Annotated in this window: 52 protein-coding genes and 2 pseudogenes (1 of these 54 running past the window's edge); 25 read left to right on the top strand and 29 right to left on the bottom strand. The window is 66.8% G+C overall.

The genetic code is table 11. The annotated features are described in order from the left end of the window. Positions 1–453 (bottom strand): annotated as a pseudogene (locus F3J15_RS04330) (DUF2339 domain-containing protein); the annotation flags it as partial. A gap of 482 nt (positions 454–935) precedes the next feature. Between F3J15_RS04330 and F3J15_RS04325 the strand changes: the two are divergent. From F3J15_RS04325 to F3J15_RS04300, 6 genes and pseudogenes are all read left to right on the top strand, one after another. Next, positions 936–2,227: pseudogene (locus F3J15_RS04325) on the top strand (glycine betaine/L-proline ABC transporter ATP-binding protein); the annotation flags it as partial. Beyond that, positions 2,220–3,116, top strand: coding sequence for a choline ABC transporter permease subunit (choW, locus tag F3J15_RS04320; protein WP_046549695.1), 897 nt, complete (start codon positions 2,220–2,222; stop codon positions 3,114–3,116). The pseudogene F3J15_RS04325 and the gene choW, both read left to right, overlap by 8 nt. A gap of 108 nt (positions 3,117–3,224) precedes the next feature. Further along, the gene (locus tag F3J15_RS04315; protein WP_166888114.1) at positions 3,225–4,223 is read left to right on the top strand and encodes a GlxA family transcriptional regulator; all 999 of its coding nucleotides are present in this window, start codon (positions 3,225–3,227) and stop codon (positions 4,221–4,223) included. A gap of 98 nt (positions 4,224–4,321) precedes the next feature. Further along, positions 4,322–5,269 carry a choline ABC transporter substrate-binding protein gene (locus F3J15_RS04310; RefSeq protein ID WP_011354069.1) on the top strand — a complete coding sequence of 316 codons (948 nt, stop codon included), beginning with the start codon at positions 4,322–4,324 and terminating at the stop codon, positions 5,267–5,269. Between the two features lie 302 nt (positions 5,270–5,571). Continuing rightward, the gene (locus tag F3J15_RS04305; protein WP_124585175.1) at positions 5,572–6,198 is read left to right on the top strand and encodes a trimeric intracellular cation channel family protein; all 627 of its coding nucleotides are present in this window, start codon (positions 5,572–5,574) and stop codon (positions 6,196–6,198) included. 125 nt (positions 6,199–6,323) lie between these two features. Next, the gene (locus tag F3J15_RS04300) at positions 6,324–7,082 is read left to right on the top strand and encodes a hypothetical protein (RefSeq protein WP_166888111.1); all 759 of its coding nucleotides are present in this window, start codon (positions 6,324–6,326) and stop codon (positions 7,080–7,082) included. A gap of 38 nt (positions 7,083–7,120) precedes the next feature. On the opposite strand, the gene F3J15_RS04295 is transcribed toward F3J15_RS04300, so the two are convergent. After that, entirely contained in the window at positions 7,121–7,546 is a 426-nt protein-coding gene (locus tag F3J15_RS04295; protein ID WP_166888108.1) for a PACE efflux transporter, read from the bottom strand. 147 nt (positions 7,547–7,693) lie between these two features. Between F3J15_RS04295 and F3J15_RS04290 the strand changes: the two genes are divergently transcribed. After that, positions 7,694–8,617, top strand: a complete 924-nt coding sequence (locus F3J15_RS04290; RefSeq protein ID WP_166888105.1) for a LysR substrate-binding domain-containing protein — start codon at positions 7,694–7,696, stop codon at positions 8,615–8,617. Between the two features lie 52 nt (positions 8,618–8,669). On the opposite strand, the gene F3J15_RS04285 is transcribed toward F3J15_RS04290, so the two are convergent. From F3J15_RS04285 to F3J15_RS04270, 4 genes are all read right to left on the bottom strand, one after another. Continuing rightward, complete coding sequence (locus F3J15_RS04285; protein WP_166888102.1) at positions 8,670–9,392, bottom strand: hypothetical protein; 723 nt, start codon at positions 9,390–9,392, stop codon at positions 8,670–8,672. Between the two features lie 158 nt (positions 9,393–9,550). Then, the gene (locus tag F3J15_RS04280; protein ID WP_166888099.1) at positions 9,551–10,699 is read right to left on the bottom strand and encodes an exo-alpha-sialidase; all 1,149 of its coding nucleotides are present in this window, start codon (positions 10,697–10,699) and stop codon (positions 9,551–9,553) included. 66 nt (positions 10,700–10,765) lie between these two features. Beyond that, the gene (locus tag F3J15_RS04275) at positions 10,766–11,035 is read right to left on the bottom strand and encodes a MoaD/ThiS family protein (RefSeq protein WP_166888097.1); all 270 of its coding nucleotides are present in this window, start codon (positions 11,033–11,035) and stop codon (positions 10,766–10,768) included. 147 nt (positions 11,036–11,182) lie between these two features. Beyond that, on the bottom strand, positions 11,183–11,581 hold the full coding sequence (locus F3J15_RS04270; protein ID WP_166888094.1) for a nuclear transport factor 2 family protein: 399 nt from the start codon (positions 11,579–11,581) through the stop codon (positions 11,183–11,185). Between the two features lie 80 nt (positions 11,582–11,661). On the opposite strand from F3J15_RS04270, the gene F3J15_RS04265 reads away from it, so the two are divergent. Next, positions 11,662–12,618, top strand: coding sequence for a LysR substrate-binding domain-containing protein (locus tag F3J15_RS04265; protein ID WP_166888091.1), 957 nt, complete (start codon positions 11,662–11,664; stop codon positions 12,616–12,618). Between the two features lie 25 nt (positions 12,619–12,643). Here F3J15_RS04265 and F3J15_RS04260 read toward each other — a convergent pair whose 3' ends face one another. Further along, a complete protein-coding gene (locus F3J15_RS04260; RefSeq protein ID WP_166888088.1) occupies positions 12,644–13,333 on the bottom strand; it encodes an aspartyl/asparaginyl beta-hydroxylase domain-containing protein in 690 nt (229 codons plus the stop codon). Positions 13,334–13,576: 243 nt separating this feature from the next. Here F3J15_RS04260 and F3J15_RS04255 point away from each other — a divergent pair, with 243 nt between their 5' ends. Together F3J15_RS04255 and F3J15_RS04250 are read left to right on the top strand one after the other, a co-directional pair. Next, on the top strand, positions 13,577–13,921 hold the full coding sequence (locus F3J15_RS04255; protein WP_166888086.1) for a DUF4148 domain-containing protein: 345 nt from the start codon (positions 13,577–13,579) through the stop codon (positions 13,919–13,921). Positions 13,922–14,001: 80 nt separating this feature from the next. Further along, a complete protein-coding gene (locus tag F3J15_RS04250) occupies positions 14,002–14,277 on the top strand; it encodes a DUF4148 domain-containing protein (protein ID WP_166888129.1) in 276 nt (91 codons plus the stop codon). 144 nt (positions 14,278–14,421) lie between these two features. Here the strand turns inward: F3J15_RS04250 and F3J15_RS38075 are convergent, their stop codons facing one another. Further along, positions 14,422–14,547 carry a hypothetical protein gene (locus tag F3J15_RS38075; protein WP_275691217.1) on the bottom strand — a complete coding sequence of 42 codons (126 nt, stop codon included), beginning with the start codon at positions 14,545–14,547 and terminating at the stop codon, positions 14,422–14,424. Next, entirely contained in the window at positions 14,544–15,071 is a 528-nt protein-coding gene (locus tag F3J15_RS04245; RefSeq protein ID WP_166888083.1) for a cytochrome b, read from the bottom strand. Before F3J15_RS04245 ends, F3J15_RS38075 begins: the two co-directional genes overlap by 4 nt. Positions 15,072–15,260: 189 nt before the next feature. On the opposite strand from F3J15_RS04245, the gene F3J15_RS04240 reads away from it, so the two are divergent. From F3J15_RS04240 to F3J15_RS04230, 3 genes are all read left to right on the top strand, one after another. Then, entirely contained in the window at positions 15,261–15,611 is a 351-nt protein-coding gene (locus tag F3J15_RS04240; protein WP_166888080.1) for a hypothetical protein, read from the top strand. A gap of 62 nt (positions 15,612–15,673) precedes the next feature. Beyond that, positions 15,674–16,843, top strand: a complete 1,170-nt coding sequence (gene hpnI, locus F3J15_RS04235; protein WP_166888077.1) for a bacteriohopanetetrol glucosamine biosynthesis glycosyltransferase HpnI — start codon at positions 15,674–15,676, stop codon at positions 16,841–16,843. Beyond that, positions 16,840–17,928: a lysylphosphatidylglycerol synthase domain-containing protein gene (locus tag F3J15_RS04230; RefSeq protein WP_166888074.1), complete on the top strand. Its 1,089-nt coding sequence runs from the start codon at positions 16,840–16,842 to the stop codon at positions 17,926–17,928. Before hpnI ends, F3J15_RS04230 begins: the two co-directional genes overlap by 4 nt. A gap of 43 nt (positions 17,929–17,971) precedes the next feature. On the opposite strand, the gene denD is transcribed toward F3J15_RS04230, so the two are convergent. The 8 genes from denD to F3J15_RS04190 all read right to left on the bottom strand — a co-directional run bounded on the left by denD (position 17,972) and on the right by F3J15_RS04190 (position 26,119). After that, the gene (gene denD / locus F3J15_RS04225; RefSeq protein WP_069252433.1) at positions 17,972–18,943 is read right to left on the bottom strand and encodes a D-erythronate dehydrogenase; all 972 of its coding nucleotides are present in this window, start codon (positions 18,941–18,943) and stop codon (positions 17,972–17,974) included. 28 nt (positions 18,944–18,971) lie between these two features. Beyond that, positions 18,972–19,748 (bottom strand): 2-oxo-tetronate isomerase, encoded by a 777-nt coding sequence (gene otnI, locus F3J15_RS04220; RefSeq protein WP_166888071.1) that lies wholly within the window; start codon positions 19,746–19,748, stop codon positions 18,972–18,974. A 78-nt stretch (positions 19,749–19,826) separates the two neighbouring features. After that, complete coding sequence (locus F3J15_RS04215; RefSeq protein ID WP_166888068.1) at positions 19,827–21,152, bottom strand: MFS transporter; 1,326 nt, start codon at positions 21,150–21,152, stop codon at positions 19,827–19,829. 112 nt (positions 21,153–21,264) lie between these two features. Next, a complete protein-coding gene (locus F3J15_RS04210) occupies positions 21,265–21,903 on the bottom strand; it encodes an aldolase (protein ID WP_166888065.1) in 639 nt (212 codons plus the stop codon). After that, positions 21,900–23,198, bottom strand: a complete 1,299-nt coding sequence (otnK, locus tag F3J15_RS04205) for a 3-oxo-tetronate kinase (RefSeq protein WP_166888062.1) — start codon at positions 23,196–23,198, stop codon at positions 21,900–21,902. The genes F3J15_RS04210 and otnK overlap by 4 nt, the downstream gene beginning before the upstream one ends. A gap of 19 nt (positions 23,199–23,217) precedes the next feature. Continuing rightward, complete coding sequence (gene ltnD, locus F3J15_RS04200; protein WP_006489132.1) at positions 23,218–24,108, bottom strand: L-threonate dehydrogenase; 891 nt, start codon at positions 24,106–24,108, stop codon at positions 23,218–23,220. Positions 24,109–24,157: 49 nt separating this feature from the next. Beyond that, a complete protein-coding gene (locus F3J15_RS04195) occupies positions 24,158–24,862 on the bottom strand; it encodes a FadR/GntR family transcriptional regulator (RefSeq protein ID WP_011354089.1) in 705 nt (234 codons plus the stop codon). A gap of 189 nt (positions 24,863–25,051) precedes the next feature. Continuing rightward, positions 25,052–26,119, bottom strand: a complete 1,068-nt coding sequence (locus F3J15_RS04190) for a GlxA family transcriptional regulator (protein ID WP_166888059.1) — start codon at positions 26,117–26,119, stop codon at positions 25,052–25,054. Between the two features lie 290 nt (positions 26,120–26,409). On the opposite strand from F3J15_RS04190, the gene F3J15_RS04185 reads away from it, so the two are divergent. The 8 genes from F3J15_RS04185 (at position 26,410) to F3J15_RS04150 (ending at position 35,354) form a co-directional block, all read left to right on the top strand. Then, positions 26,410–27,795, top strand: coding sequence for an L-serine ammonia-lyase (locus F3J15_RS04185; RefSeq protein ID WP_043180619.1), 1,386 nt, complete (start codon positions 26,410–26,412; stop codon positions 27,793–27,795). 16 nt (positions 27,796–27,811) lie between these two features. Continuing rightward, positions 27,812–29,056 (top strand): sarcosine oxidase subunit beta family protein, encoded by a 1,245-nt coding sequence (locus tag F3J15_RS04180; protein WP_006480591.1) that lies wholly within the window; start codon positions 27,812–27,814, stop codon positions 29,054–29,056. A 14-nt stretch (positions 29,057–29,070) separates the two neighbouring features. Further along, positions 29,071–29,367: a sarcosine oxidase subunit delta gene (locus tag F3J15_RS04175; RefSeq protein ID WP_166888056.1), complete on the top strand. Its 297-nt coding sequence runs from the start codon at positions 29,071–29,073 to the stop codon at positions 29,365–29,367. Further along, positions 29,364–32,375: a sarcosine oxidase subunit alpha family protein gene (locus tag F3J15_RS04170; RefSeq protein WP_089485106.1), complete on the top strand. Its 3,012-nt coding sequence runs from the start codon at positions 29,364–29,366 to the stop codon at positions 32,373–32,375. The genes F3J15_RS04175 and F3J15_RS04170 overlap by 4 nt, the downstream gene beginning before the upstream one ends. Then, positions 32,365–32,997: a sarcosine oxidase subunit gamma gene (locus tag F3J15_RS04165; protein ID WP_089485107.1), complete on the top strand. Its 633-nt coding sequence runs from the start codon at positions 32,365–32,367 to the stop codon at positions 32,995–32,997. The genes F3J15_RS04170 and F3J15_RS04165 overlap by 11 nt, the downstream gene beginning before the upstream one ends. Beyond that, positions 32,994–33,434, top strand: a complete 441-nt coding sequence (locus F3J15_RS04160; protein WP_011354099.1) for a dihydroneopterin aldolase — start codon at positions 32,994–32,996, stop codon at positions 33,432–33,434. Before F3J15_RS04165 ends, F3J15_RS04160 begins: the two co-directional genes overlap by 4 nt. A gap of 244 nt (positions 33,435–33,678) precedes the next feature. Then, positions 33,679–34,002, top strand: a complete 324-nt coding sequence (locus F3J15_RS04155) for a helix-turn-helix transcriptional regulator (RefSeq protein ID WP_166888053.1) — start codon at positions 33,679–33,681, stop codon at positions 34,000–34,002. After that, positions 34,002–35,354, top strand: coding sequence for a HipA domain-containing protein (locus F3J15_RS04150; protein ID WP_166888050.1), 1,353 nt, complete (start codon positions 34,002–34,004; stop codon positions 35,352–35,354). The genes F3J15_RS04155 and F3J15_RS04150 overlap by 1 nt, the downstream gene beginning before the upstream one ends. A 73-nt stretch (positions 35,355–35,427) precedes the next feature. Here the strand turns inward: F3J15_RS04150 and F3J15_RS04145 are convergent, their stop codons facing one another. Continuing rightward, the gene (locus F3J15_RS04145) at positions 35,428–36,501 is read right to left on the bottom strand and encodes an alkene reductase (protein ID WP_089448268.1); all 1,074 of its coding nucleotides are present in this window, start codon (positions 36,499–36,501) and stop codon (positions 35,428–35,430) included. Positions 36,502–36,674: 173 nt separating this feature from the next. Between F3J15_RS04145 and F3J15_RS04140 the strand changes: the two genes are divergently transcribed. Then, the gene (locus F3J15_RS04140) at positions 36,675–37,550 is read left to right on the top strand and encodes a LysR family transcriptional regulator (RefSeq protein WP_166888047.1); all 876 of its coding nucleotides are present in this window, start codon (positions 36,675–36,677) and stop codon (positions 37,548–37,550) included. Between the two features lie 22 nt (positions 37,551–37,572). On the opposite strand, the gene F3J15_RS04135 is transcribed toward F3J15_RS04140, so the two are convergent. The 7 genes from F3J15_RS04135 to F3J15_RS04105 form a co-directional block, all read right to left on the bottom strand. Next, entirely contained in the window at positions 37,573–37,971 is a 399-nt protein-coding gene (locus tag F3J15_RS04135; protein WP_166888044.1) for a lysozyme inhibitor LprI family protein, read from the bottom strand. Between the two features lie 19 nt (positions 37,972–37,990). Continuing rightward, positions 37,991–38,674, bottom strand: coding sequence for a lytic transglycosylase domain-containing protein (locus tag F3J15_RS04130; protein WP_166888041.1), 684 nt, complete (start codon positions 38,672–38,674; stop codon positions 37,991–37,993). Between the two features lie 158 nt (positions 38,675–38,832). Beyond that, complete coding sequence (gene arr / locus F3J15_RS04125) at positions 38,833–39,228, bottom strand: NAD(+)--rifampin ADP-ribosyltransferase (RefSeq protein WP_039346583.1); 396 nt, start codon at positions 39,226–39,228, stop codon at positions 38,833–38,835. Between the two features lie 32 nt (positions 39,229–39,260). Further along, a complete protein-coding gene (locus F3J15_RS04120; RefSeq protein WP_166888038.1) occupies positions 39,261–40,028 on the bottom strand; it encodes an ABC transporter permease in 768 nt (255 codons plus the stop codon). Beyond that, a complete protein-coding gene (locus tag F3J15_RS04115; protein ID WP_089485114.1) occupies positions 40,025–40,963 on the bottom strand; it encodes an ABC transporter ATP-binding protein in 939 nt (312 codons plus the stop codon). Before F3J15_RS04115 ends, F3J15_RS04120 begins: the two co-directional genes overlap by 4 nt. Further along, a complete protein-coding gene (locus F3J15_RS04110; RefSeq protein ID WP_166888035.1) occupies positions 40,960–42,138 on the bottom strand; it encodes an ABC transporter permease in 1,179 nt (392 codons plus the stop codon). The genes F3J15_RS04115 and F3J15_RS04110 overlap by 4 nt, the downstream gene beginning before the upstream one ends. Beyond that, positions 42,135–43,058, bottom strand: a complete 924-nt coding sequence (locus F3J15_RS04105) for an ABC transporter substrate-binding protein (RefSeq protein WP_166888032.1) — start codon at positions 43,056–43,058, stop codon at positions 42,135–42,137. Before F3J15_RS04105 ends, F3J15_RS04110 begins: the two co-directional genes overlap by 4 nt. 166 nt (positions 43,059–43,224) lie before the next feature. Between F3J15_RS04105 and F3J15_RS04100 the strand changes: the two genes are divergently transcribed. Further along, positions 43,225–44,154, top strand: a complete 930-nt coding sequence (locus tag F3J15_RS04100) for a 2-hydroxyacid dehydrogenase (protein ID WP_166888029.1) — start codon at positions 43,225–43,227, stop codon at positions 44,152–44,154. A gap of 248 nt (positions 44,155–44,402) precedes the next feature. Here F3J15_RS04100 and F3J15_RS04095 read toward each other — a convergent pair whose 3' ends face one another. The 3 genes from F3J15_RS04095 to F3J15_RS04085 all read right to left on the bottom strand — a co-directional run bounded on the left by F3J15_RS04095 (position 44,403) and on the right by F3J15_RS04085 (position 48,736). Continuing rightward, positions 44,403–45,506, bottom strand: coding sequence for a methyltransferase type 12 (locus F3J15_RS04095; RefSeq protein ID WP_166888026.1), 1,104 nt, complete (start codon positions 45,504–45,506; stop codon positions 44,403–44,405). Positions 45,507–45,551: 45 nt separating this feature from the next. Then, positions 45,552–46,514: a class I SAM-dependent methyltransferase gene (locus tag F3J15_RS04090; protein WP_166888024.1), complete on the bottom strand. Its 963-nt coding sequence runs from the start codon at positions 46,512–46,514 to the stop codon at positions 45,552–45,554. A gap of 266 nt (positions 46,515–46,780) precedes the next feature. Continuing rightward, a complete protein-coding gene (locus tag F3J15_RS04085) occupies positions 46,781–48,736 on the bottom strand; it encodes a Xaa-Pro dipeptidyl-peptidase (RefSeq protein WP_166888021.1) in 1,956 nt (651 codons plus the stop codon). Between the two features lie 592 nt (positions 48,737–49,328). On the opposite strand from F3J15_RS04085, the gene F3J15_RS04080 reads away from it, so the two are divergent. Then, on the top strand, positions 49,329–50,141 hold the full coding sequence (locus F3J15_RS04080; RefSeq protein ID WP_166888018.1) for a hypothetical protein: 813 nt from the start codon (positions 49,329–49,331) through the stop codon (positions 50,139–50,141). Positions 50,142–50,173: 32 nt separating this feature from the next. On the opposite strand, the gene F3J15_RS04075 is transcribed toward F3J15_RS04080, so the two are convergent. Then, positions 50,174–51,427 (bottom strand): lipoprotein-releasing ABC transporter permease subunit, encoded by a 1,254-nt coding sequence (locus F3J15_RS04075; RefSeq protein ID WP_166888015.1) that lies wholly within the window; start codon positions 51,425–51,427, stop codon positions 50,174–50,176. A 301-nt stretch (positions 51,428–51,728) separates the two neighbouring features. Here F3J15_RS04075 and F3J15_RS04070 point away from each other — a divergent pair, with 301 nt between their 5' ends. Beyond that, positions 51,729–54,738, top strand: the 5' portion of a protein-coding gene (locus F3J15_RS04070) for an MG2 domain-containing protein (RefSeq protein WP_166888013.1). The gene runs 2,993 nt beyond the window's last position; 3,010 of the gene's 6,003 nt are visible here — the first part of the coding sequence; its start codon is at positions 51,729–51,731; its stop codon lies beyond the right edge, outside the window.

Raw genomic sequence — 54,738 nt, 5'->3', positions numbered from 1 at the left:
CGATGCGGACGCCGGTGCGTCCGGGCGTGCAGCGGCCGGCTGGGCAGGCGCGCGCGGCGGCAAGGCGGCCGAAGGCGGGAAAGTTTCGGATGGGGCTGCCGAGGCAGATGCAGAGGCGTCCCCGGTGGGCGTGTACACGGTCGCGGCCGAGCCGGCCTTCGTGCCGGCCAACTGGCCGCGCAACGACGCGACTTCACGCGTCAGCGTCTCGACGGTCGCCTCGAGGCGTGCGACGCGCTCGGCCAACGGAACCGGCGGCTGGACGGGCGGTGCCTGCATCGCGAACGCATCGGAGGCCGTGCCTTTGCTTTTGCGCTTGCGCTGTTGCAGCGTGTTGTCGAGGCAGAACCCGATCGCGGCGCCGAGCACTGCGCCGGTGATGGCGGAGAAATCCCCGATCAATGCGGCAATCCCGCCCACGATGAAGCCGATTGCGGTAAAAGCCCAGTTCATCTCGCCCTGCTCCCTCTCTCGTATCGTTATCGGCCTGCGATCGGATGTTTGCCGGTCGAGGCGGTATCGGCATGGCCGGCAGGCGAACCGGCATGCGCTGCTGACCACGGTGGCCGCATGGCGGCCTGCGTCGCGGTCAGCCTGTTGGCGGGGAATGTATCACAGCGGCCGTCGCGGATTTTCCGGGTTGGCGCGGTATCGTGGCGTGCACTGTCCGGTGTCGCCGCGCGGCTTTTTGCACGGTCATGCTTTTTATTGGTGGAGGCGATGCGCTTTCGTCTGAACAGATCGGCGCGTGATCGGACGTGAAATTGTCGTAAAGCGACGCGTGCCCGATGCGAATTGGCGCAAGGCGAGACGCGATATGCGCCGCGCTGCTGCGCACAAGTCCGACGCGCGATGCCCGCCGTTGCTGGCCGTGCGCGTATTGCGCCGCCGCAATCGGGTGCCGCCGCGTGCCGCGGCCCGCCCGGCGGGGCTGGCAGCCGTGTCGTATTTGCGCAAGCGTTTGTCGTAATTCGTCGGCAGGTCGGGGTTTTTTCTGGCAACTATGTAGGCACGCTAAGACAAGCGCGAGTCCCCGCTACACGAGGAGAAGGTTTCGATGGATGCCCCCAAGGTCGTGGTCGAAGGTCTGTGCAAGGTGTTTGGAAGCAACCCGCAGCAGGCGCTCGACATGCTCGCCGCCGGCGCGACGAAGGACGATGTGCTCAAGCGCACCGGCCAGGTCGTCGGCGTGCACAACGTCTCCTTCGATGTGCAGGAAGGCGAAATTTTCGTGCTGATGGGCCTGTCCGGCTCCGGCAAGTCTACGCTGATCCGCCTCGTGAACCGGCTGGTCGATCCCAGCGCCGGCAAGGTGATGATCGACGGGCTCGACGTCGCGTCGGCGCGCCGCTCGGCGCTGACCGCGCTGCGCCGCAAGGACATGAGCATGGTGTTCCAGTCGTTCGCGCTGATGCCGCACCGTACCGTCGTGTCGAATGCGGCGTTCGGACTCGAAGTCGGGGGCATGGGCAAGAAGGAGCGCGAGCGGCGTGCGATGGAGGTGCTCGAGCAGGTCGGCCTCGCACCGTTCTCGCACAAGCTGCCGTCCGAGCTGTCGGGCGGCATGCAGCAGCGCGTCGGCCTTGCCCGCGCGCTGGCCGTGAACCCGTCGCTGATGATCATGGACGAGGCGTTCTCCGCGCTCGATCCGCTCAAGCGCCGGGAAATGCAGGATGTGCTGCTGCAACTGCAGAAGGAACAACGCCGCACGATCATGTTCGTGTCGCACGATCTGGAAGAAGCGCTGCGCATCGGCAACCGCATCGCGATCATGGAAGGTGGCCGGCTCGTGCAGGTCGGCACGCCGCAGGACATCATCGCGAACCCGGCCGACGATTACGTGCGCGCGTTCTTCGACGGCATCGACACCAGCCGCTACCTGACGGCCGGCGACCTGATGCAGACGGGCGCCGTGCCGATCGTGTCGAAGTGCGATGCCGCGAACGTCGCGGCGACGCTGAACGGCAGTGCCGACTATGCGTTCGTGCTCGATGCGCAACGCAAGATCCGCGGCTTCGTCACGCGCGATGCGATCGGCCAGGCGACGCCGTCCGTGAGCCCGATCGAATCCATCCGGCGCGACGCGTCGCTCGAACATGTCGTCGCGCGCGTGGTCGCGAGCCCGAATGCACTGCCGGTCGTCGACGACGACGGCTGCTACTGCGGCTCGGTCGATCGTGCGCTCATCCTGAAGGCCATCACGCGTTCGCGAGGTTCCCATGTCTGAAATGATTCCGCTCGGTACCTGGGTCGACCAGTCCGTTCACTACCTGCTCGACCACGACGCCAAGACGTTCGACACGATCGGCCAGGCGATCGAGGGGCTCGCGGCATTCGTCGAGCACGGCCTGCAGGCGATCCCGATGTGGCTGATGATGGCCATCTTCATCGGTGTCGGGCTGTGGCGGGTGGGCTGGCGCTTCGCGCTGTTCACCACGCTGTCGCTGCTGCTGATCTTCGCGACCGGCTTCTGGGACCAGACGGTCATCACGCTCGGCCTCACGCTGTCGTCGACGATCATCAGCCTCGTGCTCGGCATCCCGCTCGGCATCTGGGCGGCGAAGAGCAAGTGGGTCGCCGCGATCGTGCGCCCGATCCTCGACCTGATGCAGACGATGCCCGCGTTCGTCTACCTGATTCCGGCCGCGATGCTGTTCGGTCTCGGCCGCGTGCCGGGGATCCTGTCGACGGTGATCTTCGCGATGCCGCCGGCGGTGCGCCTGACGAGCCTCGGGATCCGCCACGTGAACCGCGAGATCGTCGAAGCCGGCCAAGCCTTCGGCTGCACGCCGTGGCAGTTGCTGTACAAGGTGCAGTTCCCGAATGCGCTGCCGTCGATCATGCAGGGCGTGAACCAGACGATCATGATGGCGCTGTCGATGGTGATCATCGCGTCGATGGTGGGTGCAGGCGGCCTCGGTAACGACGTGCTCGCCAGTATCCAGCGCCTCGACATCGGCCTCGGCTTCGAAAGCGGTCTGTCGGTCGTGCTGCTCGCGATCATTCTCGACCGCATTACCGAAAGCTTCGGCCGTGCGCCGGGCACCGTGAAGGCGCCGCTGTTCTCGGGTCTCAAGCAGCTGTTTCGCGTGAAGGCCGCGCCCGCCCAGGCTTGACCTCCAGCGGCCGGAACCCTCCGGCCGCTCATCCTGAATAGAGATAACGGCCTCCGCGGCATCTGCCGCGGGGCTGGCCCCCTGCAACCTCCTCGCCAGGAGACCGATGTGACGTCCGCCGTCGCTGTCGCGCCCGCAGCCTGCGTTTCACCGGTTTCATCTCTCGCCCATTTCGGCTTCCTGACGCTGCCGAACTTTTCGATGATCGCGTTTTCGAGCGCCGTCGAAGTGCTTCGGATGGCGAACTACGTCGGGCGCGCCGATCACTACCAGTGGTCGATCTATTCGCTCGACGGCTGTCCGGTGCACGCCAGCAACGGCATCGCGGTACGGCCCACGCAGGCGCTCGACTATACGAACCTGCCCGACGTGATGATCGTGTGCGGCGGCATCCGCATCCGCGACGTGGTCGACGAGGGTGCGCGCGATACGCTCGCGGCGCTCGCCGAACGTGGTCTGCCGCTCGGCGGCATCTGCACGGGCGCGTATGCGCTGATGTCGAGCGGGCTGCTCGACGGCTATCGCTGCACCGTGCACTGGGAGAACCTGTCCGCGCTGCATGCCGAGTTTCCGCAAGTGGGTTTTGCGGACGAACTGTTCGTCGTCGACCGCGACCGGCTGACCTGCACCGGCGGCACCGCGCCGCTCGACCTGATGCTGAACCTCGTCGGCATGCGCTTCGGCCAGCAGCTGGCCGCGCAGGTATCCGAGCAGTTCATCCTGGAGCGCATCCGCAGCTCGACGGACACGCAGCCGATTCCGGTCGATGCGCGCGTCGGCTTCTCGCGCGCGGAGCTGATCGAGGTCGTGCGGCTGATGGAGGCGAACATCGAGGAGCCGCTGTCGCTCGAGGAGCTCGCGCGGCTCGTGCGGCTGTCGCAGCGGCACCTGCAGCGCATGTTCAAGGTGTACCTGAACGTGTCGCCGACCCACTATTACCTGACGCTGCGCCTGAAGCGCGCACGCGACCTGCTGCGCACGACCGATGCGTCGATCGCACGCGTGACGACGGTCTGCGGCTTTCATTCGCCATGCCATTTCAGCAAGGCCTACCGTGCGCAGTTCGGCCACGCGCCGAGCTACGAGCGCCGGTTGCCCGGGCGCTGACCGAACCTCTGGTCCGCGACGCCGCCGGGATCGCGGCGCGCGGCTTCAATAAACGATCCCGTATTCAAGCAAACGACATCACTTTGAGGAGAAGCAAGATGAAGCGCCTATTGATCGCAGCGGTGTGCGGGATCGGGATAACCGCGCCGATGTCGGCCGTGTACGCGGCCGATCCGCCCGTGTGCAAGAACGTGCGCTTCGCGGACGTCGGCTGGTCCGACATCGCGGCGACCACGGGCCTCGCATCGACGATGCTGCAGGGGCTCGGCTACAGCCCGACGAAGACGATCGCCTCGGTGCCGATCACGTTCGCCGGCATCAAGAGCAAGCAGATCGACGTGTTCCTCGGCTACTGGTCGCCGACGATGGACCCGATCATCCAGCCGTTCACGAAGGCCGGCCAGATCAAGGTGCTTTCGACGCCGAACCTGACGGGCGCGAAATATACGCTCGCGGTGCCCGACTACGTGTACCAGGGCGGCCTGAAGTCGTTCGCGGATATTCAGAAGTACGCGGACAAGCTGAACGGCAAGATCTACGGGATCGAACCGGGCAACGACGGCAACCTGCTGATCAAGAAGATGATCGACGGCAACCAGTTCGGCCTCGGCAAGTTCAAGATGGTCGAGTCGAGCGAGGCCGGGATGCTGGTCGAGGTGAATCGCGCGATCCGCGACAAGCAGTGGATCGTGTTCCTTGGGTGGGAACCGCATCCGATGAACGTGCAGATGAAGATCGACTACCTGACCGGCGGCGACGACGTGTTCGGCCCGAACTACGGCGAAGCGAAGGTGCTGACGGCGACGCCGCCCGACTACGCGCAGCGCTGCCCGAACGTCGCGAAGTTCGTGTCGAACCTGCAGTTCACGACGTCGATCGAGAACCACGTGATGATGCCGATCATGAACAAGGAAGATCCGAACAAGGCGGCGGCCGAGTGGCTGAAGGCGAACCCGCAGGCGCTCGACAAGTGGCTCGCCGGCGTGACGACGCTCGACGGCAAGCCGGGCCTGCCGGCGGTGAAGGCTTATCTCGGCGTGCATTGAGCGTGACGCGTCGGACTTCGCGGCTTCGACTGGAAGCCTGACGTGTTTCCGAGCCGGTGGAAGCAGGGTGCGCATCCTGCTGCCACCGGCTTTTTGTTTCCGGCTTCAGGTTCGGCCCGTCAGTGGACGGGCGATGCGCTAGACTGCTCGATCCCGATCGAGGAGACGGCAATGATACGCAGTGCGCTTGAGGTATCCGGATGGCGGCAGGTGGCCGGCAGGCGGCCGAGGCCGAACGGCGCGTCGGCTTGTCGCGACGCAGGCTGCAGCCGGACGATGCCGCACTGCGGCCATTCACGCGCATGAAGCGCATCGAGCAAGTGGTGCTTGCCGCCGATCTCGCGGGCACGGCGGTGTTCGCGGTCGAGGGTGCCAATGCGGCGATCGGCGCCGGGCTCGACCTGTTCGGTGTGATGGTGCTGTCGCTCGTCGTCGCGCTCGGCGGCGGCGTGATCCGCGATCTGCTGATCGGCGCGCGGCCGCCCAGCGCCGTGAGCGACTGGCGCTATCCGGCGCTCGCGTTCGCGTCCGGGCTGTTCGCGTTCGTCTTTCATGCGCGGGTGGCCGAGTTCTCGCCGTCGATGCTCACGACGCTCGATGCGGCCGGCCTCGCGTTGTTCGCGGTCGCGGGCGCGGTAAAGGCGCTCGAGTTCCGCGTCCACCCGTTCATCGCGACGCTGATGGGCGCCGTGACCGGGTGCGGCGGCGGCGTCGTGCGCGACGTGTTGCTCGCGCGGATACCGGTCGTGCTGGTCACGGACATTTATGCGAGCGCGGCGCTGCTTGGCGCGGTCGTCGTCGTGTCGTGCCGGCGGCTCGGTTGTCCGCCGGTCGTCGCGGCCGTGCTCGGCGGCATCGCCTGCTTTGCGCTGCGGATGGCGGCCGTGCGCTTCGGCTGGCAGTTGCCGAAAATCGCGGGCGGGGCGTAAACGGCGCTTCAAGCACGCTTCGCGCAGCCGCAGCCGCGCGGAAAAGGATAGGACAGAATCGCGACGACTGACCCGGACCGGACGTTCGTTTCGCGCAGCGCAATGGATCGCAATCGGGTACGCCTATGCCGCCTCTCGTCGAAGCAATCCTGGGTTGGGCCACAGTCGCGCTGGGCGCACTGGGCTTGATCTGCATGATGATCTGGCCGCTGACGCCGGACCGGTGGGTGTTCGAGGCCGGCTATGCGTGCCTGCCCGACGGCCGGGACCTGATCCTGTCGCCGCGGCGCATGCGCATGGGGCACTTCGTGTGGTGGTCGTTCGGCTTCGGGCTGTGTGCGTTGGGACTGGCCTGCATGATGGGCGTACCGCTGCTTGCCGGGAGCGTTACCGGTGACGAATTGCATGCGTGGTACGAATGGCTCGGGCTTGGCGTCTTCGGTGTGTTCGTCGCCAGCGCGGGCGTGCTGTTGATCTGGATCGGCCCCAAGCTGATGCGCGCGCGCTGGTTTGCCGGTCCGCTGCGCGAAGTGCGTTTCTGCTGGCGTGACGGCGAACGCTGGATCGATATTCGCACCACGCGCCTGCTGCGCAAGCCGGTGCTGAATACCTACGCGTGCCGCGATCTGGAGCACCTGCTGGTCGGTGGCCGGAAAGGTATCGACGGCGCGGTCGTGGGCGGTTCGCTGGTGAAGATCCAGAGCGATCTGGCGCAACTCGTGCTCGTGTTTCGTAGCCGTCAGCCGATCGACCTGATGGGGCGGATCAACGACGGCGAGCAAGCGCGCCGCATGGCCTGCATGATCGGCGCCTGGTGCGGTGTCGACGTCCAGCGGGTCGATGGTTTGCCTGGCGTGACGCCGTTCAACTTCGACCGGATCTGACTTTGCCCGCCTCGCAGGGTGAGTACCTCGCACCCACCTCACGACCCCTTCGTCGCCGCCGGCATGTCGAACACCCGATCGAATGCCCACTGGAACACGAACGCATAACAGAAGAAGAACGCGAACAGCCCGATGTCGACGACGAACGCGTCGAGCCACGAGATGTCGAGCCACCCCGCCACGACGGGCACCAGGATGAAGATCAGCCCGCCTTCGAATCCGGTCGCGTGCAGGATCCGCCGCCCGAGCGTGCGTGTCGGCTGGCGCCGCGACGCTTCCCAGCGCTCGAACAGCGCGTTGAAGATCATGTTCCACAGCATCGCGATCGCCGACATCGTCGCCGACAGCGCGCCCGAATAGACGAGGTCCTGCTTGAAGATCGCCGCGATCGCGGGCGAGATGCAGGAAATCGCGATCGCTTCGTAGAGCACCGCCTGCGTGATCCTGCGCGGTAGGCCTTGCACGTTGTTGCTCCGGTTGGACGTCACTCGACGCGGCACCGTGCCGCGACGTCCCGCAAGGCTATTCGCGTTGCACGCCCGCTTCAATTCACCTAATCTCAACCCCATTCAATTGAATTCAACCCGGCCCGATCCGGCCCGCGAGGCCCCGTGTTCTCGAAAATCCCCCTGACCGCATTGCGTGTATTCGAGTCGTCGGCGCGGCTCGGCGCGTTCAAGGCTGCCGCGGACGAACTGTCCGTGACACCGGCCGCCGTGTCGCACCAGATCAAGTCGCTCGAAAGCCGGCTCGGCGTGCTGCTGTTCGAGCGCGGTGCGAGCGGCGTGCGGCTCACGGACGAAGGCGAACGCCTGTTTCGCGCGAGTCACGATGCACTGCTCGCATTGAGCCGCGGGCTCGACGCGGTGCGGCCCGAAACGACCGGCGAGCGCACGCTCGTGCTGACCACCACGCCCGCGTTCGCCGCGATGTGGCTGATTCCGCGCCTCGGCCGGTTTCGTCGCATCGATCCGCAACTGCACATCAAGGTTGAAACCGGCAACACGCTCGCGGATCTCGAACGCGATGCGCGGATCGACCTCGCGATTCGCGCGACGTCGCGCACGTTTCCGGCGCTGCACGAGATTACGCTGATCGACGAGTATTTCGGTGCGTATGCGGCCGCCGGGTTCGATGCGCATCGGGCGGACGAGCCGCTCGACCTGATCGAGACCGTGTGGGACACGCCGCTGCCGGTGTCAGTCGACTGGGCGTCGTGGTGTCGCGCGGCGGGGCGCGAAGCGTGGCTCGAGCGCGCGGTATTTCGCCACTACGACGACGAGCATTACGCGTTGCAGGCGGTGCTGCACGGGCAGGGCATCGCGTTGCTCAGCTCCGTGCTGGCTGCCGAGCATGTCACGCATGGGGCATTGATGCCGATCGAGCCGTCGGTACGGATCGAGGGCGCGCGTTTTGTCGCGCTGTGCCGGCCCGGGCGGGAGCGCGAGCCGCAGGTCAGGTCGTTTCTCGACTGGCTCCAAGAGGAGATCGGGCTGACGCGGGAGGCGGTGGGGCGGATGGGGGGAGGGGCCTGAGCGGGAACGCCGGGTGGCACTGCTCGTTACGCGCGGGCGGGTGCCGCCCCGGTTATTTCCCGGGGCGTATCGGCTTCGCGAGCTTTGCGTCGCAACGCCAGCTTCGGTCGCGTATCGCTGCGATCTGCGCGACGGCCGGGCTGCGCCATGCGTCAGGCAGCTTGCAGGTGCGGCGGACGGCGCGTTTCGCGGGCGTTTCGTCGCCAGGGATCGGGGCGTCGCTGTCGTGCACCTCTCCCGTCATTGCATTGACGCTCGTATGGGATTCGCTGCTGCCGCTGCCGTCCCAGCGGAAGTCCCAACTGTCCTCATCCCATCCCGCGACGATCCATTGGCCGTTGCGCGTCGTCACGCGCCAAGTTTCGCCCCAGCGCATCGAACTGCCGCCGTAATTCCGCACCAGCAGCGAACCATGGCTGATGTCGAGCGGCTGGTACGGATCGCCCATCACGCCGCCGTCGTCTGGTCCCATCGCGATCGCGTCGTTCGTGAGTACGCGTTTGCCGTCGACGAAGATGCGCAGGCGCCGCGGGCCGTCGGGTTGCCCGCGCAGCACGTCGATGCAGGCGGTGACCGGCTGGGTCGAGCCGAACGCGCCGCGGATGCTGTCGTCGAGTGTGTAGCCGGTGTCGACCTTGCCGCACGGATCGTCGGTCGTGTTGGTCAGCCCCGCGCCATGTGCGGTGGAGGCGGCGAGGACGGTAGACGCAAGCAGCGCGCGCAGGTTGAGCGGCGCGGCGTCGAATCGCTCGGGAAACGACCGGAGAAATCGCATGGCGACAGGGTGATGAGAGGCCGGGCGTGCAGTGTAAGCGATTCGGCGGGCCGATCGGGCGGCGTGCGAAGGCGCGGTTTACCGACGAGCGGGCCACCGCATTTTGCGTTGGCTTCGAAGGCCCGGAGCGGGCCGTCAACCGACCCGCTCGCACACCATCACCCGAACCTGACGCAATAAACCGGTGGCAGGTGCGCAGACACCAACTGCCAGTTTTCGCCGCCGTCAGCGGACGTCCATAACCCGCCGGTGGTCGATCCCATCGCGAGGCGCGTGCCGGTGTCATCGATCGCGAGCCCGTGCCGATACACGAGGTCGTACGCCGGCGCACTCGGCAACCCGTTCGCGAATTGCTCGAAACTGCGCCCGCCGTCGCGCGTGCGCGTGACGACGAACCTGCCGTCCACCGGAATCCGGCACGCGTCTTTCACGGCCGGCACGAACCACGCGGTGTCCGGTTCGTGCGGGTGCACGGCTACCGCGAAACCGAAGCTCGAAGGTTGCGCCTCGATGCGCCGCCAGTGCTCGGCGCCGTCGGTCGAGCGGAAGATCGCGCAGTGATGCTGCGTCCACAGCACGTCCGGGTTGGCCGCGCACTGCACGACGCGGTGCGGGTCCTGCATGTTCGGTTCGCCGCGCCGCTCGGGCGGCATGTAGTCGGCTTCCATGCCATCGGCGGTCACGCGCCATGTCGCACCGCCGTCGGTGGTTTGCCAGACGCCGCCGCACGAGATGCCGATCGCCACGTGCCGGCTGTCGCGCGGATCGACCATCACCGAATGGATGCCCGGCGCGTCGTATCCGCCGCCGCCCCATTCGGCGCGCTCCGGGCGATCCCACAGTGCCCGGTTGAGCACCCAGGAACTGCCGCCGTCGTCGGAGCGGAACAGCCCGCCGGGAATCGTGCCGGCCCACAGCACGCCCGGCTCGTCGGCGCCGCCGGCTTCGAGCGACCAGATCTGCTGGAGCGTCCATGGCGGCTGCGGTGGGCCGGGTGGCGCGTCGTCGTCGTCGCCGGTGCCGGCATTCACGCTGGCGCTGGCGGGTGGGGCGTCGGCGGGCTGCGGCGGATAGACGGGAACCGCGCATTCCTCCCAGTCGGTGGCGCCTGCGCGCCGGCGGTGCAGCTTGACGCCGAAATGACCGAGGTTCAGCGCGGCGTACAGCGTGCCGTCGCGCGGGTCGGCGAGCGTCATGCTGACCGGCTCGCCGGCGAAGTGCGGCTCACCGAGCGTCCAGCCGCCGTGGCCGTCGGCTTGCAAGACGAACAGGCCCTTGCGGGTGGCGACGAGCAGTCGATCGTTCATTGCGATGTCTCCTGATGGCCCGGCCTGACGTCGGGGTGCGCGGTCGGTGCTGGTGGATACGTCCCCTTATCCGCCTGTCAGCGCCTGCACGACATAGACCCGGCTGGCATCGCCGAGCACATCGGACAGGTGTTGCCGGTCGCGTATCGGCTGGCCGTCGATGAATACCGACAGGTGTTTGCGCAGCGCACCCTGGTCGTCGAGGATGTAGCCGCGCAGCCGCGGCTGCTCGCCGAAAACGGTGTCGAATGCTTCGCCGACCGAGCGGGCGTCGATTTCGCGCTCGGGCGTTTCGATATGCCGCTGGATCGAGGCGGCGAAGAAGAGGTGCGCCATGGCGGTGGCTGGCAGGAGCCGCGCTGAGGGGACGGTCTGTAGTTTAGGCGATCCAGCGGGTGCGACGGAGCCGGATCCCGCATCGGTCGCATCGTCGATGCGCAGGCACCGAATGGCCTTGCGGGGTCGCGCCGTCGTGCGTGTCGGTCACGCGTACTTGTCACCAACCGCCTCCCTGACCGGATGCGTGTCATAGACGATGACCATGCGCTCGACGAGTCCGCTTTCGTCGAATTCGAACACATCGACGCATTCGAACTGCACCGCCGAGCCGTCCTTCAGCCCCCAGTCGTACACGAAGTAACCGGTTGCCCGTCGCGCCCCGGTCGCACTGACGCAGATGTCGATCGTCGTGATCCGACTTTGTCCGGATGCCGCAACGACCTTTTCGAAGAACGGTTTCGGCTGCATCCAGCCGAGAAACGGAGAAAAAATCCGTGCATCCGGCGTGAACTGCGCACAGATCGAGGCGACGTCGCCGCGCTCGAGCGCCTTCAGGTAGGTGTCGACCTGCCGCGTGTATAGTGCCTTCGACGATGGGACCATTCTCTTTCTCCGCTGGTTGTTGACGAGCCGGGCCGCGACAGGTGATGCGGGTCCGGCGCAACCAAGATAGCGATGCACCGATGTCCGAACAATCGAAAAATCCGCAACCCGGGCATGCGGCCCGTGCATACCCGCTTGCCGAACTCAAGCGAGCCCTGCCGCCGTTGACGGCATTCCAGGCCTTCGTTGCCGCCGCCGAACTCGGCAGCTTCAGCCGGGCTGCCGATCATCTGTGCCGGACCCAGGGTGCGGTGAGCCGTCAGGTGCAGCAACTGGAAGCGCATTACGGGTGCGCACTGTTCGTGCGTCATGCGTCGGGGCTGACGCTGACCGCGGAAGGCGGTGCGTTGTTGACGGTGGCGGTCGACGTCCTGACGCAACTGGCACGCCACGCTGAGGCGCATTGCGGCGTCGCGCCGGTTCTCACGTTGCGTTTGCCGTCGACCTTCGCGATCCGCTGGCTGCTGCCGCGTCTTCCGGCGATCAATCGCGCACTCCCGCGGACCGAACTGCGTATCCAGACGTCGGCGGACGACACGCCGGATTTCGCCGGAACCGACGTCGACGCGATCGTCGTACGAGGCGCCGGGCACTGGGCCGGAATGGTGTCGGTTCCGCTCTTTGCAGAGCGGCTGACACCGATGTGCACCGGCACGCTGGCCGCTTCATTGAGATCGATCGCCGATCTTGCGCAGGCCACGTTGCTTCATCCCGCCCACGGGCACGAAGAGTGGCGCTGTTGGCTCGCTGCCGTCGGCGCGACGCAGGTCGACCCTGAAACCGGGCTCATACTGGACACGCTCGAATTGACGCTCACCGCCGCCGAGCAGGGGCACGGCGTGGCGATCGGTGACCCGCGCATGGCCCGGGACCGGCTCGCGGCCGGGTCGCTGGTTGCCCCCTTTGGTGACCTCGTGGACAACGGTCTCGGCTATTTTCTCGTGTACCCGTCGCCGCGTGCGATGCAGCCCAAGATTCGCGCGCTGACGTCGATCCTGACGGAGCTGGCACAGGACGATTCGCCGCGCATGGCGTGACAGGAGGTCGCGCCGCTCACACGCGCTAAACCGGAATCGAGCGCCCGCGAATCCTGATCCCGATCCGCACGACACCGATCACCGCATTCGACAGCCACGTGAGCAGGCGCGGCATCTCGCGCCGGCGGATATCGAGCAGCAGCACGATCCGCACGGCGTCGCTGTCGTTCCACACCTCGTGCATGAAGGTGTCGTCCCACAGCAGGAAACGTCCTTCCTCGAGCCGGTATTCGTGGCCGTCGACCTTCAGCACGGCGGCCGGCGTGCCGTCCGCGCGCTTCGGCATCGACAGCACGAGATAGCCGCGCAGGATGCCGCGAAACGGCCCGCGATGCGGTGGAATGTGCTTGCCGGGTGCGAGAAACGACAACGATGCTGATAGCACGTCCGGTGATGCCGCGACGATCGATGCGACGGTCGGGCAGCGCGACAGGTTGCGCGGGAACGGCTGGCCGTACGCCTGCATGATGAACATCCGCCAGTCGCGTGCATCGTTGGCCGAGATGTCGTACTGCTCGCGCATGATCTCGTGAAAGCGCGGGATGCGCGTCATGTCGCGCGCCACGGCGAATGCCTCTGCCTGGATGTCGGTCCATGCACGAACGAAACGCTCGGCGTCGGGAAACGCGGCCGGATCGAGTACCGCGCCGCCGTCGATATGGCGGTCGTACAGCGTGCGCAGCAAGCCGGCTGCATAGTCGTAAGCGACGGACATGGTCGATCGATCGGCGATCCGTAAGGGGTGACGTCAGTCTGCCCGAAGCGCGGCGGGCGCTGCGTTACGTCAGGTTACGCCGGCTGACGAAAGAATGACAGTTTCATGAATGTCCATTCCGGGCGCTCCAGGCGCCGGAGAAGCCGCGTGATCCGAGTTGCGCGACGCGCGGGAATAAACGCACGCGCTCCGTCGTCATACGGGTGTAGCACGTCGTCTCGTTGACTTCTCAAGGAGTGGAACATGAACACGCATTGGCTGGTGGCCGCCGCAGTGGCGGCAATTTCTCTCGCGGGTATCGCGACGCAAGCGTCGGCACAGGCGCTGACGCGCGCGCAGGTCAGGCAGGAACTGATCGACGCCGAAAGCAACGGGCTGCGCTTCGTGACCGATACGTCGTATCCGGATGCGAGCCCGCTGTTCCAGCGGCAGGTCGAACAGATGCCGGAGCATCAGGCCAGCACGGCGGTCGGCAGCGATCCGGCCGCGTCATCCGAAGCGGGCAAGCCGGCGACGATGTCGCCGCGCCGGGGTTCCACCGCATGCGTCGGCCCCGCGAGCTTCTGCGCGATCTATTTCGGAAGCTGACGCAGCCGCCTGCGTTCGCAGGTCAGGCATTCAAGGTATTCGACACGGTTGATCGATACGGAACATTGAAGGAGTTCATGATGAAAACATATATCGTAGTACTGACGATGATCGGAGCGATCGTCGCTCAGTCGGCCTTCGCGCAATCGGCCGCGCCGCTCACGCGTGCACAGGTTCGCGACGAATTGATGCGTCTGGAAGCAGCCGGGTACGACCCGGCGAAGGGAGACGAAGGGGAGTATCCGGCGGACATCCAGGCGGCGGAAGCGAAGCTTGCCGAGCAGGACCGGGCCCGGATGGCGGCTGCCGCCGCGCACGCACCGGCCTCCGGTATGCCGGCGCAGACCAGCAACTAGGTGTCGACATGGTCTTGTGTGACTTCAGGCCATCGTGTTCGCGGCACGGCAGTACCGCAGCCGTCCGTGCCGCTCGACGCGGCAGAAGGGCGCCGGCCGCGCTGCCGGTCATCGCGCGCCGCTTCGCGCGGCGGCGCGATCATCTCATCGGCCGCGTGCGATGAGCGGCCGGTCGGTCGTGCGATGAACCGGAACGAAGACGGTATCGGTATCGGCGGCAATCCGGCTCATGCGTGCGATGGCATGCGGTGCCGCCAGCATGGCGATCACCAGGGCATCATGCGCTGCATGACCTGATCGCGCAGCACGAAGCGGTGCGCGAGCGCGGCTGCCACGTGCAGGCAAATGGCGACGAACAGTGCCCAGGCGAGGATGCCGTGCACGTCGCCCATCGCGTGGCCGAATCCGGAGCCGGCCGCCGACAGCGCGGGCAACGGCACGATCCCGAGCAACGTCACGCCCCATGCGCGCGACGACGCGTTGATCCAGCCGAGCAGCGGCACCGCGATCAGCAGTGCGTAGAGCGCGAAATGCGTCGCGCCCGACAGTGCGCGCATCGCGGGCGGCAGGTCACTCGTGGGCGGGCGATGCGTTGCGCGCCACAGTACGCGGCAAGCCATCGCCGCGAGCAGCGCGGTTCCCACGAGGAGGTGCGCGGCGATCAGGCCAATGGGCTGCGTGTCGCGATGCACGTCGGGCATCGTCCAGCCGATCGCATATTGCGCGATGACCAGCGCGACGATCAGCCAGTGAAGCAAGCGCGCAACGGTGTCATATCGGGCGGGCATGGACATGGAGACTCCTGCGGACGACGGGGACGATATCGGTCGGGTGGATTCTACGTTCGGTTTCTTAACGAAACGTTAAGCAGGCGTCGCCACAATCGTTCTCCACTGGACCTTCGCTTTTCCTGATCCTGACCCACGCGACCTTTCGAATCTTTCAGATCGATACCGGTCGTCCGCACGGGAGAGTCTTTCACCATGGCATCTTCGACGATCGAGCGATGGCGTGCCCACCTGCTGATCGCCGCGCTGGCCGGCATGTTCATTCAGTGCTTCGTGCTGGTGTCGTTGCTTGCATGGCGCGTACCCGAAGCATTTTTCACCACGATGACGTTCCGCATCTGGGTCGTCATCGCGGTTGCCACCGCGATCCTTTCGGCCCGCAAGCTTGCCGACGTCGCGTTCCGGGCCGCGCTCGCCTGCGGCTACGTGCGCGTGACGGGAATCGATCGCCGCACGGTAGTTGTGTCATCTGATTGCGCGTATCGTCGCTTGGTCGTCCTTCACATCCGGCTCCACGGGAATCGAAACGGCGGCGCGCACGGGTGAATCCGCGTGCGCGCGGCGGCTCCCGGGTGTCGTGGTCGTACGGGTCACCACTGGGGAGAAGCATGGTTTTGCTGCATGTGCTGCGCGCGCTGGTTGAGGCAATGTCGATCGTCTGCGGGCTGGGCGGCTTACTGGGCATTGCCTACACGATCACGGCCAGCGTGCTGGTCGGCCGGTTCTTTTCCCGGGCGGCGGCCGAACCGCGCGATTATCCGGGCGTCACCGTCGCGAAGCCGCTGCACGGCGACGAGTGGCAACTCGTACAGCATCTCGAAAGCTTCTTCGTGCAGAATTATCCGGGGCCGGTCCAGCACCTGTTCGGCGTGCACGATGCGAACGACAAGGCGCTCGTGGCCGTCGAGGCGCTGCGGGCGCGCTATCCTGACGCGAACATCAAGGTCGTCGCCGATGCGCGGCTCTACGGGCCGAACCGCAAGATCGCCAATCTCGTGAACATGCTCGAACACGCGGAGTATTCGATGCTCTGTCTCGCCGACAGCGACGTGCTGGTCGAGCGCGATTATTTGCGCGCCGTCGTCGGCGCGCTGCAGCAGCCGGATGTCGGCATCGTGACGAGCGTGTATCGCGGCATCGCGTCGCCGGGCTTCTGGCCCGGTGTCGCCGTCGCGATGACGAACTACCATTTCCTGCCGGGCGTGATCACCGGACTCTTCATCGGGCGCGCACGCCCATGCTTCGGCCAGACGATTGCGATCACGCGCGCGACGCTCGAACGCATCGGCGGGCTTACGCGATTCGCGCATCACCTGGCCGAGGATCATGCGCTGGGCGAGGCGGTGCGGCAGGTGGGCGCGCAGGTCGTCATTCCGCCGTTCGTCGTCGGGCATGCCTGCGTCGAGGAGACGTTCGCGAAGCTGTACGCACACGAATTGCGCTGGAGCTGCACGATCCGCGCGGCGGACCGGCTCGGTCACGCCGGCTCGGTGCTGATGCACCCGGTGCCGCTCGCGCTGCTGGCGCTGCTGTTCTCCGGCGGCACGGCCGTCGCGTGCGGGCTGGCGGTCGCGGCGCTGGCCGCGCGGGCGCTGCTGATGCTGAAAACGAGCCGGGCGACCGGCGCGGGCCTGCGCGGCGCGCTCTGGCTGCCGTTCGTCGATCTCCTGCAGTTCTTCGTGTTCGTGTCGAGCTTCTTCTCGTCGCATGTCGTGTGGCGCGGCACGCGTTTTCGTGTCGACCGGGAAGGCCTGCTGTCGCCCGCGAGCGAATCATGACGACCCAAACGAACCCCGCTGCCGATGCCGCGGAGCGCAACGCCCCGCGGGGCGACGCACGGCTGCGCCACGTGGGGCAGGTGGCGGCGCTGGGCGGGCTGGCGCTCGCAGTGTGGCTGATCTGGCGTGAGCATCCGCTGGACATCCTGCATCGCCTGCAGATCGCCGGGGCCGGGCTGTTGCTCGCGGCCCTGGCGCACATCCTGCCGATGCTCGCGAATGCGTGGGACTGGCGGATGCTGATCCGCGGCCCGCGCCGTCCGTCGTTCGCGGCGATGCTGAAGCTCGTGTGGATCCGTGAATCGATCAACGGGTTGTTGCCGGTCGCGCGGATCGGCGGCGAGATCGTGTCGTTCGGCCTGCTGCGGCAGGCGGGCGTGCGACCGGCGACCGCCGTCGCCAGCCTCGTCGCCGACATGCAGCTGACGCTGATCAGCCAGCTCGTGTTCGCGCTGGTCGCGATCGGCTACGTGCTCGAGCATGTGTCGTCCGATACCGCGCGGGTGGCCGGCAACCTCGCGATCGGCATGGCCGCGCTGGTGCCGGTGCTGCTGCTGTTCGCGCTGGTGCAGCATGCGCGGCCGTTCGAGCGCGCGATGCGCGTGCTCAATCGCGTCACGAGCGGCAAGGTGGTGGCGCTGGTCGGCGAATCGGCGCGCACCGATCAGTCGATCCGGATGATCTGGAGAAAGACCGGCGTCGTCGTGCGCTATCTCGTGATCTGGCAGACGCTGCAGTTCGTCGGCTATGCGCTGGAAATCTGGCTCGCGCTGTATTTTCTCGGTGCGGAGCCGACGTTCGCACAGGCGCTCGCGATCGAGGCGCTGATCCAGCTGGTGAGCAGCATCGCGTTCCTGATGCCGGGCGGGCTCGGTGTGCAGGAGGGCGGGTTCGTGCTGATCGGCGGGCTGCTCGGGTTCGACCCGCCGACCTGTCTCGCGCTGGCCGGCGCCCGCCGTGTGCGCGACCTGCTGTTCTATCTGCCGGGCCTGCTGGCGTGGCAGTGGGCGGCCGGTTCGGCGAACCGGTCGGGCGGAACGAAAAACGCGCCGCTGCCCATCGGGGAATCCGCCCGGCCGCGTTGATGCGACCGGGGCGCTGGTGCCTGCGCGGCCGGCGGCGCGGGAATCAGCGTCGTTCGTCGGCGAGATGGCTGCGGATCACGTCCGCGAACGACGTATCGCCCTTCAGCCCGAGCGCTTCCGCGCGCGACGTATCCCAACGGCCCGGCCAGCTGCCGACGATCTTCTCGACGCGCTCGTCCGGCACATGGCGGATCAGCTTCACGACTTCGTCACCCGCGACTTCGCGCAGCGCCGCGATCATTTCGTCGACCGACACCGACAGGCCGGGCAGATTGATCACCCGTTTGTTGCCGAGCTTCGCGCTGTCGATCTCGCAGCCCGCGACGAGCGCTTCGATCGCGCCGCGCGGCGACAGCAGCCACAGCCGCGTCGAACCCGGCACCGGGCACACGCTTTCCTCGCCGTTCAGCGGTTCGCGGATGATGCCGCTCGCGAACGACGACGCAGCCGCATTCGGGCGGCCCGGCCGTACGCTGATCGTCGGCAGCCGCAGCACGCGGCCGTCGACGAAGCCGCGCCGCGCGTAGTCGCACAGCAGCAGTTCGGCGATCGCCTTCTCGGCGCCGTACGACGATTGCGGGTTCAGCGCGGTGTCGTCCTGCACGACGTCGGGCAGCGTGCCGCCATAAACCGCGACGGAGCTCGTGAACACGACGCGCGGCCGATGGCCACGCGCGCGGCACACTTCGAGCAGCGTGCGCGACGCGTCGAGGTTGATCCGCATGCCGAGATCGAAATCGGCTTCGGCCTGCCCGCTGACGATCGCCGCGAGGTGGAAGATCGCGCCCGTCTGCGTGTCGATCGCGCGGTCGAGCACCGCGCGGTCGGCGATGTCGCCGACGATCGACGTCACGCGCGCATCGCCGAAATCGCTGCCTGCGACGACGTCGAGCAGCACCAGCTCGTCGATCTTCTCGCTGCGGCCGTCGGGGCCGGTGAGTTCACCGCGCTCGAGCAGCTTGCGCGCGAGACGCTGGCCGAGGAAGCCGGCGCCGCCGGTGATCAGTACTTTCATGTTCTTTACCCTCAGAAGAATGCTGGAATTACAGGTACGGCTTGAGCCAGCCGAGCCCTTCCGACGTACCGGCCTTCGGGCGGTATTCGCAGCCGATCCAGCCGTCGTAGCCGAGCGCGTCGATCAGCGCGAACAGATACGGGTAGTTGAGTTCGCCGAGATCCGGCTCGTGGCGCTCGGGCACGCCCGCGATCTGGATATGGCCGATGCCCGCGAAATCGCGCTTGAGCTTCATCGCGAGATCACCTTCGACGATCTGGCAGTGGTAGCAGTCGAACTGCACCTTCAGGTTCGGTGCGCCGACTTCCGCGCAGATCTCGTGCGCGTCGTCCTGACGGCTCAGGAAATAGCCGGGCATGTCGCGCTGGTTGATCGGCTCGATCAGGATCGTGATGCCGCGCGCGAAGGCGGCCTGCGCCGCATGCCGCAGGTTCGCGAGGTAGGTGTCGCGATGGCGTGCGCGGTCGGCGCCCGGCGGCACCATGCCGGCCATCACGTGCAGCTTCTTGTTGCCGAGCACGCGCGCATAGTCGAGCGCCTGGTCGATGCCGCGCCGGAACTCGTCCTCGCGGCCCGGCAGTGACGCGATCCCGCGCTCGCCGGCGGCCCAGTTGCCAGGCGGCGCGTTGAACAGCGCCTGCTCGAGGTTGTGCGCGTCGAGCCGCGCACGGATGTCCTCGGCGGCGAAGTCGTACGGGAACAGGTACTCGACGGCCTTGAAGCCGTCGTACGAGGCAGCGGCGAAGCGTTCGAGGAACGCGTGCTCGGTGTACATCATCGAGAGGTTGGCGGCGAAGCGTGGCATGGCAGCGGGTCCTGTGAATGAATGGGGCGGGGCGCACGGCGCCCCGCGTCGAATGGCGGCCGGATCGGTGGCTCGGGATCAGCGGTTCACGAGTTTCGCGGGCGTGAGCCACACGGCGATCGCGCCGATCACGAGCATCGCGGCGAGCACGTACATGCCGGACGCCGTGCTGTGCGTGACGTCCTTCAGGTAACCGATCACGTACGGGCTCGCGAACCCGGCGAGGTTGCCGACCGAGTTGATGATCGCGATCCCGGCCGCGGCCGCGGAGCCCGCGAGGAACGCGGTCGGCAGCGACCAGAACAGCGGGGCGCAGGTCAACACGCCGCCCGCCGCGAGCGACAGGAACACGATCGACACCGCCGTATTGTGCGAGTACGACGCGGCGACCGCAAACCCGAGCGCGCCCATCAGCGCCGGCACGATCAGGTGCCAGCGGCGTTCGCGGCGCTTGTCCGCGCTGTGGCCGAACAGGTTCATCACGACGATCGCGACGAGGAACGGAATGGCCGACAGCAGGCCGATCTGCAGCGTATCGGTGATGCCGGTCGACTTGACGAGCGTCGGCATCCAGAACGTGAGGCCGTACTGGCCCGTGACGAACGCGAAGTAGATCAGCGACATCCACCACATGCGAGGGTCCGCGAACACGGCCTTCAGCGAATGGCCGTGCTTCTGCTGTTCCTGCGGCTGCGCGGCGATCTCGTCCTCCAGCAGCTGCTTCTCGCGCTCGTCGAGCCACTTCGCGCTGCGGATGCTGTTGTCGAGATACAGGATCGTCGCGATGCCGACGAGCACGGCCGGCACGGCTTCGATCATGAACATCCATTGCCAGCCGTGGAAGCCCGAGCCGCCGTGGAAGCGTTCCATGATCCAGCCCGACAGCGGGTTGCCGAAGATGCCCGACACGGGAATCGCGGACATGAACACCGCGATGATCTTCGCGCGGCGATGCGACGGGAACCAGTACGTGAGGTACAGGATCACGCCGGGATAGAAGCCGGCTTCCGCGAGGCCGAGCAGGAAGCGCAGCACGTAGAACTGCGTCGGCGTCTGCACGAACGCGAACAGCGCGGACAGCAGGCCCCACGTGATCATGATCCGTGCGATCCAGATGCGTGCGCCGATGCGATGCATCAGCAGGTTACTTGGCAGTTCGAACAGAAAATAGCCCAGAAAGAAAATGCCGGCGCCGAGCCCGAACACCGTTTCGCTGAACGCGAGATCCTGCGACATCTGCAGCTTCGCGAAGCCGACGTTCACGCGGTCGAGATACGCGACCACGTAGCAGAGCATCAGGAACGGCACGATGCGCCAGAACACTTTCTTGTAGGTGCGGTCGAGTTCCGCGGCATGGGCGGGCGCGGCGGGCGAGCGGCCAGCGGCCGCGTCGAGAGCAGTCATCGTCGTCTCCAATGATGTCGTGTGCCGGCGGCGCGTACGTCGCCGGTCGTGTGTGTGCTGACGGAAGGGCCCGCGCACACGGCGGGCATGGGAATCGTTGCGCGGCGCGTCGCTACCAGCGCGCGCCGAAGCTGGCGCGTAGTTCGTCGAGCGCGGCGTCGTCGAGCGGCTCGGGTTTCGGGTGCGTCATCAGCCACAGCCGCGCCGTTTCCTCGAGTTCCTCGAGCGCATACGACGCGTGCGACACCGACGGCCCCCACATCACGGGGCCGAGGCGGTCGAGCAGCACGCCGCGCACCCGGTCGGCGAGCGCCGCGACTTCGGCCGCGACGCCCGGATCGCCGGGGCGGCGGTAGCGGATCAGTGGAATGTGGCCGACCTTCATCACGTAGTACGGCGTGATCGGCGGCAGCACGTCGGTGTCGCGCCACACGCCCGCGAGCGTCAGTGCGACGAGATGCGTCGAATGCGTGTGGACGACGCCGTTCGCTTCGGCATTGCGCGCGTAGATGCCGCGATGCAGCGCGAGCGTCTTCGACGGCTTGCCGCCCGATACGGGCTGGCCGTCGAGGCCGACCTTCGCGATGTCGTTCGGGTCGAGCCGGCCGAGGCACGCATCGGTCGGCGTGATCAACCAGCCGTCGGGCAGGCGCGCGCTGATGTTGCCGGCGCTGCCGACCGCGTGGCCGCGCGCATACAGGCTCGCGCCGACCACGCAGATCTCTTCGCGCAGTTTCGCTTCGTCACTCATCGTGCGGCTCCGTCCAGCGCGCGCAGCGCCTTGTCGAAAAAGTCCGTGGCGCCGAAGTTGCCGGACTTCAGCGCGAGGCCGAGCGGCTGCGCGTCGATGGTGGCCGTCGCCGGCACGCCCGGATCGATCTGCGCGCCGATCTGCAGCGATTTCACGTCGAGCGCCTGCACGACCGCGCCGGAAGTTTCGCCGCCGGCGACGACGAACTTGCGCACGCCGAGATCACGCAGGCCGCGCGCGATCGCCGCGAGCGTGGCTTCGACGAGATGGCCGGCCGCGTCGACGCCGAGCGCCTGCTGCACGGCCTTCACTTCGTCGGGCGTGGCCGTTGCATAGATCAGCACCGGCTGCGGCAGGTGCGAGCGCGCAAAGGTAAGTGCTTGCTCGACGACGGGTTCGCCGCGCGATGCCGCGAGCGGATCGATGCGGAAGCTCGGCCGCGTGGCGCGCCATGCGGCGACCTGCGCGTTGGTGGCCTTCGACGCGCTGCCGGCGAGCACGGTCGAGAGCCCTTCGATGCGTGGCAGCGACGCTGCGTTGTCGCGTTCGGGCAGTTGCTCCGCGCGGCGGAAATTCGCGGGCAGGCCGAGCGCGATGCCCGAGCCGCCGGTGACGAGCGGCAGGCCCGCGCAGGCTTCGCCGAGCACGTAGAGGTCGCGGTCCGACAGCGCGTCGGCGATCGCGAAGCGCGCGCCTTCCGCGCGCAGTTGCTCGATCCGCGTGCGCACGGCGGCCGCGCCCAGCGCGATCGTGTCGTAGCGGATCAGGCCGACCGGCGACTTCGTCTGCCGTTGCAGCACGCGTACGAGGTTCGCGTCCTTCATCGGCGTGAGCGGATGATTCTCCATCCCCGATTCGTTCAGCAGCACATCGCCGACGAACAGGTGGCCGCGATAGATCGTGCGGCCGTTCTCGGGGAACGCCGGGCACGCGATCGTGAAGCCGCCGCCGGCCGCATCGAGCAGTGCATCGGCGACGGGCCCGATGTTGCCTGCGTCGGTCGAATCGAACGTCGAGCAGTACTTGAAGAAGAACTGCCGGCAGCCTTGCGCGCGTAGCCATTCGTATGCGGCGAGCGATTGCGCGATGGCGTCGGTGGCGGGGATCGTGCGCGACTTCAGCGCGACGACGATCGCGTCGGCGTCGAGCGTGGTGTCTGCGGCGCCGTCGGCGGGCACGCCGATCGTCTGCACGGTACGCATGCCGCTCTTCACGAGCATGTTCGCGAGATCGGTCGCGCCGGTGAAATCGTCGGCGATGCAGCCGAGCAGGGGACGGGAAGCGGAAGCGGTCATGGCAGAAGCGTCGGTCGAATCAGCGGGCGGGCGGCAGCGTGATGCCGGGGAAAGTCTTGATCACGGCGGAATCGTCCTCGCCGCCGTGGCCGGCGCTCGACGCGCTCATGAACATCTGGTGCGCGGTGGCCGACAGCGGCAGCGGGAACTTGCTGCGGCGCGCGGTATCGAGCACGAGGCCGAGATCCTTCACGAAGATGTCGACGGCCGACAGCGGCGTGTAGTCGCCGTTCAGGATGTGCGGCACGCGGTTCTCGAACATCCACGAATTGCCGGCGCTGTGCGTGATCACGTCGTACAGCGCGTCCGCATCGACGCCTTCGCGCAGGCCGAGCGCCATCGCCTCGGCCGCTGCCGCGATGTGCACGCCGGCCAGCAACTGGTTGATGATCTTCACTTTCGAGCCGATGCCGTGCGCATCGCCGAGGCGATAGACCTTGCCGGCGATCGCGGCGAGCACGTCCTCGCAGCCCGCGTAGGCGGCGGCCGGGCCCGACGTCATCATCGTCATCTCGCCGGAGGCCGCGCGCGCGGCGCCGCCGGATACCGGCGCATCGAGCATCTGCAGGCCGGCCGCCTCGATGCGTGCGCCGAGCGCGACCGCGAATTCCGGCGCGACGGTCGCGCTTGCGATCACGACGCCGCCCGGCTTCATCGCCGCGACCGCGCCGTGCTCGCCGAACAGCACCGTTTCGGTCTGCGCGGCATTGACGACGAGCGTGACGACGACGTCGCACTGCGCGCCGAGTTCAGCCGGCGTCGCGCAGGCGATGCCGCCTTCGGCGGCGAACGCCTGCAGCACGGTGTCGCGCACGTCGCATGCGTGGACGCGCAGGCCGGCGCGCAGCAGCGAGCGGGCGACGCCGAGGCCCATCGCGCCGAGGCCGATGACTCCAACATTTCGTGACATGGTCAACCTTGATCGATTCGGAAGAGGGGCGGCGCGGCGGCCGCCGGGTTCAGCAGATACCGGCTTCCGCGAGGCGGCGCGCGGCGTTGTACATGTGCGTGCGCGCCGCGTTGCGTGCGGCCATCGGGTCGCGCGCGCGGATCGCGTCGGCGATCGCCGCGTGTTCCTCGCGCACCTGGCGCGAGAAATCCTCGCGCGTCGCTTCGTTGCGCCGCGTGACCTTCACGCCGGCTTCGAGGTACTGGTTCAGGAACTGCAACGTCTTCAGGAAATACGGGTTGCCGGTGACGGCCGCGATCGTGCGGTGGAACGCGACGTCTTCCGCGACGCCATCGCGCCCTTCGGCCACCGCGTCGTCGATCTTGCGCAGCGCATCGTCGATGTCGGCCATGTCTTCATCGGTGTGGTTCAGCGCGGCTTCGGCCGCGACCTCGGCCTCGATCGCGCGGCGCACCGCGAGCAGGTGCGGCAGCGACGTGGCTTCGACGGCCTCCGCATAGTCGATCCGCAGCGGCCGGATCGCGCCGTGCTGGTTCACGTACACGCCGCTGCCCTGGCGCGGCTCGACCACGCCTTCGTTCTTCAGCCGCGAGATCGCCTCGCGGATCACGGTGCGGCTCACGCCGAATTCCTGCGCGAGCACGGCCTCCGTCGGCAGCTTGCCGGTGGCGGAGAAACTGCCGACTTCGATCTGCTTGAGCAGTTGCTGCGCGACATGGTCGCTCATCGCACGGGCGGGAATTTTCTCGAACATGGCGCTCTGGTTTGTAAGGTTATGTGGTCATCATACAAATTTGAATGGGCGACAGCATCCGGGATAACCCTCGGTTAACGGAGGGCAACGTCGGTTAAATTGACTGGAACCGGTTCCAATTGAGTCGAAACCGATGCGTTCGAGTGTCGTTTCGCGATCGGTTGGTAAAGGAGCGGGGGCTCGTCGCCGTCAGTCGGCGATGTCCTCGACGGGGTCTGGCGCGACTGCCGCCCCGGCTTCCGCCACTTCCCCGCCACGCTCCCGATAAGTCGCCGGCGGCACGCCGAACTGCTTGCGGAATTCGCGCCCGAGGTGCGACGCATCGGCGAATCCGCAGCTCGACGCGATATCGGCCACCGTGCGGTCGGAGCTGGTCAGCAGCCACGCGGCCGTGCGTAGCCGCACCTGCTTCGCGAACGCCTGCGGGCTCTTGCCCGTTTCCGCCTTGAACAGCCGCTCGAGCTGGCGCGTCGACAAATCGAGCTTGCTCGCGAGCTCGTCGAGCGACAGCGCACGCCCGACATGCTGTTCCATCAGGAGAATCGCGCGCTTGACCTTCGGGTGCGTCGCCGGCTCGAGGCCCGGCGGATGCGGCTGCGGCGCGTTGCCTTTCTGCATCTCGCCGACCAGCAGGATGCGCAGCGCCTTCTGCACGGTCGCGTGATCGAAGTGGCGCAGCAGGATCGCGGCGGCGACGTCGATCGACGCGCGGCCGCCTGAACAGGTGATGCGGCGCCGGTCGATTACGAACAGCCGGTCGGCGATCAGCAGGTCGGGATCGGCGGACGGAAAGCGCTCGATGAAATCCCAGTAGTGGAACCAGCTCACGCAGGTGCGGTAGCCGTCGAGCACGCCGGCACGCATCAGCGTGAACACGCCGGTGCAGATCCCGACGACCGTCGCGCCGCCCGCCGCCGCGCGGCGGATGAAGTCGAGTGTCTCGGGGCCCGCCTGCGGCCCCGAATGCAGCAGCCCGCCGACCACCACCACATAGTCGAACGGCTCGGCCGCGTCGAACGTTTCCCACGGCGTGATCTGGATCCCGCAACTCGCGCGCACCGGCGCGAGGGTCTCGCCGATCACGCTCCACGCGCAGCGCACGGGCTTGCTGTAGTCGCCGTCGTCCGCCGACAGCCGCAGCATGTCGACGAAGCCGGAGAAGGCCGTCAGCGTGAAGTTCGGCAGCAGCACGATGCCGAAGCGGATACGCCGCGGCGCGGGTTCTGCGAGGGGGGAAGCGGGTACGTCGGTTGTCATCGCGGCCAATCTCTTCACGCCGGGCGGGCGGTCTCACTCAGTCTGTTGATACGGGGCATGCGGGTACGGCGGTCGGGCGGGGCGGATGCAGCCAGCGTCGCTGATCGGTTCCGGCACGACTTGTGGTTTTCCGTCGCGAACCATCGCCAAAACGCACTTTCGGGCCTGCCGACGTGGCGCTTGGCGGCGCTATCCCACGCCGATGCCGTTTTTGTTCTATCGGCCGATTTTACGCTTTGATGTACTGGCGCCAACGTCATTTCACGTGTGTCCCACCCAGAGGAAGCCAGATGAACGTCAGCGTCTTCGACCTGTTCAAGATCGGCATCGGCCCGTCCAGTTCGCATACGGTCGGCCCGATGATCGCCGCGTGCCGCTTCGCGTCGCACGTGGAGGACGCGAACCTGCTCGGTTTCGTGCGCCGCGTGCGGGTCGAACTATACGGCTCGCTCGGCGCGACCGGCAAGGGCCACGGCACCGACAAGGCCGTGCTGCTCGGTCTCGAGGGCCACCTGCCCGACACGATCGATCCGGACCTGATCGAGCCGCGGCTTGCCGCGATCCGCGCGGAGAAATCGCTGTCGCTGCTCGGCAAGCAGACCGTCCGCTTCGAGGAAAAGGAGCACATCGGCTTCTATCGCAAGCTGATGAGCGGCACGAGCATCGTGCACCCGAACGGGATGCGCTTCCAGGCCTTCGACGAGCACGGCCAGCTGCTCGTCGAGAAAGAGTATTACTCGGTCGGCGGCGGCTTCGTCGTGAACCGCGACGGCGATCGCGTGAACGGCGTGCGCGCGGCGGTCGAGGTGCCGTATCCGTTCCGCACCGGCGACGACCTGATGCGCCAGTGCCGCGAGCACGGGCTGTCGATCGCCGAGCTGATGATGCGCAACGAATGCGCGCTGCGTCCCGCCGACGAAGTGCGCGCCGGGCTGCTCGCGATCTGGCGCACGATGGCCGCCTGCGTCGAGCGCGGCTGCAAGGTCGAGGGCGACCTGCCGGGCCCGATGCGCGTGAAGCGCCGCGCGGCCGAGCTGAACGCCCGCCTGCGCGAGCGCTCGGAAGAGTCGCTGCGCGACCCGCTGTCGATGCTCGACTGGGTCAACCTGTATGCGATGGCCGTCAACGAAGAGAACGCGGCGGGCGGCCGGGTCGTCACCGCGCCGACCAACGGCGCGGCCGGCGTGATTCCCGCGGTGCTGCACTACTACGTGAAGTTCGTGCCGGGCTCGAACGAAGCCGGCATCGTCGAATTCCTGATGACGGCGGCGGCGATCGGGATCATCTACAAGGAAACCGCGTCGATCTCCGGCGCGGAAGTGGGTTGCCAGGGCGAAGTGGGCGTCGCGTGCTCGATGGCCGCCGCCGCGCTCGCCGCGGTGATGGGCGGCACGCCCGACCAGGTCGAGAACGCCGCCGAGATCGGCATGGAGCACAACCTCGGGATGACCTGCGACCCGGTCGGCGGGCTCGTGCAGATCCCGTGCATCGAGCGCAACGCGATGGGCGCGATCAAGGCGCTGAACGCGTCGCGCATGGCGCTCAAGGGTAACGGCCAGCACTACGTATCGCTCGATTCGGTCATCAAGACGATGCGCGAGACGGGCGCGGACATGAAGACGAAATACAAGGAAACGTCGCGCGGCGGTCTGGCCGTGAACGTCATCGAATGCTAAACGAAGGATCACTCACATGAGCCGCTACTCGATATTCAGCCTGTTCCGCAACGGCCTCTCGTATCACGAGAACTGGGAAAAGCAGTGGAAGAGCCCGGAACCGAAGAAGGAATACGACGTCGTGATCGTCGGCGGCGGCGGCCACGGCCTCGCGACCGCGTACTACCTCGCGAAAGAGCACGGGATCACGAACGTCGCGATCCTCGAGAAGGGCTGGATCGGCGGCGGCAACACCGCGCGCAACACGACGATCGTCCGCTCGAACTATCTGTGGGACGAATCGGCCGCGCTGTACGAAAAGGCGATGAAGCTGTGGGAAGGGCTGTCGCAGGACCTGAACTACAACGTGATGTTCAGCCAGCGCGGCGTGATGAACCTGGCCCACACGCTGCAGGACGTGCGTGACACCGAGCGCCGCGTGAACGCGAACCGGCTGAACGGCGTCGACGCCGAATTCCTGACGCCCGCGCAGATCAAGGAAATCGAGCCGACCATCAACCTGAACAGCCGCTACCCGGTGCTCGGCGCGTCGATCCAGCGCCGCGCGGGCGTGGCGCGTCACGATGCGGTGGCCTGGGGCTTCGCACGCGGCGCGGACCGCGCGGGTGTCGACATCATCCAGAACTGCCAGGTGACGGGCATTCGCCGCGAAGGCGGCGCGGTGGTCGGCGTCGACACGGTGAAGGGCTTCATCAAGGCGAAGAAGGTTGCGGTGGTCGCGGCCGGCAACACGACGACGCTCGCCGACATGGCCGGCGTGCGCCTGCCGATCGAAAGCCACCCGCTGCAGGCGCTGGTGTCCGAGCCGATCAAGCCGGTCGTCAACTCGGTGATCATGTCGAACGCGGTGCACGCGTACATCAGCCAGTCCGACAAGGGCGACCTCGTGATCGGCGCCGGCATCGACCAGTACACGGGCTTCGGCCAGCGCGGCAGCTTCCACATCATCGAAAGCACGCTGCAGGCGATCGTCGAGATGTTCCCGGTGTTCTCGCGCGTGCGGATGAACCGCCAGTGGGGCGGCATCGTCGACGTGTCGCCGGACGCGTGCCCGATCATCACCAAGACCGACGTGAAGGGCCTCTATTTCAACTGCGGCTGGGGTACCGGCGGCTTCAAGGCGACGCCCGGCTCGGGCTGGGTGTTCGCGCACACGATCGCCCGCGACGAACCGCATCCGCTGAACGCGCCGTTCGCGCTCGACCGTTTCTACACGGGCCACCTGATCGACGAGCACGGCGCCGCCGCCGTCGCGCACTGAACGAGGAGATAAACATGTTGCTGATCGAATGTCCGTGGTGCGGGCCGCGCGCCGAATCCGAGTTCTCGTGCGGTGGTGAAGCCGACATCGTGCGCCCCGTGAACAACGAGAACATGACCGACCGCGAATGGGGCGAGTACGTGTTCATGCGCGAGAACAAGCGCGGGCTGCACAAGGAGCAATGGCTGCACGCACAGGGCTGCCGCCGCTGGTTCAAGGCCACGCGCGACACGGTGACCTACGATATCAAGGGCTACGAAAAGTTCGGCGAAGCTGCCGGCAACGCACACGAAGAGGGCACGAGCAAATGAGCCAGAAAGACCGCCTCGGCACCGGTGGCCGCATCAATCGCGCGATTCCGTTGACCTTCACGTTCAACGGCCGCACGTATCAGGGCTTCCAGGGCGACACGCTCGCGTCCGCGCTGCTCGCGAACGGCGTGCACTTCGTCGCGCGCAGCTTCAAGTACCACCGTCCGCGCGGGATCGTGACGGCGGACGTCGCGGAACCGAACGCCGTCGTGCAGCTCGAATCGGGCCCGTACACGGTGCCGAACGCACGCGCGACCGAGATCGAGCTGTACCAGGGGCTCGTCGCGTCCAGCGTGAACGCGGAGCCGTCGCTCGAGAACGACAAGTACGCGATCAACCAGAAGCTGTCGCGCTTCCTGCCGGCCGGCTTCTATTACAAGACGTTCATGTGGCCGCGCAACATGTGGCCGAAGTACGAAGAGAAGATCCGTGAAGCAGCCGGCCTCGGCAAGGCGCCGGAAGCGCTCGACGCCGATCGCTACGACAAGTGCTACGCGCACTGCGACGTGCTCGTGGTCGGCGGTGGCCCGTCGGGTCTCGCGGCCGCGCATGCGGCGGCTACGGCCGGTGCGCGCGTGATCCTCGTCGACGACCAGCGCGAGCTCGGCGGCAGCCTGCTGTCGTGCCGCGCCGAGATCGACGCGAAGCCCGCGCTGCAGTGGGTCGAGAAGATCGAGGCCGAGCTGCGCAAGCTGCCCGACGTGACGATCCTGTCGCGCAGCACCGCGTTCGGCTACCAGGACCACAACCTCGTGACGGTCACGCAGCGTTTGACCGATCACCTGCCGGTGTCGATGCGCAAGGGCACGCGCGAGCTGCTGTGGAAGGTCCGCGCGAAGCGCGTGATCCTCGCGACTGGTGCGCACGAGCGTCCGATCGTGTTCGGCAACAACGACCTGCCGGGCGTGATGCTTGCCGGCGCGGTGTCCACCTACGTGCATCGCTTCGGCGTGCTGCCGGGTCGCAACGCGGTCGTGTTCACGAACAACGATCGCGCCTACCAGACCGCGCTCGACCTGAAGGCGTGCGGCGCCAAGGTGACGGTCGTCGATTCGCGCGCATCGTCGAACGGTGCGCTGCCGGCCGCCGCGAAGCGGCAGGGCGTGACGGTGATGAGCGGCGCGGTCGTGACGGTCGCATCGGGCAAGTGGCGCGTATCGTCGGTCGACGTCGCGTCCTACTCGAACGGCCAGACCGGCGGCAAGCTGCAGACGCTGCCGTGTGACCTCGTCGCGATGTCGGGGGGCTTCAGCCCGGTGCTGCACCTGTTCGCGCAGTCGGGCGGCAAGGCCTGCTGGAACGACGAGAAGGCATGCTTCCTGCCGGGCAAGCCCGTGCAGGCGGAAGCGAGCATCGGTGCCGCGGCCGGCGAATTCGGCCTGGCGCGCGCGCTGCGGCTCGCGGTCGATGCGGGCGTGGAAGCCGCGAAGGCGGCGGGTTTTACCGCTGAGCAGCGCGCGGTCGCGCCGCAGGTTGCGGAAACCGTCGAAGGCGCACTGCAGCCGCTGTGGCTGGTTGGCAGCCGCGAAGCCGCGGCGCGCGGGCCGAAGCAGTTCGTCGACTTCCAGAACGACGTGTCGGCCGCGGACATCCTGCTGGCCGCACGCGAAGGCTTCGAGTCGGTCGAGCACGTGAAGCGCTACACGGCGATGGGCTTCGGCACCGACCAGGGCAAGCTCGGCAACATCAACGGGATGGCGATCCTCGCGGGGGCGCTCGGCAAGACGATTCCGGAAACGGGCACGACGACGTTCCGCCCGAACTACACGCCCGTGTCGTTCGGCACGTTCGCGGGCCGCGAGCTCGGCGATTTCCTCGATCCGATCCGCAAGACCTGCGTGCACGAGTGGCACGTCGAGCACGGCGCGTTGTTCGAGGACGTCGGCAACTGGAAGCGGCCTTGGTACTTCCCGAAGAACGGCGAGGACCTCCATGCGGCCGTGAAGCGCGAATGCCTCGCGGTGCGCAACAGCGTCGGCATCCTCGACGCGTCGACGCTCGGCAAGATCGACATCCAGGGTCCGGACGCGGTGAAGCTGCTGAACTGGATGTACACGAACCCGTGGAACAAGCTCGAAGTGGGCAAGTGCCGCTACGGGCTGATGCTCGACGAGAACGGGATGGTGTTCGACGACGGCGTGACGGTGCGCCTCGCCGACCAGCATTTCATGATGACGACCACGACGGGCGGCGCGGCGCGCGTGCTGACGTGGCTCGAGCGCTGGCTGCAGACCGAATGGCCCGACATGAAGGTGCGGCTGTCGTCGGTCACCGATCACTGGGCGACGTTCGCGGTGGTCGGCCCGAAGAGCCGCAAGGTCGTGCAGAAGGTGTGCCAGGACATCGACTTCGGCAACGAGGCGTTCCCGTTCATGAGCTACCGGAACGGCACCGTCGCGGGTGCGAAGGCGCGCGTGATGCGGATCAGCTTCTCGGGCGAGCTCGCCTATGAAGTGAACGTGCCGGCGAATGCGGGCCGCGCTGTGTGGGAAGCGCTGATGGCGGCCGGCGCCGAGTTCGACATCACGCCGTACGGCACCGAGACGATGCACGTGCTGCGCGCGGAGAAGGGCTACATCATCGTCGGCCAGGATACCGACGGCTCGATCACGCCGTACGACCTCGGGATGGGCGGCGTCGTCGCGAAGTCGAAGGACTTCCTCGGCAAGCGCTCGCTGTCGCGTTCGGATACCGCGAAGGAGGGCCGCAAGCAGTTCGTCGGCCTGCTGACCGAGGACGAACAGTTCGTGCTGCCGGAAGGCGCGCAGATCATCGCGAAGGACACGCAGGTGTCGGCGGTCGATCCGACGCCGATGATCGGCCACGTGACGTCGAGCTACTACAGCCCGATCCTGAAGCGCTCGATCGCGCTCGCGGTGGTGAAGGGCGGCCTGAACAAGATGGGCGAGAGCGTCGTGATTCCGCTGGCCAACGGCAAGCGCATCACCGCGAAGATCTCGAGCCCGGTTTTCTACGATACCGAAGGGGTGCGTCAGCATGTGGAATGAAACGAGAAACCAGACGCAGGTGGCGGGCGCGGGCGGCGTGACGCTTGAATCGCCGTTCGTCGGCGCGGCCGACGTGCTGAAGCCGCACCAGGCGCGCGCATCGAAGAAGTTCACGCTGCGCGAGCGGCCGTTCCTCGATCTCGTCAACGTGCGCGGCGAGTTGAGCGACCCGGCGTTCGTGAGCGCGTTCGAGCGCGTGGTCGGCTGCCGGCCGCCCGCGGCGCCGAACACGGTCGCGCGCGGCGCCGAGTACGACGTGCTGTGGCTCGGCCCCGACGAGTGGCTCGTGCGCTCGAACGGGCCCGTGCAGGCCGGCGTGCTGGAGGCGCAGCTCGCTGAGGCCGTGCAGGGTTCGTATGCGGCGGCCGTCGACGTCGGCAGCGGCTATACGGTCGTCGAGATCAGCGGCGAACGCGTGCGCGACGTGCTCGCGCGCGGCTGCCCGCTCGATCTCCACCCGCGTGTGTTCAAGCCGGGCCAGTGCGCGCAGTCGCATTACTTCAAGTCGTCGATCGTGCTGATCCCGACCGGTGACGATGCGTTCGAGATCGTCCTGCGCCGCAGCTTCGCCGACTACTTCGTGCGCATCATGCTCGACGCGGCCGCGCCGCTCGCATCATGAAGCCGTTCGACGAACCGTTCGTGGCGATCGACGCGCCGCGCCTGCGCGGGCGCGGCTGGAGCGTGTTCGTCGACGAACTGAAGGTGCCCGCGCGGATCGGCATTCATGCGCACGAGCATGAAGCGCCGCAGCCGATCGTGATCGATGCACGGCTCGGCTATCGGTGCGAGCCGAGCGAGCAGGGCGAGTGGATCGATTACGACGGCTATTGCGCGCGCCTTGCCGCGTTCCTGTCGCACAAGCCGCATACGCGGTTGCTCGAGACGCTCGTCGCCGATATCGCGGTGCTGTCGTTCCGCGAATGGCCGGCGCTGGAGTCGCTGACATTGTCGGTGTACAAGCCGAAGATCCGGCCCGGCACGAAGCGGGTCGGCGTGTCGCTCGACTGGACGCGCGGGGATTATTTGCGGTGGACGGGCGCGGCGGGGCAGTTTTGATGTGGGAGAGGCGGTCGACGAGCGCATCGAAACGATGCCGGTCGGCCGCCAGCGTGGCACGTGTCGCGCCTGTATAGTTCCTGAAATATAAGAATAATACGTCGATCATGAGCGGGTCGGCATTTGTTCCTGAAATATGAGAACAATTCGCCGCCGCCGGCATTCAAGCCTATAATTCCGATATTCTCGTAACAATGCCGTCGACGCACGCTCGTCGGCATTTTGTTCCTGGTATCCCGGAATTATGGCCCGCACCTTACCCCGCCCGATTGCATCACCCGACCCGCTTGCGCAGGATCTCGCGGCGTTGGGGGCGCTCGTCCGCAACCGGCGGGCGCAGAACCAGATGCGGATCGACGACGCAGCCGACATGCTCGGCGTCTCCAAGGACGTGCTGTCGCGGCTCGAAAACGGCCGGGCGGTGAGCCTCGACAAGCTGTTCAAAGTACTCGACGGCTTGGGCCTCAATTTGCTCGTCGTACCGAAGCGCGAAGTGCCTGTCGCACGCAAGGCATTGCATGAACTGGCCGAGCCGACTGTTCCGGCGGGGTCGCGGGAGGGCGCGTGATGGTTCATCGCCTGCGCATCTCGACCAACGGTTCACCCGTCGGGCAGCTGACTTACGACGCCCGTCAGGATGACTACGGGTTTTCGTATGACCCGACGTGGCAGGCGCGCGCGGATGCGTTCGCGTTGTCGCCGTGCATTCCGCTCGACGGTCGTTCGCTTCCCGTGGGAGCGGTGCAGCGCTTCATCGGCAATCTGTTGCCCGAGGGGCGTGCGCTTGAAGTGGCCGCGGCGATGTATCAGCTATCGAAGGACAACGTGTTCGGTCTGATCCGGATGCTCGGCAAGGAGCCGGTCGGCGCGCTGAGTTTCCTGCCGGACGACGGAGAGAACGCACAAGCCCCGGAAGCCCTCGAGTCCGAACGTCGCGTGATATCCGCGGAAGAGTTGACCGACCGCATTCGCAAGCGCGACGCGATCCCGTTTCCGGTGTGGGACGGCCAGGTCCGGCTGTCGATTGCCGGCCATCAGGACAAACTGCAGGTGCTGGTCGAGGGGGAGCAATTTGCACTCGTCGAAGGAGCGCTCAGCAGCACGCACATTCTGAAGCCGGAGTCGGGCAACCCGCATGCGCCGTTCATGGTCGCCAATGAACATTTCTGCATGACACTGGCCGCTCGTATGGGGCTGCCAGTGGCGCCCGTCGAGATTCGCCGCATCCCGGAGCCGATTCTGCTCATCGAGCGCTTCGACCGGATCGTGACGACCGAGCCGGACGATCCGACGCGTGTCAGTGCGGTGCGGCGCCTTCATGTCATCGACGGATGCCAGGCACTGGACATGCCGGCGACGCTCAAGTACGAACGCAACCTCGGCAACAACGCGGACGTGCGCAATATTCGCGAAGGCGTGAGCTTCGAGAAGCTGTTCTCGCTGACACCCTATCTCGAGACGCCGGCACCCGCGCGCGCGGCAATGCTGCGCTGGGCCCTGCTGCAACTGCTGATCGGCAACAGCGACGCGCATGGCAAGAACATCTCGTTTTTCGTCAGCGGTGGCGGGCTTGCGCCTGCGCCGCTTTACGACCTCGTTTGCGTCAACGTGTATGGCGACGCGTACGTCCAGGATATGGCGATGGCTTATGGGGACGTGTTTCGCACGGAGGAACTGACCGCGTTCGCGCTCGCGGATTTTGCACATCGCATACAGATCCGGCCATCGTTCGTCGCGCGGGAAATGTCGAAGATGGCGCGTCTGGCGACGGAGATCGCGCCTGAATTGGCAAAGTCCGACATTTACGTGGGCGACGAACGTGGATGGGTAGGCAATATTTCGGAGTACGTGTGTGCTCAGGCCGACCGTGCGCTGCGTATTGCGCCTATGGTGTCCAAGGTGAACATCGATCTGCTTTGAAATCGGGCATTCACCGGGCGATCGCGGCGACATGCGTTCCAGCATGTCTTTGCGATCACCCTGAGCCGACGCATCAAGCCGCAGCCGCCCCATCCAGCGCCGGATAGTCGACATACCCGCGCGCATCGCCGCCGAAGAACGTCTCGCGCCGCGCATCGTTCATCGGTGCGCCGGTTTTCACCCGCGTCACGAAATCCGGATTCGCCAGCACCATCTGCCCGTACGCTTCGAGATCGGCCAGCCCCGACGTCACGTCCGTGCCGATTTCGTCGCGCGTGCGGCCCGGACGGTTCAGGATCAGCGTGCCGTTCCAGCGCGCGCGCAGGTCGGCCAGCAGCGCTTCGTTGCCCTGATGCATCACGTGCAGGTAGGCGAGGCCGAGACGGTCGAGTTCCGTCGCGAGATGGCGATACAGTTCCGGCCCTTCCGCACCTTCGTCGAGGCCGCCCAGCGTGTTGCCGGGCGACACGCGGATGGCCGTGCGATCCGCGCCGATCTCGTCGGCGATTGCCGCGGCAACCTCGATCGCGAAGCGCGCGCGGTTCTCGATCGAGCCGCCGTACGCGTCGGTGCGCGTGTTGGCATTCGGCGCGAAGAACTGCTGGATCAGGTAGCCGTTCGCGCCGTGAATCTCGACACCGTCGGCGCCCGCCTCGATCGCGCGGCGCGCGGCGATGCGGAAGTCGTTCACGGTCTCGCGCACTTCGTCGAGCGTCAGCGCGCGCGGTGCGGGGATGTCCAGCATCCCCTTCATCGTGAACATCGGCGCGTTCGGCGCGATCGCCGACGGCGCGACGGCCTGCCGGTGATGCGGCGTATTGTCGGGATGCGACATGCGCCCGACATGCATCAGCTGGATGAACAACCGGCCGCCGCGTGCATGCACGCGGTCGCTGATCGCCTTCCAGCCGGCGACGTGCGCGTCGGTATAGATGCCGGGCGTCGTCAGGTAGCCTTGACCGTCGTCCGACGGCTGCGTGCCTTCGCTGACGATCAGGCCGAGGCTCGATCGCTGCGCGTAATACTCGGCGGCCCATTCGCCGGGCGTGCCGTCGAAGGCGGCGCGGCTGCGGGTCATCGGCGCCATGACCAGGCGGTTTTCCAGCGTATATCGGCCCACGCGGACCGGGGTGAACAGTTGGCTCATGATGCGTCAGCTCCTCGAGATTCGGGATAGCGGCGCCAGGACGGTGCCGCCTCGGGCGCCGGCCGCGCACGGGGTGTGCCGACCTCGCCTCCACACACCCATCATCCATTGCTTCCTTTTCGGGATAAACAGGGTAATCTGGATAACATTGATCCATTGATGGAGCAGTGGGCATGGAACTGCTGAACGACATGGCGTTGTTCGTCGAAGTCGTGAAGGCGAAGGGATTTCGCAGTGCGGCCGAGACGCTGGGGATGCCGAACTCGACACTGTCGCGGCGCATCAGCGCGCTGGAGAAGGCGATCGGGCTGCGGCTGCTGCATCGCACGACGCGCCGGATCGAGCTGACCGAGGCCGGCCAGCTCTACTTCGAGCGCTGCAAGCGCATCGTCGACGAGGCGCGGCTCGCGCACGAGCAGCTCGGCGGCCTGCTGGCGCAGCCGACCGGCGTGCTGCGCGCCTCGTTTCCGGTCGATTTCGCGGTGGTCATTCTGGCGCCGCTGGTCGTCGAATTCGGGAATCGTTATCCGAAGCTGACCTTCGAATTCGAGCTGACATCGCGGCGTGTCGACCTGGTGAGCGAACCGTTCGACGTGGCGATCCGCATGGGGCCGTCCGAGGACTCGCAGCTGATCGCGCGGCGGCTCGCGACGCTCCGGAACTACCTGTATGCGTCGCCCGGCTATCTCGCGCGCGCCGGCGAGCCTCGCGAGCCTGAAGACCTCGTGCGGCACGCGTGCCTCGGCCTGCAGCGGAGCGGGTCATGGACGCTGCACGACGGCGCGCGTTCCGTCGAGGTGCCGGTGAGCAGCCGGTTCGGGTCGAACAGCGTCGGCATGCTGCGGCGTCTGGCCACGCTCGATGCGGGCATCATCGTGCTGTCCGAAGCGATCGTCGCGGACGATCTGGCCGCCGGCCGGTTGCGCCGTGTGATGCCGGCATGGGAAGGCGAGCCGATTGCGGTCTACGCGATGACGGAGACGCGGCTGCTGCCCGCGAAGACGCAGCATTTCATCGAGTTCTTGCGGGAGCGTTTCGCGCAGGCGTGACGGGCGGGTAGCCGTTCGTCGTTCAGTTCTGCGCCGGTGGCGGTGCGTCCAGCTGCGCTTCCCATTTCTTCAGGATGCGCACGCGTGCCTGGCTGAAATCGACCCAGCAGTTCATCCGCGCGTCTTCCGGGATCATCTGTTGCGGATTGGCGGCTTTCACGTAGTCGCAGGTGTCGTCGGCGAAGCGGGTCCAGCTTGCCTGCGACTTCGCGAGTGCGCTGGCGGCATCGGGGTTGCGCTGCTTGAGCTTGCGCTCGAGCGACCGGTATGCGCGCTCGACGGCCTGGTCGTTTTGACCGAGTACGCAGGTCCGCACGTCGTTCATCGTCAGCGCGTGTTTCTCGCAATCGACGGCGGCGAACGCAGCGGTGTGGCCGATCGTCAGCGCGGCGACGGCAAGGAGGCGGGTGGCATGGCGCATGCGCGTCGAACGAAGGGGACTAGTTGCCGCGGGCCGACGTAGGGCTCGTCTTTTCGCTGACCGGCACCATGCGGGCCTTCGCATCGTTCGCGGGATTCGCGGGATTCACGGCTTTCGCATCGTCGTCAGGTTCGAGCACGAAGCGGAACGAATCGACGCGCTGCATCACCTTCGCCGCATACGCGTTCGAACCGCCGCTGTAGCTCCTCAGTCCGGCCCGCACGTCGCCACCGGCGGCCCTCACGTAGCCCGACAGGATCGCCGACCCGACTTCGACGTTCGCGTTCGGGTCGGTCAGGTCCTTCACGTTGCGCACCAGGCCGCGGTGCGCGGTCGGCACGACCTGCATCAGCCCGGTCGCGCCATGCTGGCCGCGTGCCTTTTCCTGGAAGCGCGATTCGATCGAAATAATGGCGTAAACGAGTGCGGGAGGCAGCGAATATTTCGTCGCAGTGACGCTCACGATATCGGCGAGCTTCGCGGCCCGTTCCTTCGCGACGCCGAACTTCTTCGTCAGGTAGGACGTGATGCGGCGGTTTGCTTCGTTCGGCTGATCGTTGGCGTCGGCGAGCGGCGCGGATGCGACGGACGGCGCCGATGCGGCTGCTTCGGGCGCGGACGCAGGCAGTGCGGGCGCTTGCTGCGCCGACGCCTGTTGCGCGATGCCGAGCGAAAGCACGATCAGCCAGAGAAACCGTCGCATGGTGGAGTGCGGGGAATGGGAAGGCGCCTAGTATATCGGCCAATCGCGGCCGGTGGTCGAGTGCCGGTTCGAATGAAAGCGGCATGTAGGTTTGTGTCGTGGCGAGCCGATCGTGGAACCGATCGTTGCGCGGACACGCATCGGAGTCCGGATGAACGCTAGTTGATGATCTCGCCGATGCCGGTTTCGATGCGGATTCTGAGCTGCTGGATGAACGCCGGATCGTAGGGTTCCCAGCTCTCGAGTTCGCCAACGATCTTCAAAGGCGATGTGCTCCGATACGATCGCGTCGGATTGCCCGGGAATTTCTTGTCCGTGACGTTCGGGTCGTTTTCGAATTCGCCGGTGGGTTCGACGATGTAGACCCGCGGTCGGCCGTCGCCTTTGGCCATTTCCGCAGCCAGGCCGGCGCCTTTGGGCAAGGCCGTGAAGTAAATGTGATTCATCACGACGTCATCGCGATAATTCGATCGGAAGCCTGCCGTCAGCAAGTCGCCGATCCGCAGATTCGCTTTCGTGCCATGAAAAAACGGGCCGGTGTCCGGAACGGTCATGGTTTCTCCTTCTAAAAATCGCGCAACGGCTTCTACGCGCGCCGTGCGGCCGCCACCCGTGCAATCGCGCCGATCGCATCGCTGACGAGCACCGCGAGCAGCCCGACGATCACGCCACCCTGCAGCACGAACGCGGTATTCGACGTCTGCAGCCCTGCGATGATCACGTCGCCGAGCCCGCGCGCGGCGACCGTCGAGCCGATCGTCGCGGTGCCGAGATTGATCACCACCGCGAGCCGGACCCCGTTGACGATCACCGGAAACGCGAGCGGGAGCTCGACCGATATCAGTTGCTGCCAGCCGCTCATCCCCATCCCGCGCGCGGCATCGACGACGTCGCGCGGCACGTCCTCGAGCCCCGCGATCGTGCTTTCGAACACGGGCAGCAGGCCATACAGCACGAGCGCGATCAGCACGGGCTTCAAGCCGAAGCCGACGGCCGGCACCGCGAGCGCGAGCACCGCGACGGGCGGGAAGGTCTGGCCGATGTCCACGACGCTGCGCGCGACCGGCAGGAAATCTGCGCCCCACGGCCGCGTGACCGCGATGCCGGCCGCGACCGCGACGATCGTGCCGATCACGCTGGACAACGCGACCGTGCCGAGATGCGCGAGCGTGAGGTCGAGCAGGCTCGCGCGATCGTAGATGACGGGCGCGCCGTTGTCCGCGAACGGCGCGAACAAGCCTTGCAGCCAGGCGGGGCGCAACAGCAGCACGAGCAGCAGCGCGAGCGCGGCTGCTCGTGCGAGGTAGGCGGGAAGTGCCGACCGCCCGGGCCGCGTGCTGCCGTGCGTCGTCATGCGGGCTTCCTTGCGTGCGCACGGATCGCGTCGAGCGTGATGCGGCGCGTGTTGTGGCCGTTGCCATCTTCCACTGGAAGCGCATCGACACCTCGCCACAGCAGCTCCGACACCGCATCGCGCAGCGTGCGCGTTGCGGCGATCGGTTCGCCGTCGGCATGACCGGGTTCGGCCACCGCGTCGATCGGTGTCAGCGCGAGCAGGCGCAGCGGCCGGTCGACGCCCGCGACGAGCTGCTCGACGACGCCGGCCGCCGGCTTGCCGAGAATCTCGGCAGGCGAAGCGACCTGCAGCAGCCGGCCGCCGTCCATCACCGCGATCGTGTCGCCGAGCTTCAGCGCTTCCTCGATATCGTGCGTGACGATCACGACCGTGATGCCGAGGCGGCGCTGCAAGGCAAACAGGTCGTCCTGCGCCTTGTTGCGGATGATCGGATCGAGCGCGCCGAACGGCTCGTCCATCAGCAGCATCGCGGGCTCGGCCGCGAGCGCGCGCGCGACGCCGACGCGCTGCTGCTGGCCGCCCGACAGTTCGTGCGGCAGCTTGTCCGCGAACTCGGCGGGCGCGAGATGGAACAGGTCGAGCAATTCGTTCACGCGCGCATCGATGCGCTCGGCCGGCCAGCCGAGCAGGCGCGGCACAGTCGCGATGTTGCGCGCGACGCTCCAGTGCGGAAACAGCCCGTGCCCCTGGATCGCATAGCCGATGCCGCGCCGAAGCTGCTCGGGCGCGACGGTGGCCGTATCGACGCCGTCGATGCGGATCGTGCCGCTGGTGGGCGCGATCAGCCGGTTGATCATGCGCAGCAGCGTCGACTTGCCGCTGCCCGATGCGCCGACGAGCGCGGTGATCGTGCCGCGTTTCATCGTCAGCGAGACGTCGTCGACGGCGACGATGTCGCCGAAGCGTTTGCCCGCACGTTCGATCTCGATCATCCTGCACGCCCCTTCGCGAGCGTGGTCGCGGCTTCGAATATGACGGCCGCCACCAGCGCGAGCGCGATCGTCGGGATCGCGCCGAGCAGCACGAGATCGGCGGCCGATTGCCCGATCCCCTGGAAGATGAAGATGCCGAAGCCGCCGCCGCCGATCAGCGCGGCGACCGCGGTCAGCCCGATGTTCTGCACGAGCACGATGCGCACGCCGCTCAGGATCACCGGCAGCGCGAGCACGAGATCGACGCGCAGCAACCGCTGCGCGCGCGTCATGCCCATCGCGCGCGCCGCTTCGGTCACGTGCGGCGGCACTTGGCCGAGCCCGACCACGACGCTCGACGCGATCGGCAGCAGCGAATACAGGAACAGCGCGAGCACGGCTGGTGCTACGCCGATGCCGCGGATGCCGAGCGCGGCCGCGAGCGGCACGTGTGCGGCGAGCAAACCGAGCGGCGCCATCATCAGCCCGTACATCGCGATGCTGGGGATCGTCTGCACGATATTGAGCACGGGCATCGCGACGGTACGCACCGCCGCGATGCGCGCGCAGGCGATGCCGAGCGGCACGCCCGCGACGAGCGCGGCAGCCACCGAGCCACCGGTGAGCGACACGTGCCGGATCGCCTCGATCCAGAAGTCGTCGCTGCGCACCGCGTATTCGCGCATCACCGAGAGGCCGTCCCACCAGCCGGTCGCGAGTGGCACCGAAATCGCTGCTATCGCGACGACAAGCGCGGCGAGACGCCGCCACGGGCCGAATGCGAGCCGTGCGAGCGCATCTGCGACGAGCACGGCCCACGCGAACAGCAGCAGCCAGACGCCGGAGGAGGGCGACACGCGGGCGAGCGTGTCGTCAGGTGCGACGACGTGCGTCGCGGCCGCGCCGACCGCGTACGCGAGCGTGGCGAGCCACGCGCAGCCGGCCATGAGGCGCCACGCGGGGCGGCTCGCCGTCATCGCCCACAGCGCGCCGACGATCCACAGCGCGGCGAGCCCGGCGCCCTGCAGGGCCGGCAGCGCGGCGAACACCGACAGGTCGGTGCCGGCCGCGATGCGGTTCGGCCGCAGCACCGCGAACGGCAGGCCGAGCACGGCGACGATCGTCAGGACCCCGATCAGGATGCCGACCTTGTCCGCCGTGATGCGCCGCGCGGACGCTGCCGCGCGACCCGTCATTTAACGAAGCCCTTCGCTTTCAGGTAGCTTTTCGCGACGCCGGCGGCCGGTTCGCCGTTGATCTGGATGCGCGCGTTCAGCGTCTGCAGCGTCTTCAGGTCGAGGCTCGCGAACACGGGCTTCAGGTAGTCGGCGATTTGCGGATGCGCTTTCAGCACGGCTTCGCGGATTACCGGCGCGGGGGCGTAGACGGGCTGCACGTGTTTGTCGTCGTCGAGCACCGCGAGGCCGCTCGACGAGATTCCGCCGTCGGTGCCGTAGACCATCGCGGCATTCACGCCGTCGGTCTGGTTCGCGGCGGCCTTGATGGTCGCGGCCGTGTCGCCGCCGGACAACACGACGAGCTGGTCAGGCTTCAGCTTGAAGCCGTACGCCTTCTCGAACGACGGCAGCGCCGACGCGCTGTTCACGAATTCGGCCGACGCCGCGAGCTTCACCTTGCCGCCGCCGGCCACCCACTTGCCGAAATCGGAGAAGGTCTTCAGGTGCTGCGACTGCGCGACCGGTGCGAGCACGGCGACGCCCCACGTGTTGTTCGCGGGCGCCGGGGTGAGCCAGACGAGATGGTTCGCCGCGTAGTCGAGCTGCTTCGCGGTGTCGTAGCCCTGGCTCGCGTTCTTCCACAGCGGATCGTCCGCCTTGTTGAAGAAGAACGCGGCGTTGCCGGTGTATTCGGGGTAGACGTCGATCTCGCCGCTCGTGAGCGCCTTGCGCACGATCGGCGTCGTGCCGAGCGCGATCTTTTCGGTGACGGGAATGCCGTGGGCCTTCAGCACCTGTGAAATGACGTTGCCGAGCAGGTTGCCTTCGGTGTCGATCTTCGACGACACCACGACGGGCGTGTCGGCATGCGCGCCGGGCGCGACGATCGCGGCGGCGAGCGCGAGGCCCAGGATCCGGGCGGGCAGGGCGAGCTTCATACGGGCCAATCTCCAGGACGGGGGCGTACGCCGAAAGTTACTTGACTGAGCCGGCTTTGGCAAACCGCGTGCGGCGGCGTGCCCACAGCCCGTGTGGGGATTACCCGCATCCGTGTTGCAGGCTTGTTACACTGAATCCGTTCCCGCCTTGCCGACACTTCCTGACATGAAGCCCGAGCTGCTGGTTCTCATCGCATTACGCGGTGACGCGCATCGCGAGATCGCCGCGTCGTTCGACGTGCGCTACGCCCCGACATCCGAAGCACGCGAACGTGCGATCGCCGAGCACGGCGGCACCCTACGCGCGGTGCTGACCAACGGCAGCACGGGGCTCACCGCCGCCGAGATCGATCGTCTTCCGCAACTCACGTTCGTCAGCGCGCTCGGCGCCGGCTACGAGCACATCGACGTGACGCACGCCAAGGCGCGCGGCGTTACCGTGGTCACGGGCGCCGGCACCAACGACGATTGCGTGGCCGATCACGCGTTCGCGCTGCTGCTCGCGGCCGTGCGCAACGTCGTGCAGCTCGATGCGAAAACCCGCGCGGGCGTGTGGCGCGACGGACTGGCGATGCCGCCGAACGTGTCGGGCAAGAAGCTCGGCATCGTCGGGCTCGGCAAGATCGGCGAGAAGTGCGCGCGCCGCGCGGCCGGCTTCGACATCGAGATCGGTTATCACAACCGGTCGGAGAAGAAAGTCCCTTATCGCTATTTCGACCGCGTCGACGCGCTCGCGCAGTGGGCCGATTTCCTGATCGTCGCGACGCCGGGCGGCGCGGGCACGCGGCATCTGATCGATCGTGCGGTTCTCGACGCGCTCGGCCCCGGCGGATTCGTCGTCAACGTGTCACGCGGCAGTGTTGTCGATACCGCTGCTTTGGCAGAGGCGTTGCGCGAAGGACGCATCGCGGGCGCGGGGCTCGACGTGTACGAAGGCGAACCCGAGCCGCCGCGCACGCTGACGGATCTCGACAGCGTCGTGCTGACGCCGCATATGGGCGGCTGGTCGCCCGAGGCGCTCGACCGGTCGGTGCGGCAGTTCATCGACAATGCCGAGCGGCACTTTTCAGGGCGGCCGGTGTTGACGCCGGTGTGAGCGCGGCTGGCCGGGTGCGGTGGCTTCTTGCACCCGAACCGTGCACCGCCACGGATTGGTGCGGCGCCGGCGCAAGAAGATGAAACATTGCGTCGCGGCGGCCAATCAGGCGCCGAAATAACGATCTGCGTGAAACGGCCTTTCACTCCATAGCGTCCGGCGGTTGGCCGGATACGTGCCGCAGATGGAGATGTCCGTTGCCGTTGTTTCGACCGTATCGACGCGTTTGCGTGGCCGATCCGGTTGCCTTAATTCATGGGGCGGACACTGGCCAGATCTGCCGCCGCGACTTCATCCGTGGAGGGGAGCGCCCGAATGGTCACCTCACCGGAAATGAACCGTTTCCCTTTGAAATCCCGGCCATGGTAGCGCGTGCTGATCGCGTGAAATTCCGCATTGCCGGACGCCAGATGCTCGAGCTCGGTCACGTAGGCGCGCACATCCGCCCGATTCCCGAGCGGGCCGGCAAGGACGCGATCGCGCGCTGCCATCAGATTGCGCTCGTTCTCTGCAACCAGCGTTGCCAGCTTGTTCAGCGCATCCTGGAGTTTCAGGCCGTCGCGGTACATCAGCAGCCAGACGGAGTTGACCGAATCGGCGATGTGAATTTCCTTTCGGAACGAGTACGGGTCGTTGACCAGCGTAATCGAATCGATAGCGGCCGTTCTCATTTCCGCCAACGAGCGGTCGGCCACCAGGTGCTCGGTCATGTCGACGTCGATGGCGTACTCCGTCATGATGGCTGCCCATTCCCCGTAGTTGTCGATGCGCCGCATCTCCAGGTAGGCGTCGAACGTGAGTTCGTCCATCTTCAGGGCCAGCGGATCCGTCTGCCTGATGATCAGCGTATGCAGGGCGTCCTCCATGCGTTTCCAGACACGCGGTTTCGACGCCAGATGCGCCTTGACGGGCAGCAGCCCCTCGTACAGCAATTGCGCGATGGGCGCGGTGTCCGGCGGGCGGATGCCGGCGATTGCGTCGAAGTAGTGCCGGCGCAATGTCGAGCGCTTGTGCGCCTGCTCCAGCATGGCGGGGTTGGTGATGGTGTCGTCGATCAGCGTGGTGATGCTCATCATCCGTTCCAGATCGTAGATCCTGTCATTCAGGGTGTGCGGATAGCACAGGCCACCGAATGACGGCATGCTTTGCGCCAGATAGTGTTCGACGGCCTTCTGGCTGCCGTAGTAGGCCAGGATGTACGGGCTGTCCGTGAGCGCGATCCGGCGTTCCGCCTCGTCATGGAGCGGATGCCACATGGGTTTCAATTGCAGATGGAAGTCCGGATGGAAGATTGTCTCCCCGGGCTTCGGCAGGCCAGGCAGGTTGCGAACGAAGTTGGGAATATCTGTCATGGCGGGTTCTCGGGCTTGATGTCCGGCGGCGGGAACGGGCGGCCTTCATCGACCGTGCTTGAGCACGAAGCTATAGATGGAAACCTGATGCTTCACGATTGCGACGGCCAGGCTTTCGCACATCACGCGGAGTTCCTCCAGCGCGCCGACCGCGCCCGTCGGGAAATTGCGCTCGATGTTGTCCTGAACGTTCAACAGCCATCGCGTCGCATCTGTCCGGTCCGGCAGGATCTGCATATCCTGGACGCGGAAGCCGCTTTGTTCGAACACCTGGCGCAGGTACGCAGGTGTCTTGCGATATTTGCACGCGAGCCTGTCGACCAGGTCGGGCGTATCGGAGCGGTATTCGGAGAGGTCGACGTTATATAAGTTATCCGAAACGATGACCGTCCCGTTTTCTCCCAGCCGCTGTCGCAATTTCGCCATCACGATTTCGAAGAGATCGTAGGGGAAATGGGAGATCACACCACGCATGATCACGAGGTCGTAGGGCTGGTTGAAATCCGGCAGCAGGTCGATGTCCAGCGCATTGCACTGGAACAGGTTGATCCTGTCGGACAATCCCCGCGCGGCGTTTACCTCGGCGCAGTATTCGAGCTGGCGGCTGCTGATGTTGATGCCGTCCAGGCGATGGCAGTCGGGAAACCGCTCGGACAGATCGCGCAGCACGGTTCCCCATCCGCATCCGATATCGAGTACCCGGTTGATCGGCTGGCGCCCGGGCGTCTCCAGACCGGCGATCTTCAATTGCCGTTCGAAATACCTGAGGCCGGATTCGTCCAGATCGACCGGCGTCGGCGATTGGGGATGGTCAAAGACGCCGAACTGGAACCAGAGGCGATCGCCGATGGCCTTGCTCCAGTTCACCGGGTCGTCCTGGTAGGCCTCCATGACCCGGGATTCGTAATCGTTTCGCTCTCGGCCGCGAATTGCCGCGAATGGCGGGTTACGCCGATCGTTCAAGGGCGACGCGGATGCGACGGTTGTGCCGGTAACCAGGTTGTTCATTGTCATTCCCCGCAGCGACCGGCTACAAATGTCCGGATTATTGATTTTTAAATCTAGCCGGCGAGGAATCGATGTCAAGCGATATCAGATTATTTCTGATTTCGATTCAATAATGCAATTGATTGATGAAGCGTGGAATTATTGTTTTAAAGAGCCGTTGCTTCCGTTTCCATAAGAATCGGGAAAGGGAACCGAATGAATGAAGCTATCCCGGGACGCCGGTGCGCTGGCGTCTCGGGACGGCTTCAGGACGGGCATGCCGACGTTCAGGACGCCGTCAGCGGCACCGTCACCGACGTACCGGCCGGGTCAAGCGTCAGCCCGGTGCCCGGCGTCGGGCGCAGCGTCGCCTCGTTGTCGCTCGACAGCACGACGAGCCCCAGCCGGTGGCCGGCTTCCAGCTTGTAGTCACGCGGCATGAACGTCAGCTTCAGGTCGTACGGCATGCCGGGCAGAACCGGCTGCGAGACCCACTCCGACACGCGGTTGCGCGGATCGGTCCACGCCCGCGTGACGATCGTCGCCGTACCGTCCGGCGCGCGATCGACCAGCAGGGCCGTCACGTTGGCCACGGCCGTGAAGGTCAGCCTGACGCGTGCGGTCGCTGAACCGGACAGGCGTGTCGCGGCCGTGAGCGGCGCGGTTTCGAAGCGGCTGCGGTTCTCGCCCGTCGGTGCGTTCGCCAGCGTGAGCGCGGTGATGCGCGCATCGTCGGTGAAGCGCGCGAGCGGGCCGCCGGTCGGCAGCCGCAGCAGCGTGCCGGTGCCTGCGCCGTCGCCGCCCGCGAAGTACGTGACCGGCGTGGCGTGGCGCGCGGCCCAGTCCGCTTCCTTCAGCAGCGTGCCGTCCGCCTGCTCGATCACCGCGCGCGGATCGCGTTCGACGCCATTGTCGAAACCGATCAGGTAGCGCGTAAACCAGCGGTTCACTTCAGCGGTCCACGCATCGGCCATCGCCGGCACGCGGGTCGGGTCGGTGTGCTTCAGGCGATGCAGCCACAGCTGCGTCGGCACGCCCTGGCGCCGCATCGCGAGATGCCACAGCGTCGACTGGTCGACGCGCACGTTGTCGTCGGTGAGCCCCTGGGCGACGAGCGCCGGCGCGACCGCGTATGCGGTGGGAATGTCGCGCGCGGCCCAGAACGGCGAATAGTCGCCGGTCTTGCGGTCTTCCTGCTGCAGCGCTTCGTCGATCAGGTGCGTGCAGCGCTCCGGATGCGCGTTCGTCAGCAGCGCCTTGATGTACACGTCGACGTCCTCGCCCTGATAGCCTTCCGGCGCACGCACGAGGCCGCCCGAGCGGTAGTAGCCGTACATGTTCGTCAGTCCGGCGACCGGCACGATCGCGTCGAGCCCGCGCGTGCGCAGGCTCGCGACCATCTTCGGCAGCGTGCCGTCGTACGACACGCCGTACATGCCGACGTGGCCCGTCGACCAGTTCGCGACGACCGTCTTGCCGTTCGCGTCCTTCGCGGTCGCGTCGCGGCCGAGCCAGCGGATCACCGATGCCATCGCGACCGATTCGTCGCGCGTGAGGATCGTCGGGCAGCCGTCCGAACCGGCGGTACCGAGCGAATCCGCGTAGACGATCGTGAAGCCGCGCGGGATGAAGTAGCCCTCGATCCACGAGCGCCCGGCGGCAGCCGCCTCGACCTGCTGCAGCATCCGCACCTGCGGCGCGGCGGCCATGATGCGCGCGGAGGCGCCGGTCGCTGCCGTGGCCGCCGTGGCGGCCGAATGCGGCGTGCCGTCGAGTTCGACGTCGACGTTGTGGTCGGGGCTGTCGGCGAGGCCCGCGTAGTACGGGCTCGCGAGCACGATGACGGGCGTGCGCGCGCCGTTCGCGGTTTCGGTCGGGCGCACGATGCGCACGTGGATGCGGTCGCGCGTGCCGTCGCCGTCGGAATCGACCGGCGTGTCGACCCACGCGTTCTCCTCGATCGTGCCGCCCGACAGCGACGGCTGCACCTGGCCGTTCGCGATCACGGGCCGGTAGCGGCCGCCGCTGGCCGGATTGGCGTACGGGACGCCGGACGGTGAAATGCGTGAGGCGAGCGACTGCTTGTCGGCCGCCGAGGCGGCGGCCTCCTCCTGTTTGCCCTGCGCGAGCGCGGAGACGCCCGCCACGCTGCCGCCGTCGTCACCGCCGCACGCGGCGAGCGTCGCGGCTGCAACGAGCGCGGGAAGCCACGCGCGACGCAATCCGGTTCGATGAATGTCCATTGTCGACCTCTTCTTGTGATTGTCTGGAACCGGACGGCCCGCGATATGCCCCCTGCGGGCCGGCCGGGTGCTGCATCGGATGAAACGGAACTGCACCTTCGAAAGCGCCGGGCGCGAGGCCCGGGTGTCACGGCCGGTGTCGACGCGCGTCACGTATCGCGCGACCCGGCGAGCGTCGGGGCGATTGCGTCGCCCCGACCGGAAAGCGTCAGCGCGGCGGCTGATTCGGGCCGCCCGGTCGAAGCGAGGCCGGCGGCGCGAAATGAGTACAGGAGTGCGAATCAAATGCGGGCATGCCCGATCTTCCTTCAGGTTTCAGATGAAACGGAACGGCACGATGCGATGAGGCGGGGATGGTGCGAACGGCGGTGCTGCAACGGCAGGAAAGCGCGACGCGAGTCGGCAGGGCTGGCCGGAATGCTTTCCGGAAGCTTGCGCAAAACTTATCTCAGTGAAATCTCGGTGTCAAACTTTTTTAGTTCGAGTCAAACAAAGTTTTCAGGCGTGCGGGGTGATGGACCTACGATCGGTCTGAATTTCCGGGAAATCTGTCCGCAAACGGTAAAAAACAGATTGAAAGGAGAGAGAGGGCATGGCGATTTCAGTCGCGGCAGCGAGCGGCTTTTCGCTCGTGCAGATGGCGCAGCAGGCTGCGCTCGACGGGCGCCAGCAGACGGACGCGGCGGCCGGGCAACCGCAGGACACGCCGATTACCATCCGGGCGCTGGATCAGGTCGCGATGCACGCGGCGCGCATGAAGCAGATGTCGATGCTGGGCGACCTGTCGACGAAGCTGCGCGACGTCACCAGCCAGCTCGCAACGAGCCTGCACGAGATCATCGCGAAGCGGCCGGACCTGGCCGACGTGCAGTTCGACTTCATGACCGACAACGGCCAGATCAAGGTCGTGTCGAAGACGATGACGGAAAGCGATCGCGCGTGGGTGGAGTCGACGCTGAATGCGAACGCGGGCCTCGTGCTCGCGACGCGCGCGTTTCACCAGCAGGCCGTCGATTTCGCGGAGCAGGGCGCGGCCGCCGTCGGCGAGGCGTTCACGGACGACGATCGCAAGGTGGCCAGCCGGCGCGCCGACGCGGACTTCCTCTTCATGAGCGAGATCAACGCGTCCGTCGCGCGCAACCGGAAGTTCGAGGAGGTGGGCGGGCACTTCACCACGCAGGACGGCACGCGGCTGACGTTCGACCCGTCGGCCGGCACCGCGCGCGGCACGCTGGCGCTGCTGGATACCGACCGTCAGTTGTCGTCGGGTGCGGCGATCTTCGTCGACGACTTGGGGCAGAAGACCTACGGCCGGCGCGCGGGCCTGATCGACGTCGGCTTCGGCGCCGCGTTCGAGGACATCCTGAACGGCCGCAACAGCGTCGGTTTCCACGAGATCGCGTAGCCACGCGCGTCACGGAGCCGGACGCCGCGCGCCTATTCGTCGCGCAGCGCTTCCGCCGGCCGTACCCGCGCGGCGCGCCAGCTCGGGTAGAGCGTCGCGACGCACGACATCAGGAACGCGGCCGCGGCGATCTCGATCACGTCGGTCGCCGCGAGCTTCGACGGCAGCGAGCTGAGGAAGTACACGGACGGCGTCAGGAAGCGGATGCCGAGCAACTGTTCGATCGCCGGCAGCACCCACGGGATGCTCACCGCGATCGCGCAGCCGAGTGCGACACCCGCGAGCGTGCCGGCGAGGCCGATCGTCATCCCCTGGATCGCGAAGATCTTCATGATCGACCCGGGCGGCGCGCCGAGCGTGCGCAGGATCGCGATGTCGCCTTGCTTCTGGGTGACGGTCATCACGAGCGACGACACGAGGTTGAACGCGGCGACCGCGACGATCAGCATCAGGATCAGCGACAGCATGCGCTTTTGCAGCCGCTCGGCCTCGAACCACGTGCGGTTCTGCCGTGTCCAGTCGCGGATATAGAGGTCGCCCGACAGCGTGCGCGACAGTGCCAGTGCGATGTCCGGCGCGCGCTGCAGATCGTCGAGGCGCAGCCGGATGCCGGTCGGCGCACGCACGTTGAACAGCGTCTGCGCGTCGCGGATGTGGATGTAGGCGAGCGCGCTGTCGTACTGGTAGTGGCCCGACTCGAACGTGCCGACCACGTTGAACTGCCGGAACCGCGGCAGCGCATCGCCGATGCGTGCGGTGTTGCCGGGCGCGAAGAATGTGATGCGGTCGCCGATCTTCACGTGCAGCGCGTCGGCCAGCGCCGAGCCGAGCACGATGCCCATCTCGCCCGGCACGAGCGCGTCGAGCCGCCCGGTCTTCAGCTTGCGCGCGATCTCGGACACACGCGGCTCGAGCACCGGATCGATGCCGCGCAGCGCGACGCCCGTCACGCTGCCCGCGTTCGTCAGCAGCGCCTGTGCGTCGACATAGGGCGCGACGGCGCGTACCGCCGGATTCTGCAGCGATTCGTGCGCGGTGAGCCGCCAGTCGGGCATCGCGCCCGTCGGCGAGAAGATTTCCACGTGCGCGAGCACCGACAGCATCCGGTCGCGCACTTCGGTCCGGAATCCGTTCATCACCGACAGCACGACGATCAGCGCGGCGACGCCGAGCGCGATGCCGGCCATCGCGGCGCCGGCAATGAACGACACGAAGCCGTCGCCGGCCGAGCGCCGGCCGCCGCGCGCATAGCGCAGCCCGATCTGCCATTCGAACGGGAGTTTCAAGCGGTTTCCTTTCATTTCGATTCGATCCTGCCGAGCCGCGCATTCTAGCGAACGCGGCGCCGCCGTGTGCAGAGGTTGCGCCACGGGCGACCGATATCCGCCCGGCCGGCCGGTCATCCGGCGGCGTGGCGCGCCGGCACACCGATATTTCCATCGTTTCGGGTCTGATCGATAATGGCGCCCAGCATCCGGTCGAACATACCAAGTAATTACGGCGCAACCGGGCCGCGCCGTCACAGACCCATAACAATTCGGGGAAGGTTGCCGTACCAGGCAGCATGTCCTTGATAAGGAAATAACAATGGATTTGCTGCGTTTCCTGCTGCTCCTGCCGATTCGCGTGGCGGGCTTCGTCTGGTGGCTGCTCGGCTGCGCGCTGCGGCCGCTGGTCGGCGACGTGTCGTGGACGGCGCCCGCGTGGATGGGCGTGACCGCCGCGGCCGTGCGCCGCCGCCCGTGGCATGCCGGCGGCCTCGTGCTGCTCGCGGCCGCGCTCGGCTACGGCGGCTACTGGTTCAAGCATCGCCCGAAGCCGCCCGAGCCCGCGACGGTCAGCTTCACCGTGAAGGCGCCGGCGATCACCACCTACGAGGTGGACGACACCGACAAGCCGAAGATCACCGTCCATCCGCTCGAAGTCGTGTTTGCGCAATCGGCGGCGCCGATCGAACAGGTCGGCAAGCCGGCCGGCGACGGCATCGAGATGACGCCTGCGCTGAAGGGGGCATGGGAGTGGGCCGACGACAAGACGCTGCGCTTCACGCCGGCCGCCGACTGGCCGGTCGGCGCGCACGTCGAGGTGCGTTTCGCGGTGCACCGGGTGTTCGCACCGCAGGTGCTGATGCACGACGACCGTTTCGCTTTCGACCTGCCGGCGTTCGCCGCGACAGTCGGCAACAATGAGTTCTACCAGAACCCCGACAATCCGGCGGAGAAGCAGGCGCTGCTGCAGTTGCGCTTCAACTATCCGGTCGATCCCGCCGAGTTCGAGAAACGCATCGGCCTCGTGCTGGTCGGCCGCGATGTCAAGAATACGACGCCGCTGCGCTACACGGTCAGCTACGACAAGATGAAGACGAGCGCATGGGTCCGCTCGCAGTCGGTCGAGATACCGCTCAACTCGATGGCGGCACGGCTCGACGTCGACAAGGGCGTGAAGAGTGCGCGCGGCGGCAACGGCACGCCGGACGTGCTGCATGCATTGGTCGACGTGCCGGGGCTCTACAGCCTGTCGATCGACAACATCGCGCCGACGCTCGTCGACAACGAGCGCTACGAGCCCGAGCAGGTGCTCGTCGCGGAGGCATCCGACGGCGTGCGCAGCGCCGACCTGGCCGCACGCGCCAAGGCATGGGTGTTGCCGAAGCGCAAGCCGGGCGTCGATCAGTCGGACGACGATCCGCCGTACGCATGGAACGTCGCCGACATCAGCGATGCGGTGCTGAAACAGTCGAAGCCGCTGGCGCTCGACGTGGTACCGACGGAGAACGACTACGCGACGCTGCAAAGTTTCAAATATCACGCGACGCCGGGCGATCGCATCTTCGTGCGGTTCGCCGAAAACCTGAAATCGGCCGGCGGCTACCTGCTCGCCGAGCCGGTGACGACCGCGTTCACGGTACCCGACTATCCGAAGCTGCTGCGCTTCATGGCCGACGGTTCGCTGCTGTCGATGAGCGGCAGCAAGCGGCTGTCGGTCGTGTCGCGCAACCTGCCGGGGATGAAGGTCGAGATCGGCCGCGTGCTGCCCGACCAGCTCCAGCACCTCGTGAGCTTCAACAACGGCACGTACGCGCGGCCCGAGCTGTCGTATTCGTTCAGCGAGGATCACATCGTCGAGCGCTTCGTGCAGACGCGTGCGTTCCCGGCCGGCGACCCCGGCAAGGCGCATTACGAGGGCATCGATCTCGGCCAGTACCTGAAGGGCGGCAAGCGCGGCGTGTTCCTGCTGCACCTGACGAAGTACGACCCGGCGGCCGAGAAGAAGAAAGCCGACGATGCAAAGGACAGCGATGCATCGTCCGGCGACGGCAGCCAGGATCAGTCGGACAACGCCGATTCGGGCGACAGCAGCGGCAACGGCGACGACAGCGACAACGCGCTCGGCGACACGCGCCTGATCGTCGTGACCGATCTCGGGATGCTCGTCAAGAAGGCGCTGGACGGCAGTCAGGACGTATTCATCCAGTCGATCCGAACGGGCAAGCCGGTTGCGGGCGCAACCGTGTCGGTGCTCGCGGTGAACGGCCAGGCGCTGTTCACGCAGACCACGAGCGCCGACGGCATCGTGCATTTCCCCGCGTTCAAGGGGCTCGACCGCGAGAAGCGGCCGCAGCTGTACGTCGTGAAGAAGGACACCGACCTGTCGTTCCTGCCGGTGGCCGGCCGCGATCGCCAGCTCGACTTCTCGCGTTTCGACGTCGACGGTGAGCGCAATGCGACGGGCCAGGGGCAATTGTCCGCGTACCTGTTCTCGGATCGCGGGTTGTATCGCCCCGGCGATCCGTTCCACATCGGCCTGATCGTGCGGGCGGCGAGCTGGGCGCGCAGCCCGGCCGGCGTGCCACTGCAGGCGGAGATCGTCGACCCGCGCGGGATCACCGTCGAGCGCAAGCCGGTGACGGTCGATGCGACCGGCTTCACCGAGCTCGGCTATACGACGGCCGAAACGGCGCCGACCGGCACGTGGACCGTCAACCTATACATCGTCAAGGACGGCCAGCCCGGTGCGGAGCCGATCGGCAGCGCGACGGTGCAGGTGAAGGAGTTCCTGCCCGACCGGATGAAGGTCGACGCGAAGCTGTCGCAGCAGGTCGTCGAAGGCTGGGTGAAGCCGAAGGGGCTGAAGGGCATCGTCGATGCGCAGAACCTGTTCGGCACGCCGGCGGAGAAGCGCCGCGTCGCGGCGACGCTGACGCTGCGCCCGGTGTGGCCGTCGTTCCGCAGCTGGCAGGGCTATCACTTCTTCGATGCCCGCCGCGCGAAGGAGGGCTATACGACGACGCTGCAGGACGGCACGACCGACGACAAGGGCCATGCCGAGTTCGACCTCGATCTCGACAAGTACGCGGACGCGACCTACCAGCTCTACTTCCAGGCGAAGGCCTATGAAGCGGAGGGCGGGCGCAACGTCGCCGCGAACGCGCAGGCGCTCGTGTCGAACAACGACTGGCTCGTCGGCTACAAGTCGGTCGACGATCTCGGCTACGTGAAGCGCGGCAGCCCGCGCACGGTGCGGCTCGTCGCGATCGATCCGAACGCGAAGGCGATCGACGTGAAGGACCTGCGTGCGCAGCTCGTCGAGGAACGCT

The sequence above is a fragment of the Burkholderia sp. Ap-955 genome (genome assembly GCF_011753045.1).
Taxonomy (GTDB): Bacteria; Pseudomonadota; Gammaproteobacteria; order Burkholderiales; family Burkholderiaceae; genus Burkholderia; species Burkholderia lata_D.
This window is presented reverse-complemented; position numbering and strand designations above follow the sequence as displayed.

Coding starts and splice junctions, on each gene's coding strand:
- choW (WP_046549695.1), top strand. CDS start 2,220: ATGTCTGAAATGATTCCGCTCGGTACCTGGGTCGACCAGTCCGTTCAC.
- F3J15_RS04310 (WP_011354069.1), top strand. CDS start 4,322: ATGAAGCGCCTATTGATCGCAGCGGTGTGCGGGATCGGGATAACCGCG.
- F3J15_RS04305 (WP_124585175.1), top strand. CDS start 5,572: ATGAAGCGCATCGAGCAAGTGGTGCTTGCCGCCGATCTCGCGGGCACG.
- F3J15_RS04300 (WP_166888111.1), top strand. CDS start 6,324: ATGCCGCCTCTCGTCGAAGCAATCCTGGGTTGGGCCACAGTCGCGCTG.
- F3J15_RS04285 (WP_166888102.1), bottom strand. CDS start 9,392: ATGCGATTTCTCCGGTCGTTTCCCGAGCGATTCGACGCCGCGCCGCTC.
- F3J15_RS04280 (WP_166888099.1), bottom strand. CDS start 10,699: ATGAACGATCGACTGCTCGTCGCCACCCGCAAGGGCCTGTTCGTCTTG.
- F3J15_RS04275 (WP_166888097.1), bottom strand. CDS start 11,035: ATGGCGCACCTCTTCTTCGCCGCCTCGATCCAGCGGCATATCGAAACG.
- F3J15_RS04270 (WP_166888094.1), bottom strand. CDS start 11,581: ATGGTCCCATCGTCGAAGGCACTATACACGCGGCAGGTCGACACCTAC.
- F3J15_RS04265 (WP_166888091.1), top strand. CDS start 11,662: ATGTCCGAACAATCGAAAAATCCGCAACCCGGGCATGCGGCCCGTGCA.
- F3J15_RS04260 (WP_166888088.1), bottom strand. CDS start 13,333: ATGTCCGTCGCTTACGACTATGCAGCCGGCTTGCTGCGCACGCTGTAC.
- F3J15_RS04255 (WP_166888086.1), top strand. CDS start 13,577: ATGAACACGCATTGGCTGGTGGCCGCCGCAGTGGCGGCAATTTCTCTC.
- F3J15_RS04250 (WP_166888129.1), top strand. CDS start 14,002: ATGAAAACATATATCGTAGTACTGACGATGATCGGAGCGATCGTCGCT.
- F3J15_RS04245 (WP_166888083.1), bottom strand. CDS start 15,071: ATGTCCATGCCCGCCCGATATGACACCGTTGCGCGCTTGCTTCACTGG.
- F3J15_RS04240 (WP_166888080.1), top strand. CDS start 15,261: ATGGCATCTTCGACGATCGAGCGATGGCGTGCCCACCTGCTGATCGCC.
- hpnI (WP_166888077.1), top strand. CDS start 15,674: ATGGTTTTGCTGCATGTGCTGCGCGCGCTGGTTGAGGCAATGTCGATC.
- F3J15_RS04230 (WP_166888074.1), top strand. CDS start 16,840: ATGACGACCCAAACGAACCCCGCTGCCGATGCCGCGGAGCGCAACGCC.
- denD (WP_069252433.1), bottom strand. CDS start 18,943: ATGAAAGTACTGATCACCGGCGGCGCCGGCTTCCTCGGCCAGCGTCTC.
- otnI (WP_166888071.1), bottom strand. CDS start 19,748: ATGCCACGCTTCGCCGCCAACCTCTCGATGATGTACACCGAGCACGCG.
- F3J15_RS04215 (WP_166888068.1), bottom strand. CDS start 21,152: ATGACTGCTCTCGACGCGGCCGCTGGCCGCTCGCCCGCCGCGCCCGCC.
- F3J15_RS04210 (WP_166888065.1), bottom strand. CDS start 21,903: ATGAGTGACGAAGCGAAACTGCGCGAAGAGATCTGCGTGGTCGGCGCG.
- otnK (WP_166888062.1), bottom strand. CDS start 23,198: ATGACCGCTTCCGCTTCCCGTCCCCTGCTCGGCTGCATCGCCGACGAT.
- ltnD (WP_006489132.1), bottom strand. CDS start 24,108: ATGTCACGAAATGTTGGAGTCATCGGCCTCGGCGCGATGGGCCTCGGC.
- F3J15_RS04195 (WP_011354089.1), bottom strand. CDS start 24,862: ATGTTCGAGAAAATTCCCGCCCGTGCGATGAGCGACCATGTCGCGCAG.
- F3J15_RS04190 (WP_166888059.1), bottom strand. CDS start 26,119: ATGACAACCGACGTACCCGCTTCCCCCCTCGCAGAACCCGCGCCGCGG.
- F3J15_RS04185 (WP_043180619.1), top strand. CDS start 26,410: ATGAACGTCAGCGTCTTCGACCTGTTCAAGATCGGCATCGGCCCGTCC.
- F3J15_RS04180 (WP_006480591.1), top strand. CDS start 27,812: ATGAGCCGCTACTCGATATTCAGCCTGTTCCGCAACGGCCTCTCGTAT.
- F3J15_RS04175 (WP_166888056.1), top strand. CDS start 29,071: ATGTTGCTGATCGAATGTCCGTGGTGCGGGCCGCGCGCCGAATCCGAG.
- F3J15_RS04170 (WP_089485106.1), top strand. CDS start 29,364: ATGAGCCAGAAAGACCGCCTCGGCACCGGTGGCCGCATCAATCGCGCG.
- F3J15_RS04165 (WP_089485107.1), top strand. CDS start 32,365: ATGTGGAATGAAACGAGAAACCAGACGCAGGTGGCGGGCGCGGGCGGC.
- F3J15_RS04160 (WP_011354099.1), top strand. CDS start 32,994: ATGAAGCCGTTCGACGAACCGTTCGTGGCGATCGACGCGCCGCGCCTG.
- F3J15_RS04155 (WP_166888053.1), top strand. CDS start 33,679: ATGGCCCGCACCTTACCCCGCCCGATTGCATCACCCGACCCGCTTGCG.
- F3J15_RS04150 (WP_166888050.1), top strand. CDS start 34,002: ATGGTTCATCGCCTGCGCATCTCGACCAACGGTTCACCCGTCGGGCAG.
- F3J15_RS04145 (WP_089448268.1), bottom strand. CDS start 36,501: ATGAGCCAACTGTTCACCCCGGTCCGCGTGGGCCGATATACGCTGGAA.
- F3J15_RS04140 (WP_166888047.1), top strand. CDS start 36,675: ATGGAACTGCTGAACGACATGGCGTTGTTCGTCGAAGTCGTGAAGGCG.
- F3J15_RS04135 (WP_166888044.1), bottom strand. CDS start 37,971: ATGCGCCATGCCACCCGCCTCCTTGCCGTCGCCGCGCTGACGATCGGC.
- F3J15_RS04130 (WP_166888041.1), bottom strand. CDS start 38,674: ATGCGACGGTTTCTCTGGCTGATCGTGCTTTCGCTCGGCATCGCGCAA.
- arr (WP_039346583.1), bottom strand. CDS start 39,228: ATGACCGTTCCGGACACCGGCCCGTTTTTTCATGGCACGAAAGCGAAT.
- F3J15_RS04120 (WP_166888038.1), bottom strand. CDS start 40,028: ATGACGACGCACGGCAGCACGCGGCCCGGGCGGTCGGCACTTCCCGCC.
- F3J15_RS04115 (WP_089485114.1), bottom strand. CDS start 40,963: ATGATCGAGATCGAACGTGCGGGCAAACGCTTCGGCGACATCGTCGCC.
- F3J15_RS04110 (WP_166888035.1), bottom strand. CDS start 42,138: ATGACGGGTCGCGCGGCAGCGTCCGCGCGGCGCATCACGGCGGACAAG.
- F3J15_RS04105 (WP_166888032.1), bottom strand. CDS start 43,058: ATGAAGCTCGCCCTGCCCGCCCGGATCCTGGGCCTCGCGCTCGCCGCC.
- F3J15_RS04100 (WP_166888029.1), top strand. CDS start 43,225: ATGAAGCCCGAGCTGCTGGTTCTCATCGCATTACGCGGTGACGCGCAT.
- F3J15_RS04095 (WP_166888026.1), bottom strand. CDS start 45,506: ATGACAGATATTCCCAACTTCGTTCGCAACCTGCCTGGCCTGCCGAAG.
- F3J15_RS04090 (WP_166888024.1), bottom strand. CDS start 46,514: ATGAACAACCTGGTTACCGGCACAACCGTCGCATCCGCGTCGCCCTTG.
- F3J15_RS04085 (WP_166888021.1), bottom strand. CDS start 48,736: ATGGACATTCATCGAACCGGATTGCGTCGCGCGTGGCTTCCCGCGCTC.
- F3J15_RS04080 (WP_166888018.1), top strand. CDS start 49,329: ATGGCGATTTCAGTCGCGGCAGCGAGCGGCTTTTCGCTCGTGCAGATG.